The sequence below is a fragment of the Bradyrhizobium sp. KB893862 SZCCT0404 genome, assembly GCF_018130885.1.
GTDB lineage: Bacteria > Pseudomonadota > Alphaproteobacteria > Rhizobiales > Xanthobacteraceae > Bradyrhizobium > Bradyrhizobium stylosanthis.
The window spans coordinates 1-56,118 of the sequence record NZ_JAFCLT010000015.1; the positions used below are offsets into that span (position 1 = coordinate 1).

53 protein-coding genes (1 of these 53 only partly in view) are annotated in these 56,118 nt (G+C 65.3%); 32 read left to right on the forward strand and 21 right to left on the reverse strand.

All coding sequences use genetic code 11. The annotated features are described in order from the left end of the window. Positions 1-127: 127 nt before the first annotated feature. Positions 128-1,936: an allophanate hydrolase gene (atzF, locus tag JQ617_RS36500; RefSeq protein ID WP_212030579.1), complete on the reverse strand. Its 1,809-nt coding sequence runs from the start codon at positions 1,934-1,936 to the stop codon at positions 128-130. Positions 1,937-2,128: 192 nt separating this feature from the next. Next, entirely contained in the window at positions 2,129-2,623 is a 495-nt protein-coding gene (locus JQ617_RS36505) for a MarR family winged helix-turn-helix transcriptional regulator (RefSeq protein ID WP_212030580.1), read from the reverse strand. Between the two features lie 150 nt (positions 2,624-2,773). Between JQ617_RS36505 and JQ617_RS36510 the strand changes: the two genes are divergently transcribed. Next, positions 2,774-4,621, forward strand: coding sequence for a feruloyl-CoA synthase (locus JQ617_RS36510; protein ID WP_212030581.1), 1,848 nt, complete (start codon positions 2,774-2,776; stop codon positions 4,619-4,621). A gap of 511 nt (positions 4,622-5,132) precedes the next feature. On the opposite strand, the gene JQ617_RS36515 is transcribed toward JQ617_RS36510, so the two are convergent. Then, on the reverse strand, positions 5,133-5,639 hold the full coding sequence (locus JQ617_RS36515; protein ID WP_212030582.1) for a MarR family winged helix-turn-helix transcriptional regulator: 507 nt from the start codon (positions 5,637-5,639) through the stop codon (positions 5,133-5,135). Positions 5,640-5,722: 83 nt separating this feature from the next. Here JQ617_RS36515 and JQ617_RS36520 point away from each other — a divergent pair, with 83 nt between their 5' ends. The 3 genes from JQ617_RS36520 to JQ617_RS36530 are packed head-to-tail and all read left to right on the forward strand — an operon-like array spanning position 5,723 to position 8,529. Next, positions 5,723-6,931 carry a cytochrome P450 gene (locus JQ617_RS36520; RefSeq protein ID WP_212030583.1) on the forward strand — a complete coding sequence of 403 codons (1,209 nt, stop codon included), beginning with the start codon at positions 5,723-5,725 and terminating at the stop codon, positions 6,929-6,931. Positions 6,932-6,943: 12 nt separating this feature from the next. Continuing rightward, positions 6,944-7,267, forward strand: coding sequence for a 2Fe-2S iron-sulfur cluster-binding protein (locus JQ617_RS36525; RefSeq protein ID WP_212030584.1), 324 nt, complete (start codon positions 6,944-6,946; stop codon positions 7,265-7,267). A gap of 50 nt (positions 7,268-7,317) precedes the next feature. Further along, entirely contained in the window at positions 7,318-8,529 is a 1,212-nt protein-coding gene (locus tag JQ617_RS36530) for an ABC transporter substrate-binding protein (RefSeq protein WP_212030683.1), read from the forward strand. Positions 8,530-8,755: 226 nt separating this feature from the next. On the opposite strand, the gene JQ617_RS36535 is transcribed toward JQ617_RS36530, so the two are convergent. Next, entirely contained in the window at positions 8,756-10,018 is a 1,263-nt protein-coding gene (locus tag JQ617_RS36535) for an NAD(P)/FAD-dependent oxidoreductase (RefSeq protein ID WP_212030585.1), read from the reverse strand. Positions 10,019-10,316: 298 nt separating this feature from the next. On the opposite strand from JQ617_RS36535, the gene JQ617_RS36540 reads away from it, so the two are divergent. Beyond that, entirely contained in the window at positions 10,317-11,489 is a 1,173-nt protein-coding gene (locus JQ617_RS36540) for an ABC transporter substrate-binding protein (protein WP_212030586.1), read from the forward strand. Between the two features lie 323 nt (positions 11,490-11,812). Here the strand turns inward: JQ617_RS36540 and JQ617_RS36545 are convergent, their stop codons facing one another. From JQ617_RS36545 to JQ617_RS36585, 9 genes are all read right to left on the reverse strand, one after another. Beyond that, the gene (locus JQ617_RS36545) at positions 11,813-13,684 is read right to left on the reverse strand and encodes a bifunctional sugar phosphate isomerase/epimerase/4-hydroxyphenylpyruvate dioxygenase family protein (RefSeq protein WP_212030587.1); all 1,872 of its coding nucleotides are present in this window, start codon (positions 13,682-13,684) and stop codon (positions 11,813-11,815) included. Continuing rightward, positions 13,681-14,418: an ABC transporter ATP-binding protein gene (locus JQ617_RS36550; protein ID WP_212030588.1), complete on the reverse strand. Its 738-nt coding sequence runs from the start codon at positions 14,416-14,418 to the stop codon at positions 13,681-13,683. The genes JQ617_RS36545 and JQ617_RS36550 overlap by 4 nt, the downstream gene beginning before the upstream one ends. A gap of 10 nt (positions 14,419-14,428) precedes the next feature. Next, positions 14,429-15,172, reverse strand: coding sequence for an ABC transporter ATP-binding protein (locus JQ617_RS36555; RefSeq protein ID WP_063686335.1), 744 nt, complete (start codon positions 15,170-15,172; stop codon positions 14,429-14,431). After that, entirely contained in the window at positions 15,169-16,167 is a 999-nt protein-coding gene (locus tag JQ617_RS36560; protein WP_212030589.1) for a branched-chain amino acid ABC transporter permease, read from the reverse strand. Before JQ617_RS36560 ends, JQ617_RS36555 begins: the two co-directional genes overlap by 4 nt. Continuing rightward, positions 16,164-17,039 carry a branched-chain amino acid ABC transporter permease gene (locus JQ617_RS36565; protein WP_063686337.1) on the reverse strand — a complete coding sequence of 292 codons (876 nt, stop codon included), beginning with the start codon at positions 17,037-17,039 and terminating at the stop codon, positions 16,164-16,166. Before JQ617_RS36565 ends, JQ617_RS36560 begins: the two co-directional genes overlap by 4 nt. A 179-nt stretch (positions 17,040-17,218) precedes the next feature. Next, positions 17,219-18,349, reverse strand: coding sequence for an ABC transporter substrate-binding protein (locus JQ617_RS36570; RefSeq protein WP_212030590.1), 1,131 nt, complete (start codon positions 18,347-18,349; stop codon positions 17,219-17,221). A 57-nt stretch (positions 18,350-18,406) separates the two neighbouring features. Further along, positions 18,407-19,285: a shikimate dehydrogenase gene (locus tag JQ617_RS36575; protein WP_212030591.1), complete on the reverse strand. Its 879-nt coding sequence runs from the start codon at positions 19,283-19,285 to the stop codon at positions 18,407-18,409. Between the two features lie 145 nt (positions 19,286-19,430). Further along, complete coding sequence (locus JQ617_RS36580; RefSeq protein ID WP_212030592.1) at positions 19,431-20,369, reverse strand: LysR family transcriptional regulator; 939 nt, start codon at positions 20,367-20,369, stop codon at positions 19,431-19,433. A gap of 298 nt (positions 20,370-20,667) precedes the next feature. Beyond that, entirely contained in the window at positions 20,668-20,844 is a 177-nt protein-coding gene (locus JQ617_RS36585; RefSeq protein WP_063686341.1) for a hypothetical protein, read from the reverse strand. 166 nt (positions 20,845-21,010) lie between these two features. On the opposite strand from JQ617_RS36585, the gene JQ617_RS36590 reads away from it, so the two are divergent. The 7 genes from JQ617_RS36590 to JQ617_RS36620 all read left to right on the forward strand — a co-directional run bounded on the left by JQ617_RS36590 (position 21,011) and on the right by JQ617_RS36620 (position 26,500). Continuing rightward, positions 21,011-21,739, forward strand: coding sequence for a helix-turn-helix transcriptional regulator (locus JQ617_RS36590; protein WP_063686342.1), 729 nt, complete (start codon positions 21,011-21,013; stop codon positions 21,737-21,739). A gap of 83 nt (positions 21,740-21,822) precedes the next feature. Beyond that, positions 21,823-22,482 carry an acyl-homoserine-lactone synthase gene (locus tag JQ617_RS36595; protein ID WP_063686343.1) on the forward strand — a complete coding sequence of 220 codons (660 nt, stop codon included), beginning with the start codon at positions 21,823-21,825 and terminating at the stop codon, positions 22,480-22,482. Position 22,483: 1 nt separating this feature from the next. Then, positions 22,484-22,702, forward strand: coding sequence for a hypothetical protein (locus tag JQ617_RS36600; protein ID WP_063686344.1), 219 nt, complete (start codon positions 22,484-22,486; stop codon positions 22,700-22,702). A 473-nt stretch (positions 22,703-23,175) separates the two neighbouring features. Then, positions 23,176-24,093: a branched-chain amino acid ABC transporter permease gene (locus tag JQ617_RS36605; RefSeq protein ID WP_028139755.1), complete on the forward strand. Its 918-nt coding sequence runs from the start codon at positions 23,176-23,178 to the stop codon at positions 24,091-24,093. Next, entirely contained in the window at positions 24,090-25,034 is a 945-nt protein-coding gene (locus tag JQ617_RS36610; protein WP_145657044.1) for a branched-chain amino acid ABC transporter permease, read from the forward strand. Before JQ617_RS36605 ends, JQ617_RS36610 begins: the two co-directional genes overlap by 4 nt. Continuing rightward, positions 25,027-25,794 (forward strand): ABC transporter ATP-binding protein, encoded by a 768-nt coding sequence (locus JQ617_RS36615; protein WP_063686348.1) that lies wholly within the window; start codon positions 25,027-25,029, stop codon positions 25,792-25,794. The genes JQ617_RS36610 and JQ617_RS36615 overlap by 8 nt, the downstream gene beginning before the upstream one ends. After that, on the forward strand, positions 25,787-26,500 hold the full coding sequence (locus JQ617_RS36620; protein ID WP_212030593.1) for an ABC transporter ATP-binding protein: 714 nt from the start codon (positions 25,787-25,789) through the stop codon (positions 26,498-26,500). Before JQ617_RS36615 ends, JQ617_RS36620 begins: the two co-directional genes overlap by 8 nt. A 193-nt stretch (positions 26,501-26,693) precedes the next feature. Here the strand turns inward: JQ617_RS36620 and JQ617_RS36625 are convergent, their stop codons facing one another. Continuing rightward, positions 26,694-27,077 carry a hypothetical protein gene (locus tag JQ617_RS36625; RefSeq protein ID WP_212030594.1) on the reverse strand — a complete coding sequence of 128 codons (384 nt, stop codon included), beginning with the start codon at positions 27,075-27,077 and terminating at the stop codon, positions 26,694-26,696. Between the two features lie 472 nt (positions 27,078-27,549). On the opposite strand from JQ617_RS36625, the gene JQ617_RS36630 reads away from it, so the two are divergent. Further along, positions 27,550-28,092, forward strand: a complete 543-nt coding sequence (locus JQ617_RS36630) for a hypothetical protein (RefSeq protein ID WP_212030595.1) — start codon at positions 27,550-27,552, stop codon at positions 28,090-28,092. 111 nt (positions 28,093-28,203) lie between these two features. Beyond that, positions 28,204-29,535: a lipase family protein gene (locus JQ617_RS36635; RefSeq protein ID WP_212030596.1), complete on the forward strand. Its 1,332-nt coding sequence runs from the start codon at positions 28,204-28,206 to the stop codon at positions 29,533-29,535. A gap of 18 nt (positions 29,536-29,553) precedes the next feature. Here the strand turns inward: JQ617_RS36635 and JQ617_RS36640 are convergent, their stop codons facing one another. Beyond that, on the reverse strand, positions 29,554-30,990 hold the full coding sequence (locus JQ617_RS36640; protein WP_212030597.1) for a glutamine synthetase family protein: 1,437 nt from the start codon (positions 30,988-30,990) through the stop codon (positions 29,554-29,556). A 181-nt stretch (positions 30,991-31,171) separates the two neighbouring features. Next, positions 31,172-32,530 carry an aromatic ring-hydroxylating dioxygenase subunit alpha gene (locus JQ617_RS36645; protein ID WP_212030598.1) on the reverse strand — a complete coding sequence of 453 codons (1,359 nt, stop codon included), beginning with the start codon at positions 32,528-32,530 and terminating at the stop codon, positions 31,172-31,174. A 113-nt stretch (positions 32,531-32,643) separates the two neighbouring features. Here JQ617_RS36645 and JQ617_RS36650 point away from each other — a divergent pair, with 113 nt between their 5' ends. From JQ617_RS36650 to JQ617_RS36665, 4 genes are all read left to right on the forward strand, one after another. Continuing rightward, positions 32,644-33,429 (forward strand): IclR family transcriptional regulator domain-containing protein, encoded by a 786-nt coding sequence (locus JQ617_RS36650; RefSeq protein WP_212030599.1) that lies wholly within the window; start codon positions 32,644-32,646, stop codon positions 33,427-33,429. A 107-nt stretch (positions 33,430-33,536) separates the two neighbouring features. Next, positions 33,537-33,869: a PRC-barrel domain-containing protein gene (locus JQ617_RS36655; protein ID WP_212030600.1), complete on the forward strand. Its 333-nt coding sequence runs from the start codon at positions 33,537-33,539 to the stop codon at positions 33,867-33,869. A gap of 79 nt (positions 33,870-33,948) precedes the next feature. Further along, entirely contained in the window at positions 33,949-35,685 is a 1,737-nt protein-coding gene (gene ybaL / locus JQ617_RS36660; RefSeq protein WP_212030601.1) for a YbaL family putative K(+) efflux transporter, read from the forward strand. Then, positions 35,636-35,896, forward strand: coding sequence for a hypothetical protein (locus JQ617_RS36665; protein WP_212030602.1), 261 nt, complete (start codon positions 35,636-35,638; stop codon positions 35,894-35,896). Before ybaL ends, JQ617_RS36665 begins: the two co-directional genes overlap by 50 nt. 108 nt (positions 35,897-36,004) lie before the next feature. Here the strand turns inward: JQ617_RS36665 and JQ617_RS36670 are convergent, their stop codons facing one another. Beyond that, positions 36,005-36,685 carry a transglutaminase-like domain-containing protein gene (locus JQ617_RS36670; protein ID WP_212030603.1) on the reverse strand — a complete coding sequence of 227 codons (681 nt, stop codon included), beginning with the start codon at positions 36,683-36,685 and terminating at the stop codon, positions 36,005-36,007. Positions 36,686-36,844: 159 nt separating this feature from the next. Between JQ617_RS36670 and JQ617_RS36675 the strand changes: the two genes are divergently transcribed. Continuing rightward, positions 36,845-37,624 carry a B12-binding domain-containing protein gene (locus JQ617_RS36675; protein ID WP_212030604.1) on the forward strand — a complete coding sequence of 260 codons (780 nt, stop codon included), beginning with the start codon at positions 36,845-36,847 and terminating at the stop codon, positions 37,622-37,624. Between the two features lie 7 nt (positions 37,625-37,631). Here JQ617_RS36675 and JQ617_RS36680 read toward each other — a convergent pair whose 3' ends face one another. Continuing rightward, the gene (locus JQ617_RS36680) at positions 37,632-38,030 is read right to left on the reverse strand and encodes a group II truncated hemoglobin (RefSeq protein WP_212030605.1); all 399 of its coding nucleotides are present in this window, start codon (positions 38,028-38,030) and stop codon (positions 37,632-37,634) included. A 139-nt stretch (positions 38,031-38,169) separates the two neighbouring features. Next, on the reverse strand, positions 38,170-39,078 hold the full coding sequence (locus JQ617_RS36685; protein WP_212030606.1) for a helix-turn-helix transcriptional regulator: 909 nt from the start codon (positions 39,076-39,078) through the stop codon (positions 38,170-38,172). 123 nt (positions 39,079-39,201) lie between these two features. Here JQ617_RS36685 and JQ617_RS36690 point away from each other — a divergent pair, with 123 nt between their 5' ends. The 5 genes from JQ617_RS36690 to boxB all read left to right on the forward strand — a co-directional run bounded on the left by JQ617_RS36690 (position 39,202) and on the right by boxB (position 45,690). Further along, complete coding sequence (locus tag JQ617_RS36690; RefSeq protein ID WP_212030607.1) at positions 39,202-40,743, forward strand: benzoate-CoA ligase family protein; 1,542 nt, start codon at positions 39,202-39,204, stop codon at positions 40,741-40,743. Positions 40,744-40,886: 143 nt separating this feature from the next. Then, positions 40,887-41,705 (forward strand): alpha/beta fold hydrolase, encoded by an 819-nt coding sequence (locus JQ617_RS36695; protein ID WP_212030608.1) that lies wholly within the window; start codon positions 40,887-40,889, stop codon positions 41,703-41,705. A gap of 18 nt (positions 41,706-41,723) precedes the next feature. After that, the gene (locus JQ617_RS36700; protein WP_212030609.1) at positions 41,724-42,248 is read left to right on the forward strand and encodes a DUF309 domain-containing protein; all 525 of its coding nucleotides are present in this window, start codon (positions 41,724-41,726) and stop codon (positions 42,246-42,248) included. Between the two features lie 121 nt (positions 42,249-42,369). Then, positions 42,370-44,058, forward strand: a complete 1,689-nt coding sequence (gene boxC / locus JQ617_RS36705) for a 2,3-epoxybenzoyl-CoA dihydrolase (RefSeq protein WP_212030610.1) — start codon at positions 42,370-42,372, stop codon at positions 44,056-44,058. A 180-nt stretch (positions 44,059-44,238) separates the two neighbouring features. Then, a complete protein-coding gene (boxB, locus tag JQ617_RS36710; RefSeq protein ID WP_212030611.1) occupies positions 44,239-45,690 on the forward strand; it encodes a benzoyl-CoA 2,3-epoxidase subunit BoxB in 1,452 nt (483 codons plus the stop codon). Between the two features lie 128 nt (positions 45,691-45,818). On the opposite strand, the gene JQ617_RS36715 is transcribed toward boxB, so the two are convergent. Both JQ617_RS36715 and JQ617_RS36720 read right to left on the reverse strand, forming a co-directional pair. After that, the gene (locus JQ617_RS36715; protein ID WP_212030612.1) at positions 45,819-46,619 is read right to left on the reverse strand and encodes an SDR family oxidoreductase; all 801 of its coding nucleotides are present in this window, start codon (positions 46,617-46,619) and stop codon (positions 45,819-45,821) included. A 71-nt stretch (positions 46,620-46,690) separates the two neighbouring features. Continuing rightward, positions 46,691-47,749: a polysaccharide deacetylase family protein gene (locus JQ617_RS36720; RefSeq protein WP_212030613.1), complete on the reverse strand. Its 1,059-nt coding sequence runs from the start codon at positions 47,747-47,749 to the stop codon at positions 46,691-46,693. A 164-nt stretch (positions 47,750-47,913) separates the two neighbouring features. On the opposite strand from JQ617_RS36720, the gene JQ617_RS36725 reads away from it, so the two are divergent. The 8 genes from JQ617_RS36725 to pstB form a co-directional block, all read left to right on the forward strand. Continuing rightward, positions 47,914-49,308 carry an OmpA family protein gene (locus tag JQ617_RS36725; protein ID WP_212030614.1) on the forward strand — a complete coding sequence of 465 codons (1,395 nt, stop codon included), beginning with the start codon at positions 47,914-47,916 and terminating at the stop codon, positions 49,306-49,308. A 2-nt stretch (positions 49,309-49,310) separates the two neighbouring features. Continuing rightward, positions 49,311-49,613 (forward strand): hypothetical protein, encoded by a 303-nt coding sequence (locus JQ617_RS36730; protein ID WP_212030615.1) that lies wholly within the window; start codon positions 49,311-49,313, stop codon positions 49,611-49,613. A gap of 438 nt (positions 49,614-50,051) precedes the next feature. Beyond that, a complete protein-coding gene (locus JQ617_RS36735) occupies positions 50,052-51,107 on the forward strand; it encodes a putative bifunctional lysylphosphatidylglycerol flippase/synthetase (RefSeq protein WP_063686396.1) in 1,056 nt (351 codons plus the stop codon). A gap of 98 nt (positions 51,108-51,205) precedes the next feature. Beyond that, positions 51,206-52,504, forward strand: a complete 1,299-nt coding sequence (locus tag JQ617_RS36740) for an ATP-binding protein (protein ID WP_212030616.1) — start codon at positions 51,206-51,208, stop codon at positions 52,502-52,504. Positions 52,505-52,648: 144 nt separating this feature from the next. Further along, on the forward strand, positions 52,649-53,662 hold the full coding sequence (gene pstS, locus JQ617_RS36745; protein ID WP_212030617.1) for a phosphate ABC transporter substrate-binding protein PstS: 1,014 nt from the start codon (positions 52,649-52,651) through the stop codon (positions 53,660-53,662). A 133-nt stretch (positions 53,663-53,795) separates the two neighbouring features. Next, positions 53,796-54,785 (forward strand): phosphate ABC transporter permease subunit PstC, encoded by a 990-nt coding sequence (gene pstC, locus JQ617_RS36750; RefSeq protein WP_212030684.1) that lies wholly within the window; start codon positions 53,796-53,798, stop codon positions 54,783-54,785. Position 54,786: 1 nt separating this feature from the next. Further along, on the forward strand, positions 54,787-55,632 hold the full coding sequence (gene pstA / locus JQ617_RS36755) for a phosphate ABC transporter permease PstA (protein WP_212030618.1): 846 nt from the start codon (positions 54,787-54,789) through the stop codon (positions 55,630-55,632). Then, positions 55,629-56,118: the 5' portion of a phosphate ABC transporter ATP-binding protein PstB gene (gene pstB / locus JQ617_RS36760; protein ID WP_212030619.1), read on the forward strand. 329 nt of this gene lie beyond the right edge of the window; only the first 490 of its 819 coding nucleotides appear in the window; its start codon is at positions 55,629-55,631; its stop codon lies beyond the right edge, outside the window. The genes pstA and pstB overlap by 4 nt, the downstream gene beginning before the upstream one ends.

Genomic DNA, 56,118 nt, shown 5'->3' on the forward strand with positions numbered 1-56,118 from the left:
GCTACTAACCGTCCTCAACGCCATGATGCGCGAAAGGAAGCCCTACCTAAAGGCCAAGCCGACATAACAGTTGCCGGTTCGGCAGCGCATCACTGCGTGATGCGCTGCGCCCGGGACACGAGACCGGTTACGCCTTCGCGCCTTCCGCCATGAACTTCCGCCAGCCGCCATACGCCGTGATCTCCCGCGCCTCGCCCAGCACCTCCGGCTCGACGAGAAAACCCTTCGCGCTGCGGCCGTCGGCAAGCCGGATCGTGCCGATCGCCATCGGCGCGGGAATGGCATTGACGAACTTGCCGAAGGCGGCCGCCGACAGCGACCAGATCTCCAGCTCGATCGACGCGCCCGTGCCGGCCGCAACGCGCAGCAGGCCCGGCTTCGGCGGCGTGGTGTTGAGCGCATAGAGCTTGTAGTCGGGCGCGGTCTTGGTCGCCTCGATCAGCTTTCCGCTGAGTGCGGTCAACTCACCGTTCAACGCCATGCCGGAGAGATGCGCGCCGACAACGGCGATCGGGATTTCATCACCGCTGCTTGCAGGGAGCGGCGCGAGCGCAGGGTGCGCCACGCCCTTAGCGCCAACCGTCAGCTTCGTATCCGCATGGAAGACGCGGCCGATGCTCGCGAGCATTGCATCACGCCCCGCAGGCGCCAGCAGCGTGATGCCGAAGGGAATCCCGTCATTGCGCATCGACGCCGGTATCGCCAGGCCGCAGAGGTCGAGCAGGTTGACAAAATTGGTGTAGGTGCCGAGCCGGCTGTTGAGCTCGATCGGATTGGCCAGCACCTGCGCGGTCGTATAGGCCGTCGGCGCGGTCGGCAGTATCAGCGCGTCGATGTTCGCAAACGTGCGCTCGGCGATCTTGCGCAGGCCCTGCAGGCGGTAGAGCGCGGAGAAGGTTTCCGCCGCGGTCAACCGCGCGCCGGCCGCGGTGATCTCGCGCGTCACCGGATGAATCGAATCCGGCGCCGAGGCCAGCAGGTTCTTGATGACGAGATAGCGCTCGGCGACCCACGGTCCCTCATAGAGCAGCCGCGCGGTCTCGTAGAGCGGCTCGAGGTCGAACTCGACCAGCTCTGCGCCGAGCGCGGTCCAGCGCTTCAGCGCATCGGCGTAAGCGGTTTCCGCCTTCTTGTCGCCGAAGAAGATCAGCTGCCCGTTGCGCGGCACGCCCAGACGAAGGTTTGCGGGGAGAGGCGTGATCGCGCCGAGCGGCCGGTCGCGCGAGAACGGATCGGCCTGGTCGGGCCCGGCCATCACGGAGAGCGCGAGTGCGGCATCGTCCACCGACAGTGCGAACACCGAGATGCAGTCGAGCGTGCGGCAGGCCGGCACGAGGCCCGCGGTCGATATCATGCCGAGGCTCGGCTTCAGCCCGACGATGTTGTTGAGCATTGCCGGCACGCGGCCGCTGCCGGCGGTGTCGGTGCCCAGCGACAGCGGCACGAGCCCCGCGCCGACCGCGACCGCCGAGCCCGAGCTCGATCCGCCGGGGATGAGCTCCTCGCGGATAGAGTTCCTGGGGATGCCGTAGGGCGAGCGCACGCCGACGAGGCCGGTTGCGAACTGATCGAGATTGGTCTTGCCGATGATGATGGCGCCGGCCGCGCGCAGGCGCTGCACCGCGGTCGAGTCGTGTACGGGCGTATAGGAGAAATCAGGGCAGGCCGCGGTGGTCGGAAACCCCAGCGCGTCGATATTGTCCTTCACCGCGACGGGCACGCCGTAGAGCGGCAGGCTGGCTGCGTCCGCGCGCGCCGCGAGCGTCTCGGCCTCCGCGATGGCGTCCTTCTCGTCGCGCAGGCTGATGAACACGGCGGGGTCGTTGTGGTCGCGGATGCGCTGATAGGTCCGCGCGATCGTCTCGGCCGGCGTCATCGTTCCCGCGCGATGCGCGGCCACAATCGCGGCGATCGTTTCAGGCTGCTCAGCCCCCATGGTCACAAAACTCCGGCAACAGGTCTCACCCGATTGAAGCAAGCGATGTGCCATTGTGTACATTATCCGGGCAGCGCGGTCGCTCCGGATATTATCGTGAGATCATAGGCTTGGGCGAGACGCCGAGCGGCAAGCAGGCTATTGCGTCGGCGCCCGGTTCGGGGCATCTGCCCAAATCGTGGGCAGGCCGGATCAGGTGAAGCCGGCGAGGATGCGAAGCAGCTGCTCCCGGTTCTCCTTCCCGATCTTGTCCTCGACGTGCCGCTCGTGCTCGGCAGCCAGCCGCTTGAACTTCGCCAGCGCCGTCTCGCCCTGGCTGGTGAGGTGCAGCGCGTGCGAGCGCCGGTCCGCCTTCGACTTGACCCGCTTGACGTATTTGCGCTGCTCGAGGCTGTCGAGCAGATGCACCAGGCGGGCGCGCTCGATGCCGAGACGTTTTGCCACTGCCATCTGCGACAGGCCCGGATTGGCGCCGATCACCGTCAGCACCGAGTATTGCGTCGGCCGGATGTCGACGTCGCCCAGCGTCCTGATGAAGTCCTGGAAGATCCAGATCTGGAAGCGCCGCACCGCGTAGCCGGCATGACCGACCAGGGCGTCGAGGCCGATCTCGTCGGCATCGGCGGGCCGCGCGGCGCCGTTGCCGGATCGTTTGCGCGGTCGCGTCTGGGCTGCGGTGGCTGTCAATTTGTCTCTCCTGCCGCGCAACCCTAGCGCCTCGACGGCCGGAGTGGAAGATTGTTGTTGACGACAACAATTGCGGTGGACGACATTATGGCCAAGGCAGCCCGGAATGAGGCTGCGTCCGATCCGGAACGTCCGGGCGAGGAGGAAACCATGACGTCGGCCCCACGCGGCGATGCGTCGGATCTGTTCGCGGCGCCTAAAACCGTCGCCGAGCATCGCCCTGATGGCAGCATCGTGCTGCGCTCGTCCGAACCCTTGGGCGAGAGCGCGCGCTGCATCGGTGACTGGCTGGAGCATTTTGCGCGGCAGACGCCCGATACGATCTTCCTCGCCGAGCGTGACGGCGCCGATGCGCCCTGGGCCACCATGACCTATTCGGGTGCCTTGCGGCGGGTCCGTGCGGCCGCGTCGTGGATTCTGGCGCAGAAGCTCAGCGCGGAGCGTCCGGTCGTCATTCTCTCCGACAACAGCATCGATCACGCGCTGCTTGCGCTCGCCGCCCAGCATGTCGGCGTGCCTTCGGCCGCGATCTCGCCGGCCTATTCGTTGATGTCCAGGGATTTCGACAAGCTGAAAAGCATGATCGCGCTGCTTCAGCCCGGCGCGATCTATGTCTCCGCGACGAAGCCGTTCGCGGCGGCGCTCGCTGCGATCAGGCCGCTGCACAACGCGCAGATCATCAGCGGCAATGCCGGCGATGCCGATGCGCTCGCCTTCCGCGCCATCGCGGCGACGCCGGAGACTCCCGATGTCGCATCGGCCTTCGCCGCCGTGACGCCTGATACGATCGCAAAATTCCTGTTCACTTCGGGCTCGACCGGCACGCCGAAAGCGGTCATCAACACCCAGCGCATGCTGACCTCGAGCCAGCAGGCCAAGGCGCAGACCTGGACTTTCCTCGCGCAGGACCGCGACCTCGTCATCCTCGATTGGCTGCCCTGGAGCCACACCTTCGGCGCCAACCACAATTTCAACCTCGTGCTGCGCAACGGCGGCTCGCTCTACATCGATGGCGGCAAGCCTGCGCCCGGCCTGTTTGCGACGTCGCTCGCCAATCTGAAGAGCGTGATGCCGACGGTCTATTTCAACGTGCCGCGCGGCTTCGACATGCTGATCGCGGCATTGCGCGGCGACGAGGAGTTGCGTCGCCGTTTCTTCAGCGAGGTGAAGTTCGCCTTCTATGCCGGCGCGGCGCTGCCGCAGAATCTCTGGGACGCGCTCGAGCAGCTTTCCGTGGAGACCGTCGGCCGTCCGCTGCCGATGGTTTCGGCCTGGGGCTCGACTGAAACCTCGCCGCTCGCGACCGACTGCCATTTCCTCGCCGAACGCTCCGGCAATATCGGCGTGCCGATTCCCGGCACCGAGCTGAAGCTGGTCGCGTCTGGCGACAAGCTGGAGGTGCGTGTGCGCGGTCCAAACGTCACGCCGGGCTATTGGAAGGCGCCCGAGTTGACGAAGCAGGCGTTCGACGAGGAGGGGTTCTATCTCATCGGCGATGCCGTGAAGCTTGCCGACGGCGCGCGGCCGGAGCGCGGGCTGTTCTTCGACGGGCGCGTCGCCGAGGACTTCAAGCTCAATTCCGGCACCTGGGTCAGCGTCGGCACGCTGCGCGTTGCCGGCATCGCCGCGCTGGCGCCGCTCGCGCAGGACATCGTCGTGGCAGGTCATGGCGGCGACGAGGTACGCTTCCTGGTGTTCCCGAACATTGCCGCCTGCCGCGCCCATGCCGGTCTGCCTGAGACGGCGGCCGTGGTCGATGTGCTGGCCCATGCCAAGGTCCGCAGCGCCATCGCGCAGGGCCTGGTAAAGCTGAAGCAGCAGGGTGCGAACTCCTCCGGCCACGCCACGCGCGCGCTGCTGCTCGCGGAGCCGCCATCGGTGGACGGCGGCGAGATCACCGACAAGGGCTACATCAACCAGCGCGCCGTGCTGACGCGGCGGTCGGATGCGGTGGCGCGGTTGAATGATGAGGCGTCGGGGGAGTGGGTGGGGCTCTAACGAGTAAAGCGTCTCTCGCCGCATTGACTCGTCTCGTGCCCCGGACGCAGCGCAGCACGTAAGTGATGCGCTGCAGAGCCGGGGCCCATCTCTCCTGGTGTGCGCGGCCGCATGGGTCCCGGCTCTGCGCAGCAGCGTTTCACGCTGCAGCGCGTCCGGGACACGAGAGCTCATTGGTTGGGCGCATCTGTTTCCATACCGTCATTGCGAGCGCAGCGAAGCAATCCAGCTCTTTTTCTGCGGAGGGATTCTGGATTGCTTCGTCGCAAGAGCTCCTCGCAATGACGGGGAGAGGTAAGCGCCCGATACGCCAACCATCCTGTCGCAATATCCTGCCGATTCTTTTGTTGCCTAAGCAACTAATCTGTGCGAACCGTTCCAGACAAGGACGACGGCGGGTGAACCGGTGCGTCCGATCTCGGAGGAAACAATGCTCGGCAGGAATGGTGCCGTGGGCAAGCGCGGGCGCATGCCCGGCGATGCCGGCGCGACGCGAGCGCGGCGCGGTGTGTCAGGTGTAGCTGCTGTCCGTCACGGCGCCGAGATTCTCGTGCAGCCGGCGCAGCAGGTCGATCAGCACCTCGCGCTCGTCCTTGCTGAGGCAGGACAGCAGCCGCCGCTCGCGCTCGAACGCCGCCACGATCACCTTGTCATGCGTGGCGCGGCCCCTCGCGGTCAGCGAGATCGAATGGGTGCGGCCGTCGTTGGGGTCGGTGCGGATCGAGACCAGCCCGCGCTTCTCCAGGCCCGCGAGCGTCCGGCTCACCGGGCCCTTGTCGAAGCCGATGACGTGGCAGATGCGCGAGGCGGGAATGCCGGGCTCGATCGCCAGCAGCGACATGATCCGCCATTCCGTGACGTTGACGCCGAATTGCTTCTGATAGAACGCGGTCGCGCTGTTCGACAGCTTGTTGGCGATGAAGGTGACGAACGCCGGGACGTAACGGTCGAGATCGAGCGTCGGTCCCGCATCATTGGGCGCGGGCTTTTGGCGGGCTCTGGTCGAGGACGGCGGCATATCGGGTTTCTGACTCGCGGCGTGCCCGCAGACCTAAGGGCATGCGCCGCCCTTTCACAAGATCAAAATGAGGGAGGACTTCAATGAGCGCACCCGGCTCCGCCGTATCGGGCGTCCCGCATCTCGACGTCGATCCCTTCGACATGACATTTTTCGCCGACCCCTATCCCACGCATGAGCGGCTGCGTGAGGCGGGGCCGGTGGTCTATCTCGACAAATGGAAGGTCTACGGCGTGGCGCGCTATGCCGAGGTCCATGCCGTGCTGAACGATCCCGCCACCTTCTGCTCCAGCCGCGGCGTCGGGCTGTCCGATTTCAAGAAGGAGACGCCGTGGCGGCCGCCGAGCCTGATTCTGGAGGCCGATCCCCCCGCGCACACCCGCACCCGTGCCGTGCTGTCGAAGGTGCTGTCGCCGACCGTGATGAAGCAGGTGCGCGACCGTTTTGCGGCGGCGGCCGAGGAGCGGGTGGATGCCCTGATCGACAAGCGCAGTTTCGATGCGATCACCGACCTCGCGGAAGCCTATCCGCTGTCGATCTTTCCAGATGCGCTCGGTCTGAAAGCCGAGGGCCGCGAGCATCTCATTCCCTATGCGAGCGTCGTGTTCAACGCGTTCGGTCCGCCCAACCAGCTCCGCCAGGAGGCGATCGAGCGATCGATGCCGCACCAGGCCTACGTCGCCGAGCAATGCCAGCGCGACAATCTTGCGCCCGGAGGTTTTGGCGCCTGCATTCATGCGCAGGTCGACGAGGGCGCCATCACGGCCACCGAGGCGCCGCTCCTGGTTCGCTCGCTGCTGTCGGCGGGGCTCGACACCACCGTCAACGGCATTGGCGCGGCGGTCTATTGTCTCGCCCGCTTTCCCGATCAGTGGCAGCGCCTGCGCAACGATCTCTCGCTGGCGCGCGGCGCCTTCGAGGAGGCGGTGCGCTTCGAGAGCCCGGTGCAGACTTTCTTCCGCACCACCACGCGCGAGGTCGAGCTGTCGGGCGCGCGGATCGGCGAGGGCGAGAAGGTGCTGATGTTCCTCGCCGCCGCCAATCGCGATCCGAGGCGGTGGGACAGCCCCGACAGCTACGACATCACCCGCCGCACCTCCGGTCATGTCGGCTTCGGCTCCGGCATCCACATGTGCGTCGGCCAGCTCGTCGCGCGCCTCGAAGGCGAGGTGATGCTGACGGCGCTGGCACGCCGCATCGCAAAGATCGAGATCACGGGCGAGCCGAAGCGCCGCTTCAACAACACGCTGCGCGGGCTCGACAGCCTGCCTGTCACCATCACCCCGGCCTGACGAGGAGTCTTGATGCCCGCCATCACCTTCATTCATCCCGACGGCAAGTCCGATCGCGTCGAGACCTCGGGCGGCGAGAGCGCCATGCAGGCCGCGACCCGGCACGGCCTCGACGGCGTCCTGGCCGAATGCGGCGGCAATGCCATGTGCGCGACTTGCCACGTCTATGTCGACGAAAGCTGGCTCGCGCGCCTGCCCGCGGTCGCCGACGATGAAGACGCGCTGCTCGACGGCACGGCCGCCGAGCGGCTGCCGAACAGCCGGCTGTCCTGCCAGATCCACATCACGCCCGAACTCGACGGGCTGGTGTTGCGGCTGCCGGAGCGGCAGATCTGAATTTCGATGTGCCGGCAACGACCGGCAGCCAACAAACAGGGGAGGGAATGATGAAGCATTTGAAGTGGACGCTCGCGCTGGCCGCGAGCCTGGCAACCGGCGCGGCGAGCGCGGAGATCTCGGACAACGTCGTACGCATCGGCGTGCTCAACGACATCTCCGGCATTTTCCAGGACACCAACGGAATGGGCTCGGTCGAGGCCGCGCGCATGGCGGCAGAGGATTTCAACGGCGGGGCTAAGGGCATCAAGGTCGAGATCGTCTATGCCGACCACCAGAACAAGGCCGACGTCGGCAACGCCATCGCGCGCAAATGGCTCGACGTCGAGGGTGTCGACGCCATCGTCGACGTGCCGAACTCGGCGGTTGGCCTGTCCATCAACACGCTGCTGCGCGACAGCCGCATGACCTTCCTGGCGTCGTCCACCGCAAGCTCCGATCTCACCGGCAAGGCCTGCTCGCCCAACACCATCCAGTGGGTCAACGACGCCTGGGCGACCGGCAACACCACGGCTGCCGCGATGATGTCGCGCGGCGGCAAGGATTGGTATTTCCTCACGGTCGATTATGCGCTCGGCAAGGGCATCGAGGCGGAGGCGCAGAAATACATCGAGGGTCACGGCGGCAAGGTGCTGGGCTCCTCGAAGCATCCGCTCGGCACGTCGGACTTCGCCTCCTTCCTGCTGCAGGCCCAGAGTTCGAAGGCGCAGGTGATTGGCCTTGCCAATGCCGGCGGCGACACCATCAACGCGGTGAAGCAGGCCGCCGAGTTCGGCATTCAGCAGAGCGGGCAGAAGCTCGTCGCGTTCCTGCTCTTCATCAACGACGTCCACGGCATGGGCATCAAGGTCGCGCAGGGCCTCCAGCTCATGGAAGCCTTCTACTGGGACATGAACGACGACACCCGCGCCTTCGCCAAACGCTTCGCCGCGCGGCCGGGCATGAACGGCAAGATGCCGAGCGGCAACCAGGCCGGCGTCTACGCCTCCACGCTCGCCTATCTCAACGCGGTTGCCGCCACCGGCAGCGACAATGCCAAGGACGCCGTGCCCGAGATGAAGAAGTTCAAAGGCAAGGACAAGCTGTTCGGCGACACCACGATCCGCCAGGACGGCCGCGTCGTGCATCCGATGTACCTGTTCGAGGTGAAGAAGCCGGAGGAATCGAAATACCCCTACGATTATTACAAGCTGGTCTCGACGATTCCCGCCGACCAGGCGTTCCGGCCGCTGACGGAAGGCGGGTGCGAGCTGGTGAAGTAGAGGGAGCTGTTGCGACGAGCGCCTCTGCACCCTCTCCCCTTGCGGGAGAGGGTGGCTTCGCGAAGCGAAGCCGGGTGAGGGGTTCTCTCCTCGCAAACGGTCTTGCGAGTGGAGACATACCCCTCATCCGGCGCCGTAGCCGAAGCTTCGCTTCGGCGTTCACTTTAGAACGGCGGCCGAGGGCCGCCTACGCCACCTTCTCCCGCAAGGGGAGAAGGAAGAAAGCCTACACCACCTTGCTCGACCCCTGCGTGATCAACCGCGCCGCCCGCTGGTCCCGGGAGTAGATCCAGAGCCAGCTCAGCGCCACGCTGAGGCGGTGGCGCAGGCCGATCAGGAAGTAGATGTGGGCGATGCCCCAGATCCACCATGCGATGGTTCCGCGCAGCTTCACCTTGCCGAAATCGATCACGGCGAGCCGCTTGCCGATTTGCGCGAGGCTGCCGGAGTGCTTGTAGCGGAACGCTCCCTTGTTCTCGCCGCGCAGCCGCGCCTTGATGGTCTCGGCGACATGGCGTCCCTGTTGCTTGGCCGCCGGCGCGATGCCGGGCACCGGCTTGCCGTCCCAGGCATTGATGTTGACGGTGTCGCCGATCGCGAAAATCTCGGGATGGCCGGGAATGGTGAGATCGTCCTCCACCTGCACCCGCCCGGCGCGATCGCTCGGTGCGCCCAGCCATTCGGCCGCGGGCGAGGCGCGCACGCCGGCGGCCCAGATCCGTGTCTTGGCCTCCAGCAGCTCGCCGCCGTAAACGACACCCTCGCGGTTGATCTCGGTGACGGCCTGTCCCAGCACGACCTCGACGCCGATCTTCTCCAGCGAGGCCTGCGCATAGGCCGACAGATCGTCCGGAAAGCCCGCGAGCACGCGCGGATCGGCCTCGATCAGCACGACGCGCGCCTTGTGGGTGTCGATGTTGCGGAAGTCGGCGGGCAGGGTGTGATGCGCCATCTCGGCGATGGTGCCGGCGAGCTCGACGCCGGTCGGGCCGGCGCCGACGATGACGAAGGTCAGGCGCGCGGCGCGCCGCTTCGGATCGGTCTCGCGCTCGGCGCGCTCGAAGGCCACCAGGATGTGCCGGCGCAGCGTGGTCGCGTCTTCCAGCGTCTTCAGGCCGGGCGCCCATGCCTCCCACTCGTCGTGGCCGAAATATGCGTGGCGCGCGCCGGTGGCCAGCACCAGCGTGTCGTACGGCACCTCGCTGCCGTCGTCGATCAGCACGCAGCGCCGCTCGGCATCGACGCCGCTGACGGTCGCGAACAGCGTCGTCACCTCGCGGCGGTCACGCATGAGATGGCGGATCGGCCAGGCGATCTCGCTGGTCGCGAGCGATGCGGTCGCGACCTGGTAGAGCAGCGGCTGAAACAGATGATGGTTGCGCCGGTCGATCAGCGTGATCTCGACCGGGGCGCCCGCGAGACGGTAGGTGGTCTCCAGGCCGCCGAAGCCGGCTCCGACGATGACGACGCGGTGGGGATTGGCGGCCATGATGCACCCTCGAATCTCGCTGCTGCTCACCTTCATTTAAGTGCGGATTGGTCGCCGCGGTCCAATAGTCGTCATCAATCGCCGCATTGGCCTGATGTATCGATCCGGCGCGAAAAGCGCCGCAGGCTTGGCCGAAGTGAGTAGAATTATATTTCTTGCCATCCCCGATTGGGGCGAAATATGGTGCAGGGGCAGGCGCTGAGCCATTGGCGGCTCGACAGATTTTGCGTTCAATAGAGACAGGCCCGGGGCGGCGATCACCCCGTTTCCGGGACCAATAATAAGGAGGGGAGTGGTTATGAGGACGGCATTCTGGCTGGCGGGCGCAGCGGCGCTGGTGCTGGCGAGCCCGGCATTCGCCGGCGACACCATCAAGATCGGTTTCGTCTCGACCTTCAGCGGCCCGACCGCCGTGATCGGCAACGACATGCGCAATTCCTTCGAGCTCGCGCTCGACCATCTCGGGCGCAAGATGGGCGGCAAGACGGTCGAGGTGATCTACGAGGACGACGGCCAGAAGCCCGATGTCGGCAAGCAGAAGACCGAGAAGCTGGTGCAGTCCGACAAGGTCGACTTCATCGTCGGCTATATCTGGTCGAACGTGCTGCTGGCCTCGCTCAAGACCGCGGTCGATTCCAAGACCTTCCTGGTCTCGGCCAATGCCGGTCCGTCGCAGCTCGCCGGCGAGCTGTGCAGCCCTTACGTTTTCTCGACCTCCTGGCAGAACGACCAGACGCCCGCCGCCATGGGCCTCTACATGAACCAGAAGGGCGTCAAGAGCGTGTTCCTGATCGGGCCGAACTACGCGGCCGGCAAGGATATGCTCGCGGGTGTGAAGAGCACCTTCAAGGGCGAGATCAAGGGCGAGGAATACACGGTCTGGCCGAGCCAGCTCGACTTCTCCGCCGAGCTCTCCAAGGCCCGCGCCTCGGGCGCCGAGTCGATCTTCGTGTTCTATCCCGGTGCCGCCGGCGTGCAGTTCCTCAATCAATATGCGCAGGCCGGCCTGAAGAGCACGATGCCGCTCTACACCGCCTTCACCGTCGACGAGCTGTCGCTGCCGCTGCAGAAGGAGAACGCGTTAGGGGTTCCCGGCGCGCAGGAATGGGTCAACGACCTCCCCAACGAGCAGAACAAGCGCTTCGTCGCCGACTACCGCAAGAAGTACACCAACCTGCGCCCGACCTATTACGGCGCGCAATCCTATGACGCGGCCCAGCTCATCAACAGCGCCGTGGTCGCGGTGAAGGGCGACACCAGCAAGAAGGACGAGATGAAGGCCGAGATGGAGAAGGCCAACTTCAAGTCGCTGCGCGGTGCGTTCAAATACGGCAACAACCACATCCCGGTGCAGAGCTTCTACCTGCAGGACGTGGTCAAGGATGCCGAGGGCCAGCTCGCGCTGAAGACCGTCGCCACCATCGTGGAGAACGACCAGGATCGCTTCCACGACAAGTGCGCGATGAAGTGAGCTGACCTCTCTCCTCCGTCATTGCGAGCGCAGCGAAGCAATCCAGAATTCCCCTGTGGGACGACTCTGGATTGCTTCGTCGCTTCGCTCCTCGCAAGGACGATGTGGATGGAGCTCTTCCTTCTCCCCTTGCGGGAGAAGGTGGCAAAGGCGGCCTTCGGCCGCCGTTTCCAAGAACGCCGAAGCAATGCTTCGGCTAGGGCGCCGGATGAGGGGTATCTCTCCGCGAAGTCATTTCCATCGAGTTCGCGGATAGATACCCCTCACCCGTCTCGCCGCTACGCGGCGAGCCACCCTCTCCCGCAGGGGGAGAGGGAAAGAGGCTAAACCCGCGGCATGCTCGCCGGGCGCACTTCGCGGGCCTGTGCTGCCAGCCTGATGCCGGCGTTGGCCGCGCCAAATCCCTGATAGTTCCTGCGCTCGACGATCTCGAAGAAGAAGCGTTCGTCGAAGATGTGGGTGTAGACCTGGAAGAATTCGCCGTCGCCTTCGCGGTCGTAGAGGATGTGGTTGGCGCGCAGCTGCGCCATCAGATCGGGGGCGAGGTCGTATTTGGCTTCGATGTCGTCGTAATAGTTGTCGGGGATATCCAGGAAGTCCGCGCCGCGCTTGCGCATCTCCGCGACCGTCGCAAAGATGTCCCGGCACGAGAACGCAACGTGCTGCACGCCGGAGCCGAAGAACTCGGAGATGAAGCGCGCTGGCAGGGTGCGGTTGGCGGAAGAGCCGTTGAGCACGAAACGCAGGCTCTGGTCGGCGTTGATGATGGCCTGGCTCTGCACCAGGCCCCGGGGATCGGCGATCTCCATCTGCGGCAGCCGCTTGAGGTCGAGGATGCCGGTGTAGAACAACAGCCAGGACAGCATCTCGTCATAGGGCATCGACTGCGCGATGTGGTCGACGGCGAGCAGGGCATCCGTGCTGGCATCGCTTGCGACAGGCTCGAAATCGGTGTCCCAGTTCTTGCCGGCCTGATCGAGGAAATAAAGCAGGCTGCCGCCGACGCCGTGGATCGCGGGGATCTCCAGCTCGCCCGGCCCGACCGGCTGGTAGAAGGTGCGCGCCTTCAGCGTCTCGGCACGCTGCATGGCAAGGCCGGCATTGTCGACGTCGAGCGCGATGGCGCAGACGCCGGGACCGTGGGTGACGTAGTGCGAATGCGCGAAGCCGTCGGTCTCGCAATTGATGACGATCTCGATCTTGCCCTGCGACCAGCGCTCCACCGCCTTGCTGCGGTGCTTGCCGGTCTTGCGAAAGCCGAGCTGCGAGAACAGGCGGGCGAGATCGCCGGCCTTTGTCTCGTTGACGGCGAACTCGATGAATCCCGTGCCTCCGCTCCTGGCCTTCGGCGCCAGCGGCTCGGCGGCAAATTTCGGCCAGTCCGGCGCGAGCTGGTCCTCCAGCAGGATCAGCGAACGCAGGCCGTCGACCGCGGTCTGCGCGGCCGAGCCGGCGCGGAACTGGTCGTTGAAGATCTCCAGCGACAGCGGCCCGGCATAGCCGGTCGCCGCGATCGCCTGCATGAACTCGCCGACCGGCAGGTCGCCCTGGCCGGGAAAGGAGCGGAAGTGCCGGCTCCACGACAGGATGTCGAGCTCGAGCTTCGGCGCGTCCGCGAGCTGCACCAGGAAGATCTTGTCGCCGGGGATCGAGGCCATGGCGCGGACCGGAAAGCCCGGCGCCAGCGCATGAAAGCTGTCGAGGATGACGCCGATGGCGGGGTGGTCGGCGCGCCGCACGATCTCCCAGGCATCGCGATAGTCGTTGACGTGGCGGCCCCATGCCAGCGCCTCGTAGCCGACGCGAAGACCCCGCTTGGCCGCGCGATCGCCGAGCTCGCGGAAATCGTTCGCGGCGCGGTCGATGCCGCCGAGCGAGGCGGGCGACACGTTGGAGCAGATCAGCAGCAGGTCGGTGCCGAGCTCCTGCATCAAATCAAATTTACGCTCGGCGCGGGCGAAGTTGCGCGAGCGCTGCGGCTCCGGCATGCCCTCGAAATCGCGGAACGGCTGGAACGCGCAGATTTTCAGGTTGAGATCGCCGCAGAGCCTGGCGATGTCGCGCGGGCCCGCGCCGAACGACAGCAGATCGTTCTCGAAGATCTCGACTTCATCGAAGCCGGCGGCGGCGATGGCGCGGAGCTTCTCGTCCAGCGCCCCCGAGAGGGAGACGGTCGCGATCGAGCGCTTGGTCATGCTGCATTGTCCTCCATCGCGCCGCCCAGGAACAATTGTCCGATGCGGGGATCATTCAGAATGCGCTTGGCGTCGTCGACCATCCGGGTCTGGCCAAGCTCGAGCACGATGCCGATGTCGGAGATCTCCAGCGCCGAGCGCGCGTTCTGCTCGATCATCAGGATGGTGACGCCGCGGTCGCGCAAGCTCTTGAGGATGTCGAAGGTCTGCTGCACCATCAGCGGCGAGAGACCGATCGAGGGTTCGTCGATCAGCACGAGCTTGGGTTCGAGCAGCAGCGAGCGGGCGATCTCGAGCTGCTTCTGCTCGCCGCCTGATAGCGTCGAGGCTTGCTGGGTCGATTTGCGGCGCAGTGCCGGGAATAGGTCGAGGGCCGCCTCGATGCGGCTCGGCAGGTCGAGGCCCTTGCCGGCGGCGACGCCGCCGAGCTCGATGTTGTGCCGCACCGACAGCTCGGGGAAGATGTTGCGGCCCTGCGGCACATAGCAGATGCCGGCATTGAGCAGCGCGCGCTGGCTCAAATTGGTGACGTCGCTCCCCGCAAAGCTGACCTTGCCCTCGCGCAGCTTCAGCAGGCCGAAGATCGCCTTGAACACGGTGGACTTGCCGGCGCCGTTCGGGCCGATGATGGTGGTGATGGTCGCCTGCGGCACGGCGAAGCTGGTGCCGTTCAGGATCGTCATCTTGCCGTAGCCGCCGACGAGGTTGTGAACCGAGAGGATAGGATCGCCCATGGTTGCCTCCTCAATGCCCGAGATAGGCTTCGATCACGGCTGGGTTCTTGCGGACCTCGTCGGGCCGTCCCATCGCCAGCACCTTGCCTTCCGCCATCACCATCACCCGCGAGCACAGCGACATCACGAATTCCATGTTGTGCTCGATCACGACGAAGGTGGCGTTCTTCTCGCGGTTGATCGCGACCAGGCGCTCCTTCAGGTCCGCGAGCATCGACGGGTTGACGCCGCCGGCGGGCTCGTCGAGCAGCACCAGGCGCGGTCCGCCCATGAAGGCCATGGCGGCGTCGAGCAATTTTTGCTGGCCATAGGAGAGGCCGCCGGCGGGCTCTTCGGCGAGATGATCGAGCTTGAAGAAGCCAATCATCTGGTTGGCGGCATCCGTCAGTCCGGCATCGGAGCGGCCGACCAGGCGCGAGGCCATGTTGCCCTGGTGCTCCTGCCCGGCGAGGATCAGGTTCTCGCGCACCGACAGCTTGGGGAAGACCTGCAGGAGCTGGAAGGTGCGGCTGACGCCGAGCTTGTTGAGCTCGGAGGGGCGCAAGCCCGTGACGACCTGCCCGTCGAGCTTGACCTCGCCGCCCGATGGGGTGAGCTGGCCGAGGATGCAGTTGAACAGCGTGGACTTGCCGCAGCCGTTCGGACCGATCAGGCCGAGGATCTCGCCTTCGCGTACGTCGAAAGAGACACCGCTGACGGCGTGGATGCCGCCGAAGCTCTTCTTGATGTCGGTGACTTCGAGGACCGCGCTCATTGCACCGTCTCCAGGCGCGACTTGGCGACGGCGCGCAGCGCGGAGGCCGCTTTGGTGCGCCGCGCGGCCATGTAGCGATCGAGGATTCCCAAAATGCCGGTAGGCGACCAGATCAGCAGCAGCATCACCGCGACCGCGTAGAGCATCAGGTAATAGCCTTCGGTGAAGCGCAGCCATTCCGGCAGCAGCACCGCGATCATCGCCCCTAGGAACGGGCCGAAATAGAAGCCGGCACCGCCGACGATCACCATCATCAGGAGATCGAGCGAGAGCGACAGGTTGAACGGAACGGGATCGATATATTGCGTCAGCGGCGCATAGAGCGCGCCGGCGACGCCGCCGAGCGCCGAGCCGATCGCGAACGCCATCAGCGTATAGCGCCGCGTGTCGATGCCGAGCGATTGCGCACGCAGCGGGTTCTCGCGCAGCGCCATGAAGGCGCGGCCCCAGGGTGAGCGGATCAGCCACCACACCGCCAGCGACACGATCGCGAGCGAGCCGAGGCAGACATAGTAGAACGGCAGCGGCCTGTTGGTGGCGATGCCGAAGATGTGCGGGCGCGGAATGTTGGAGATGCCGTAGATGCCGCCGGTCAGCCAGCTCTCGTTGCGAAAGACGAGGAAGGCGAGGGTGGAGAACGCCAGCGTGACGAAGGCGAGATAGTGGTGCTGCACGCGCAGCGCGGGGTAGCCGAGCACCCAGCCGACCGCGAAGCTCAGGACGATCGCGACCAGGATCGCGGCGGGCAGCGGCCAGCCATGCGTGGTCATGATCGCGGCGGCATAGGCGCCGATGCCGACGAAGGCCCCCTGCGCCAGCGACACCTGGCCGGCATAGCCGAGGGTGAGGTTCAGCCCCATCGCGGCGATGCTCATCACCGCCCACTGGCTGAGGATGAATAGGCCGTAGCGGTTGAAGTTCATGGGGACGACGATCAGCGCGGCGATGACGGCAAGGCCGAGCGCGATCTTCAGCGGTTTGGCGTAGCTGCTCATACCGTGCGCTCCTCGGCGCGGCCGAGCAGTCCTTGCGGCCGGAACAGGATGACGGCGATGAGGAAGATCATCGGCACGGCGGCGCGGTACTGCGTCGAGATGTAGGCGGCCGCGAGATTGTCGAGCACGCCGATCAGGAGGCCGCCGGCGATCGCGCCGCGCACCTGGTTGAAGCCGCCGACGATCGCCGCGATGAAGGCGGCCTGGCCCAGCACTTCGCCGGACGAGAATTTTGCAAGGTAGATCGGCGTGATCAGCAGCGAGGCGAGCGCGACCAGGAAGGCGTTGATCAGGAACGTCAGCAGGATCATGCGCTCGACCGGGACGCCGATGATCCGCGCCACCGTCGGGTTCTGCGCCGCGGCCTGCATCTGGTGACCGAGCGAGGTGCGGTTCAGCAGCGTGGTCAGGCCGAGGACGGCGAGGATGGCGACGACGAGAACGCCGATGCTCTGCAGCGACACCGCGTGGCCGAGGATGGAGATGTCACCGGTCGGCACGATCGAGGGGAAGGGCGAGGCTTCCGCGCTGAAGAACTGCTTGACGGCTTCCTTGATGCCGATCGCGAGTGCCATGGTCGCGATCGCCAGCGGCAGCACACCATGGCGCATCATCGGATCGACCAGCAGCATCTTGAAGGCAAGGCCCAGCAGGATCATCGACAACAGGATGCCGAGGATGATCGCGAGCCAGAACGGTGCGCCGGCATGCATCGCCGCCAGCATCAGGAACGCCGGCAGCATCACGAACTCGCCTTGCGCGAAATTGATGGTCTGCGAGGTCTGCCACAGCAGCGTGAAGCCGACCGCGACCAGCGCATAGATCGCCCCGGTGGCAAGTCCTGCGACCAGTAGATCGAACAGGTTGGACATGTTCCCCTCTTTCCTCTCCCCGCTCTATCGTCTCCCTCGCCCCGTTCTTACGGGGAGAGGGCGGGGTGAGGGGCTTGTCTCCGCGAACTCAATTGTCACCGTGACTGCGGAAGCAGCCCCTCACCCCAACCCTCTCCCCGCGAAGAGCGGGGCGAGGGAGAAGAAGGGCGAAGCCCGCCTCACTTCACCTTCGGCAGCACCTGCTTCACGACCTGCTTGCCTTCGACCACCTCGACCAGAAAGCTCTGGCGGTCGATGTCGCCGGTGTCGCTGAAGGTGACGTCCATCAGGATGCCCGGCTCGACCGCGGCCTTGATGGTGAGGCCGTGCAGCGTCTCTGCGAACTTCTTCGAGTCGACCTTGCCCATCTTCTCGGTGGTGGCCTTCACCATGTAGACGGCGAGGTAGCCCTTCAGGCCGTTATGGTCGGGGACGTAATTGTACTTCTTCGAAAACTTCTCACGAAACGCCTTGATCAGGTCGACCGGCGCGTCGGTGGTGAGGCCGACATGGCCGCGCGCGCCGTTGGCGGCATCGCCGGCGAGCTCGATCACCTTCTGGCCGATCAGCGTGGTCTCGCCCATCAGCGGCGCGGTGACGCCCTGGCGCTTCAGCTCCTTCAGGATGCGCGCGCTCTCCTCCTCGTTGAGGTAGACGAACACGGCGTCGGGATTGGCGGCCTTGATCTTGCCGACGTCGGCGGCGAAGTCGGCCTGGCCGGCTTCGGTCGAGAGATCGGCGACCACCTTGGAGCCGAGGCGGTCCAGCTCCTTGACCACGACGTCGCGTCCGCCGCGGCCGAAGTCGTTGTTGACCCAGACCACGGCGACCGTCTTCGCCTTCATGTCGTCGTGGATGTATTTTGCGACCTTCGGCATCGAGGATTGCTGGCCGAACGAGGTGCGGAACAGGAACTTGTTGCCGGCCTGCGTCAGCTCGGCGGCTTCGCCGCCCATGATCTGCGCGATGCCGGCTTCGGCCGCCAGCGGTGCGGTGACCTTCACGGAGCCGGAATAGCCGGGCCCGAGCAGCACGTAAGGCTCGGCGTCGAGCGCCTTCTGCACCTGGGCGCGGGCAACGCCGGGGTTGGATTGCGAGTCGGCGTGGGTCACTTCGAGCTTGCGGCCGAGCACGCCTCCCTTGGCGTTGATCTCCTCGATCGCGAGGTCGATGCCGTTCTTCCAGTTGGTGCCGACGGTGGCGCCGCCGCCCGAGAGCTCGGCGACGTCGGCGAGCTTGATGGCCTGGGCGTGGACGCTGGTTGCAGTCGCGAAGGCAAGCAGGGCGCCCGCCAGAATGGTCGTTCTCATGGTCTCTCCTCCCATTTTCGTTGATGGTGTCCGCGGCCTTGTGTCCGGCCGCTTCCGTTACGCTGCGTGATAGGCCGAGCTTCGTGCCGCCATCACCTCGTCGAAAGCCTCTCCCATGACTTCGGTCGATGGGGCAAGGCCCGTAAACAGTTCGAACGCATCGGCGGCCTGGTAGATCGCAAGCTCGCGCCCGGTCATGATCCGTGCGCCCTTGGCCTTGGCCGCCGCCAGCAGCGGCGTGATCAGCGGCGAATAGACGGCGTCGGCGACCCACAGGTTTTCGCGCAGCAGCGAGGCCGGGACCGGGGTGTCCCGGTTCGGCAGCATGCCGACCGGTGTGCCGTTGACGAGGCCGGTCGCGCCGGCAAGCGCGTCCTCGACGCTTCTAGCCACCCGTGCGCCACCATGCTTTGCCAGCAGCCCGGCGAGCTTTTCGGCGCGAGCCGGCTCGCTGTCGAAAATCCGCAGATCCGCCACTTTGAGGCTCGCCAGCGCAAAGGCGATCGCCTTGCCGACGCCGCCGGTGCCGATCACGGCCACCGCATTTCCGGACGCCGCCAGCAGCGGCGCAACGGCGCGGGCAAAGCCCGTGGTGTCGGTGTTGTGGCCGATCAGCCTGTTATCCCTGACGACGACGGTGTTGACCGCCGCCATGGTCGCCGCAGCCGGCGCCAGCTCGTCGAGCAGCGGGACCACTGCCTCCTTGTAAGGGAAGGTGACGTTGACGCCGGCAAAGCCGAGCCGCCGCACGCCCTCGAGCATCAGGCTGAGCCCGGCCGCGTCGGCGCCGGCGACCTCGATGAGCTGGTAATGGCCGCGCAGGCCGAGCGCCTCTGCGGCGCGCTCGTGCATGGCAGGAGAGGCGGAATGCGCGATCGGCGCGCCGATCAGGCCGGTGAGGAGCTTCTTGCTGGCGGCGTATCCGCGCTTCGACATGGTGCGTTATCGTCTCGTTGGGGAGCGTTCGATCCCGGCCAATAGCGGGGAAATCGACGCAAGTCCAAGGGGGCCTCCACCTGCGACGATAGCCTTTCCCTTGCCTAACACAATTACCCTTTTATCGGGCAAACCTAACATAATGTTATTTCTTCCGTCCGCGCGCTGCGGGGGCCTTGCCGTTGCCGCGGGACGGCTCGACCGCGCGCATCTCTGCGCGGAGTTGCTCGATGAAATATTCGACGTGGAGCGACAGCGGCGCGCCGCGCTTCACCGCGATATAGGTGTCGAACCGCGTCGGCTCGGTGATCTTCAACAGCTCGATGCCGGGATAGCCGCCATGGGCCACCGTGAACTGGTCGATGATGGCGATGCCGAGGCCCGCCTTGACCAGCGCGCAGACCGTGGTGCCGAAGCGGGCACGGATGGTGATGTTGTAGTCGAGCCGGTGCCGCGCGAAGATCTCGGCCATGATCCGGCCGTAGGGGTCGTTGGGGTCGATGCCGATCAGCGGATAGCGGGTGATCTCGGCGGCCGAGACCTGCTTGCGGCCGGCGAGCTCGTGACCCGGCGGCACGATGCAGTAGAGCTCGCCCGAGGCGAGCGGCATGAAGTCGAGCCCGGAATGCTCCAGCCGGTAGCTCATCGCGACGCACTCGCCGCGGCCGAGCAGGAGGTAGTCGATGGCTTCCTCGAGCTTGAGGATGTTGATGTCGATGCCGAGATCGGGATAGCGGCGGCGGACGCGCTCGATCGCTCGCGGCACCATCACCTGCGAGATGCTCGGGACCGAGCCGATGCGCAGCTCCGACAACCCGCCGCGGCCGATCTTGGAGATGATCTCGGAGAGATCGTCCACCTTCTTGTAGACGCCGTTGATCTGCTCGAAGATGTTCTCGGCTTCGGGCGTCGGGAAATAGCGTCCGTTCTGGCGCTGGAAGAAGCGGATGCCGAGCGAGCGCTCGGTGTATTTGACGAGGCGGCTGATCCCCGGCGCCGAGACGTTGAGCAGCTTGGCCGCGCCGCCAATGGTGCCCGTCACCATCACGGCACGGATCACTTCAACCTGGCGCAGCGTCATCATGGTTCCGGTATCCGAAGTCGATTGCGACGGCGATCATCTCACGGGAGCCGTGATGTCATCCAGCGGCAAGTGTGTCAGACGATACAAATGGACGAGGTGAGCCACCCTCGTGTCCCGGACGCGCTGCAGCGGGCAGCGCATCGTCGAAGGGACGCTGCGCTGCGTCCGGGGCACGAGAGCGTGGCCGGAGAGAATGGAAACTAACTTCGCTGTCAGATTGTTTCGACTAAAATCGGCGCGTTCGAATTGCAGTGCTGCGACGCTGCGCGATGTGCTTCATCGGCGTTGTGGCTGCGCTCTAGCTGGCCGGGCCCTCGGGCAAGACGCTGTCCGCGACGTCCGCACGCTCGCTCTGCAGCACCTCGCGCGCAAACTCGATGATCTTCTGCTTGTTTGCCGTTTCGCGGACGGCGAAAAACACGCGGTTCAATTCCAGGCCGAGCACGCTGTTGAGGGCGATGTTCTCGTCGTCCATCGTGGTTTTCCCGCTTCGTACGTCACAGGTGTAACTTGACGTCACTTCTTCCACAAGTAGATTGAGGCTTCAGAGCAGGTGGTTACCGGTAAACTACGGGACCAGCGAATTGAGGCAGTCCCCAAATACGTGCTATACCCGACGGCGTGGGTCAGGAAACGCACCGATGTCCGCCGTAGACTATGGCCGGGAGGCGCTCGACTTCATCGAAAGCCTGGGGACTTATCGCAAGGTCCCGGACGCGATGAACGCGCTTGAATCGGCCTTCGGGCGCTTCGGCTTCGAAACCATCATCGTGACGGGCCTGCCCAATCCCGATCAGCGCTTCGCGCAGATGGTGCTCGCCAAACGCTGGCCTGCGGGCTGGTTCAACCTCTACACCCAGAACAATTACGACCGCGTCGATCCGGTGGTGCGGCTGTGCCGGCAATCGGTCAACCCGTTCGAGTGGTCGGAAGCCCCCTATGATGCCGAGCTCGAGCCCGATGCGGCCGAGGTGATGAACCGCGCCGGCGATTTTCGCATGTCGCGCGGCTTCATCGTGCCGATCCATGGGCTCACCGGCTATGAAGCCGCGGTGTCGCTCGGCGGCGTCCATCTCGATCTCAATCCCCGCAGCAAGCCGGCGCTGCACCTGATGGCGATGTACGGCTTCGACCACATCCGCCGCCTGCTCCAGCCGACGCCGTATCCATCGACGCGTCTGACCCCGCGCGAGCGCGAGGTGATCTCGTGGGCCTCGCAGGGCAAGTCGGCCTGGGAGATCGGCGAGATCCTGCACATCACGCAGCGCACTGCCGAAGAGCATCTTGCAACCGCCGCGCGCAAGCTCGGTGCCGTCAACCGAACGCATGCGGTTGCGCTGGCGATACGGAACAAGATCATCAATCCGTAAGCGCCGTACTGGGAAATTTCCCAATATCGAACCTGCCCCTTTTGGCAGATTCTTTCCCCCATTGAGGCTGAATGGGGGTTTTCATGATTCACGCAATTTCCGCGGTCAATCGCCACCTTTACGAGGACGTCCTCGAACAGCATTTCAGGCTGCGCCACGACATCTTCGTCGAGGAGCGGCGCTGGGAGACGCTGCGCCGGCCGGATGGCCGCGAGATCGATTCCTACGACGACGAGGACACCGTCTATCTGCTCGCGCTGGAGGGCCGGCGCGTCGTGGGCGGTCATCGTCTCTACCCGACCACCAAGCCTTCAATGATGAGCGAGGTGTTTCCGCACCTTGCAGCGGTTCGCGGCTGCCCCGCGGATCCCCTGGTCTGGGAGTGGTCGCGCTACTTCGTCGTTCGCGACCGCCGCGACGGCGCGCTCAACCTGCAACTGATGGCGGCGGTGCAGGAGTTCTGCCTCAATCAGGGAATCGCGCAGGTCAGCGCGATCATGGAAACCTGGTGGCTGCCGCGCTTCCACGAAGCGGGCTTCGTTGTGACGCCGCTCGGCCTGCCGGAGCTGGTGGAGAATGCGTGGACCATGGCGGCCACCATCGACATTCGCCGGGAGACGCTCGATGTCCTGCATGATCGCATCGGCATGGCTTCCGTCGTGCAACAGGACGGCCCGCGTCTGGACGCCGTCGCCCGTGCCAACCTCTGCGGTCTTGCTGCCGCGCAACGAAAGAGCGCCTGAAATGTCGAACATGATGCGGGACAGCCAGATCATGGCGCAAATCAAGGACGAGAATCTCGGCTACATGTCCGACATGGCGCTCGAGCTCGCACAGATGGCGGACGACTCGGGCCTGACGACGCTCGCCTATCTGTTCCGGATGGCGGCGTTGGAGGCCTCGACGGCCAACACCGTGCTCGCCGAGCCGGACGACCTTCCCCACCAGATGACGTCGCACTAGACGCATCCCTCCTGACATTGCAGCGAACTTCACGCCCTCTCCCCGGCAACGGGGGGAGGGTAAACGTCTATGCGCGTTCACAAGAGATCGTCATGCCCGGGCTTGTCCCGGGCATGCACGGTCTGCGTTGCGGCTTGGCGAGACGTGGATGGCCGGGACACGCCCGGGCATGACGTCGTGGAGTGTCAGCGCTCAAGCTCTCAGGTCCGCAGCGATCGCCTTGTCGCGGCAGCAGGCGATCGTTTGGGTGCGGCAGGTTGACCCATGCTGCGCGGCAACCTTCTTGCAAGGGCGATATCGATCGCATGCACTGGCATGCAACAAAGTGCATGTTTGGTGTCGAATCGCTCTTGCCTCGGAACGATACTGCCATTACCCATTTTTCCGCCTTGATGAGGCAGGGGGAGCTCTTTCACTGATGGCGACTGTGTTCGAACATCGGCGCGCGTCCGTATGCGCCTGAAAGAGTCTTGATGCTGCTCGTCGTCGAACAGTTCCTGAACGGATTGCAGTTCGGCCTGCTGCTGTTCCTGCTCGCCGCCGGCCTCACGCTGGTGTTCGGGATCATGGATCTCGTCAACCTCGCGCACGGCTCGCTCTACATGATGGGCGCCTATTTCGCCGCGACCTTCGCGGCCTGGACCGGCAGCTTCCTGCTCGGCGCGCTGATGGCACTCGGTGCCACGCTGGTGCTCGGCATCGTGCTCGAAATGTCTGCGCTCAGGCATCTCTACGGCCGCGACCATCTCGACCACGTGCTTGCGACGTTCGGCCTGATCCTGTTCTTCAATGAAGCCGTGCGGCTGATCTGGGGCCCTGCCGGCCTTGCGCTGCCGCTGCCGGCCTGGCTCACCGTGCCGGTGCCGATCCTGCCCGGCATTCACTATCCCGCCTATCGCCTCGCCATCATCGTCGTGGCGCTGCTTGTCGCGCTCCTGCTCTATCTCGGCGTGATGCGCACGCGCATCGGCATGCTGATCCGCGCCGGCGCTTCCAACCGCGAGATGATCGGCGCGCTCGGCATCAACATCAAGCTGCTCTACACGCTGGTGTTCGGCCTCGGCGCCGCGCTCGCCGGCCTTGCCGGCCTGATGCAGGCGCCGATCCTCACCGTGCAGATCGGCATGGGCGAGAACATCCTCATCCTCGCCTTCGTCATCATCGTGATCGGCGGCATCGGCTCGATCCGCGGCGCGTTCCTCGCCGCGATCTTCGTCGGCATGATCGACACGCTCGGCCGCGCCTTCCTGCCGAACCTGCTGCGGCAGGTGCTGAGCGGCGCCGCGGCCTCCACCGCCGCGCCCGCGCTGTCCTCCATGCTGATCTACCTCTTGATGGCGATCGTGCTGGTGGTGCGGCCGGAGGGGCTGTTTCCGGCCAACCGTCGATGAAGGCTTTCACGGTGAGCAAGGCCGTTTCGGCCCTGATGCTGGCGGGCCTCGTGCTGCTGCCGCTCTATTCGCAGCTGTCCGGCAACGTCTTCATCCTGACGCTGTTCACCCGCATCGTCATCCTGGCGCTGGCGGCGGCGAGCCTCAACCTCATCATGGGCTTCGGCGGCATGATGAGCTTCGGCCACGCCGCCTATCTCGGCATCGGCGGCTACGCGGTCGGCATGCTGGCACAGGAAGGCGTCGGTTCCGGCTGGATCCAGTTTCCGGTCGCGCTCGCGGCCTCCGCGATCTATGCGCTCGTGATCGGCGCGCTCTCGTTGCGCACGCGCGGCGTCTATTTCATCATGATCACGCTGGCCTTCGCGCAGATGGCCTATTACGTCGCCTCGGGCCTTGCGCGCTACGGCGGCGATGACGGCCTCACCGTCTACAAGCGCAGCGACTTCTCCGGGCTGATCAACCTGTCGGACCGCACGCAGTTCTATTATCTCTGCCTCGCCTGCCTGTTCGGCGTCATGCTGCTGATCTGGCGCATCGTCAATTCGCGCTTCGGCCTCGTGGTGCAGGGCCTGCGCTCCAACGAGCAGCGCATGCAGGCGATCGGCTTCCCCGCCAAGCGCTACCAGCTGGTCTGCTTCGTCATATCGGGGACGATGTGCGGCCTTGCCGGCGCGCTGCTCGCCAACAACACCGATTTCGTCAGCCCGGCCGTGATGTACTGGACCCGCTCCGGCGACCTCATGGTGATGGTGATCCTGGGAGGCATGGGCACGCTGTTCGGCCCCGTCATGGGCGCGGTGGTGTTTTTGCTGCTGGAGGAATTCCTGTCGCAGATCACCGAGTACTGGGCGCTGATCATGGGGCCGCTGCTGCTGCTGATCGTGCTGTTCGGGCGCGGCGGCATCATGGGCGTGCTTGGGAGGGCTGGCCGTGGCTGAACCCTTGCTCCGCGTCGAAAAGCTGGTGCGCCGGTTCGGCGGCATCGTCGCGACCGACAACGTCTCGCTCGACGTCGCCAGCGGCGAGTTGCACGCCATCATCGGCCCGAACGGCGCCGGCAAGACCACGCTGATCAGCCAGCTCACCGGGCATCTCGAGCCGCATTCCGGCAGCGTCTCGCTGGCGGGACGCGACATCACATACCTGCCGGCCTATCGCCGCTGCGCGCTGGGCCTCGCCCGCTCGTTCCAGATCACCTCGCTGCTGCTCGATTTCACCGCCGCCGACAATGTCGCGCTGGCGGCGCAGGCGCATGCCGGCACTTCGTTCCGCTTCTTCGCCAATGCGCGCAAGGAGAAGGGGCTGCGCGATGCCGCCCACGCCGCGCTCGACCGCGTCGGTCTCGCTCATCGCGCCGATGTGCCGGTGTCGAAGCTCAGCCATGGCGAGCGGCGCCAGATCGAGCTTGCGGTCGCACTCGCAAGCAAGCCGAAATTGCTGCTGCTCGACGAGCCGATGGCCGGTCTCGGCGTCACCGAATCCCAGGGCATGGTGAAGCTGCTGCAGGAGCTGCGCAAAGAGGTCTCGATCGTGCTGGTCGAGCACGACATGCCCGCGGTGTTCGCGCTCGCCGACCGCATCTCGGTGCTGGTCTATGGCCGCGTCATTGCGTCGGGCGATCCGGCCGCGATCCGCGCCAACGACGAGGTCAAGCGCGCCTATCTCGGCGATCAGCATGTGGTGACGCATCATGGCTGACACCCTGCTCGCGGTCGACGGCATCGAGACCTGCTACGGCCTATCGCAGGTGCTGTTCGGCCTGTCGCTGTCGATCCGGCCGGGCGAGATGGTCTCGCTGATGGGCCGCAACGGCATGGGCAAGACCACCACCATCCGCTCCATCATGGGCCTGACGCCGGCGCGCGCGGGCACGATCAGCTTTGCGGGCACCGAGGTGCGCCAGCTTCCGTCGTACCGGATCGCCAAGCTCGGCGTCGGCTTGGTCCCTGAGGGACGGCAGATCTTCCCGAACCTCACGGTGCGCGAGAACCTGGTCGCGGCGGCGGCCGACCGCTTCGGCAGCAGCAATCCCTGGACGCTGGCTGCGATCTATTCCCTGTTTCCGCGGCTTGCCGAGCGCGCGGCCAACATGGGCAACCAGCTCTCCGGCGGCGAGCAGCAGATGCTTGCGATCGGCCGCGCGCTGATGACCAATCCGAAGCTGCTGATCCTGGATGAAGCGACCGAAGGCCTCGCGCCGCTGATCCGCGAAGAGATCTGGAACTGTCTGTCGCTGCTCAAGAGCCGCGGCCAGTCAATTCTCGTCGTCGACAAGAACGTCGACCACCTCGCCCGCATCTGCGACCGCCATTACATCATCGAGCGCGGCAAGACGGTATGGAGCGGCACCTCCAGCGAGCTGATGGCCGAGCCGGATCTGCAGCACAAATATCTCGGGATTTAGCGGTCTCGAAGAGTGAGACGGGCAGCGGTATGCTGGCGCCTCTCGTTCGGTGTCGTCTCGGCGGAGGCCGGGACCGCGTGATCTATCGGTGGCGGCCGGTAGCAGTACCTGGACGAGTCTTCGCCAAAAGTCCGCGAGGGGTTATGGGTCCCGGCCTCCGCAGGGACGACGTCGCGGAGGGGCAGGTGCACTCTCACCAATAAATCCCATGCCGATGCAGCTCGCGGATCACGCGGGCCTCGGTGGAGGGCTGGCGGCGCTTGGCCTTGGTCGTTTCAGTCGCGCTCGTCGTCACCGGCGCGGCGGTTAGCGAAGCCGGCGCTGCTGCGGTTGCCGGAGCGGGAGCCGCCGTCGCAGCCGGGGCCGTTGACGTCGGCACGGTCGTTGCCGTCTGGACATTCGTCGCCTGCGGTGCCGCCGGGGCCTGGGCCGCCTGCGGCGGGACAGGTGCCGCCGTGGCCGGCTGCTCCGCCTGCTGGTTCGCACTGCTGGCCGCCAGGCTCAGGCTGCGCGAACCGCCGGCATAGGCCTCTGTTGCGAGCAGCGAGATCGCTGCGATCAGGATCAGCTTGCGCATCGCAAACTCCATCGTCTGGTCAATCCGTCTTACTCAATTCGCGGTCGACCTGCGGCTAGCGTGCGAGGCGATGCAGGCCGATCTCGATCAGGGTGGCCCGGCAGGACAGGCGATAGATCAGGCTGACCAATTGACCCCACATGACCGAACTCCATTGTTGATCACGCGGCGACTCTAGCCCTGTCGTCTTTCCAGCGGTTTTCGCCGGGCAACGAAAATGGCTTCGTCGAAGGGGGGCGGCGTGTCGTCGGAACGGGCGGGACGAAGTCGTCTCACAGGTGTGTGAGGGGGCGGGGCGGCGGGGCGACAACCGTGTTGCGTGAACCAGACGATGTCCGTTGCGATCAACCCATATCAGAGGTAGTAAGGGTCGGGGGTCTTCGCGGAAGATCATTTGGGAAAATGTCACCGCGCCAGCATGACATCGCAACCTGACGGGAATTCTCATCGTCTGCGCTGGAGAGCCGGCCTGTTGCTGCTCGTCGTCCTGCCTTTCCTCCCGGAATTGGTGATATTGCTCACCTCTCTCTTCGCCGAATTGTGGGGATGTCGGCCCGGCAGCGATACGGGCTGCTCGATCGGCTCTTCCGCCGCTGAGATCATCCGTCATGCGCTGGATGCCGGTTTCGTGGTCGGCTCCCGCTTTGGCGACGGCCTCGCCGTGTTGTGGCTCGCGGCCTGCTGCTGGCTGATCACGCAGGGCTGGCCCCGGTTATGGTCCCGATTGCTGCTGGCGTTTGCGGTCAGTCTCGTCTGCGCATTCGTCCCCTATTTCGGCCCGATGCTTTCGATCAGCCATCTCGTCAATCCCAAATGCTCACCCAACGAGGGAGGCGTGGGTGACTGCATCGTCTATGGCGGCGATGTCGGCGGCGTGGCGCACCAAGTGGTCGGCCTGGGCTGGAGAATTCTCGAGGGGGCTCCGATCGCGATCGGGATATTCGTTCTCTATGCCATCGTCGCGGTGGTCGCCGATCTGCGTGCGAGGAGGCAGGCTCTCCGGTCCCCGGGCTGATTCTTTTGACCGGCCTCCCGCTCAGCCGGTCTCTACGCGATATTGCCAAAAAAGCGCGGCTATGGTCTCATGCAGCCATAGATTGTCGTTTATATATTTGGAGACGTTGCCATGCGGTTTCGTTTCGCAGCATTTCAGGTCATTCTCGCCAGCGCGGGCGCCGCCATCTGGCTTTCGTCGGTTCAGATCGCCGCGGCCCAGTCCAGCGATCCCGACATCCTGGCAGCCTATGCCTACAGATATGCGGACTATTACCTGCCTTATGCCATCCAGTCGTCCACGGCCTACAAGCCGGTCGGCACACTGAATACGATGCGTGATGCCGGCCTCGGCGAGGAAGTCGATTACGCGGTACAGAATGCGATTCCCGCCTCGCAGGAAGATCTCAGAGGGTACGCGCGGAAGATATTCAAGCCGTGGCGCTATCAGTTCGGCAGCGATTCATACCTCACTTGCCTCGATCCGGCTGACGACGCCTGCAAGGCAGCTTACGCCAGGCGCGGTTGGGATTTTGGCAGCGGCCCGACATACCAGGTATGGGCTCGGACGCGTGCGGCTGCGCGCAGCTCCTGCAGCGAGGTGAGCATTGCGTTCCGCGGTACCGTCGGGCTTTCCGGAGGCGACTGGTACTCCAATCTCAGTCGGTTCGGTTCGCCCTACGACGACTATTATAAGCAGCTGCAGCGCAACGTGGACTCGATCATGAAGCAGATCCAGAATCTGGACTGCTACAAGCGGGCGGCCAGGAAGCCGCAGATCGTTTCGACGGGGCACTCGCTCGGTGCCGGCCTCGCGCAGTTCGTCGCGCTTGCGACCAGGTCCGGCGGTCCGCGGATCGCCAAGGTGCTCGCGTTCGACCCGTCCCCGGTGACCGGCGCGCACCTCGTCAACAAGGCGCTCCTGACCGAAAACGTCCAAGGCCTCGTCATCGACCGCGTCTATGAGACCGGAGAGGTCCTGTCATATGCCCGCACGGCCGTTCAGGAATATCCGCAGGCAAGGTCACGCTGCAATCCGCAGGTGCGAACGGTCGAGGTCAAGGCTGCACGAGGCTCGGCCGTCGGACTGCATGGAATCGAGCTGCTCGCAACCAACCTTGCGGACCTCACCTACAACGAAGGCAATTCGTTGGGCTACCGCGCGCCGGCTACCCTGGTTGGCGGCTGCGGCGTCATCTATCGTCCCGATGCCGACGAGCAGCTGATCGCGCGCGGCGGCAACCAGCGTGATGTCGGGTTGCGCCGCGTTTACGCGCGAAATGCCGGTCGGCTCGTCGCTACGCATCAGGCCAATCCAGCGCTGCGCGCAGGCGTGACACAAGCCGGCTTCCGCCAGCCGAACGCTGAGCCGGGCACCCGCATGGCGGCCGGCCCGGCGGCCAATGCGTTCGCCCTTGCGGCCGGAGGCGTGCCCAGCTTCACGCCGTTGCCTCGTGCAGAATGACGGAAGCTGATTGCCGACTCAGAACATCTCGAAATATTCGCGATGTTCCCAGTCTGTCACCTCCGCCAGGAAGCGGTCGATCTCGGCGTTCTTGATGTGGGTGTAATAGTCGACGAACTCGGGCCCGAACTTCTCGCGGAAGAACGGATCGTCCTTCAGCGCGCTGACGGCATGGCGCAGCGATTTCGGCAGCAGCGGGGCCTTGGTCTCGTAGGGCGTGTCGGCCGACGGGCCGGGATCGAGCTTGCGGTCGACGCCGTCGAGGCCTGAGAGAATCTGCGAGGCCATGTAGAGATAGGGATTGGCGGAGGGCTCGCCGATGCGGTTCTCCAGGCGGGTGGCGGCATCGTTGGCGCTGCCAAGCACGCGGATCATCACGCCGCGATTGTCGCGGCCCCAGATCGCGCGGTCCGGCGCCAGCGAATAGGAGCGGTAGCGCTTGTAGCCGTTGATGGTCGGCGTGGTGAACACGGCCGATGCGCGGGCGTGGTCGAGCAGGCCGGCAAGGTAGGACTTGCCGAACGGGCTGAGCGGCTCGGTGCCGTCCTTCGCCATGAACTGGTTCTCAGCCGTCGCGCGCGAGACGATCGACTGGTGCAAATGCCAGCCGCTCGCGAACACGTTCGGCAGTTTCGGCCGGCACATGAAAGTGGCGTGGTAGCCGTGGCGGCGCGCGATCTGCTTCACGGCGCTGCGGAACAGCACCATGTTGTCGGCGGGCTCGAGGCCCTTCTTCGGCGCGAAGGTGAATTCGCACTGGCTCGGCCCGAACTCGACCTCGACCGAGCGCAAGGGCAGTCCCAGCGCGACGATGTCGCGGCGCAAGATCTCCAGCACCGGCTCCATCTGATCGAAGCGCTGCTCGGTGAGGTATTGATAGCCGTGGCTGAGCAGGCTCACCGACGGCGGCGTGCCCGGCTGCCCGGCGTCCTCGGGGCGCATATGCGGATCGTCGAGCTTGAAAATATGGAATTCGACCTCGAGGCCCGCGACGAAGTCGTGGCCGCGCGCGCCGAGCTCGTCGAGCACCCGCTTGTAGAGCCCGCGCGTGGCGAACGGCACAGGACGGCCGTCATTGAAGTAGAGATCGCACAGCACCCAGCCCGTCGACGGCGCCCACGGGAGCACGCGAAACGTGGCGGGATCGGCGACCATCAGCACGTCGGCCGCGCCCTCCATCTCCTTCATGCCGAAGCCGCCGCCTGCGGTGAACACCGGAAACACCGTGCGGTGGGAGGTGTCCTTGGCGAGCATGGTGGTGGTGATGGAGCAGCCGCTCTCCAGCGAAGCGATCGCTTCGGTGGCGATGATGGTCTTGCCGCGCAGAATGCCGTGCTGGTCGGGGAAGGCGAGGCGGATGACTTCGAGGTTCTTCTCCTCGACGATGCGGCGCATGCGCGCGGCCGCGTCCTTCTGCTCATCCGACCACAACGCATGACGCGCGACGAAAGTCACTTTGCTATTCCTCCAGTCTTGAGGCGCGAAGCATGCGCCACATTCTCCGTCATTGCGAGGAGCCCGCGACAAAATTGCAAAGCAATTTTGCGCTGGTGCGACGAAGCAATCCAGAGTCCCTCCGGAGAGGCAGACTGGATTGCTTCGCTGCGCTCGCAATGACGAGGATAGGCCGTCACTCTCACTCCGCCGCCGTCAGTCGATGTACATTGTCCGCGATCTCCTTCGGCACCGGCGCGGTCCACGGTGCGCCGCGGCGGCGCTTGACGTCGACTTCCATCCAATAGGTCTCCCAGCCCCGCGTCGGGCCGATCCCGTCCATGGTCGCCGGTCCCTGGATGCTGCGTGCATTGGCCTCGTCCAGGAACAGCATCGGCTTCTCGCCGCCGCCGACCTTCTCGATCTCCTGCCGCAGCAGGCGGCGATATTGCACGATCGCCTTGTCGCTCGAGCCGAGATGCTCCTTGGTGCGGTCCTGGATCGCACCCATCGACTCCACCGCCCACTGGTCGTGGACGTTGATGTCGGTGCCCATGCCGGTATAGGTCGCGGTCTGCTGCTCGTGCGGATCGAAGCCGTAATCGTTGCTGCGGTTCTTGCGCGACTTGTAGTCGGGCAGTTCATAGAGCTCGAGCCGCTGCTCGCGCATCTTCTGCTTGTCGACCGGGTTCGAATAGCTGGTGAAGATCGCGTACCAATAGCAGTTCTCGTCATCGACGGGCACGTGCCACTGCGTGATCGTCATCTCCGTGCTCATGGGAATGACGAAACCGTGCGGGAAGAGCTGGTTGGTGACGCGCACATGGGTGCGCTCCTCGTCGATCTCGCGCAGTGCGATCAGCCGCAGGCCGTATTCTGTGTGCTCGACATTGATGATCGGGCGGTCGTATTCGCGCAGGATCTTCGTCATCGGCAGATCGCTGCCGGCCGAGGCGCCGCGGAACTGCTTGCCGTAGGCAGTCGAGGTGTCCTCGTCCTCGAAGAAGCGGTGCAGATAGGAGGCGTGCGCGGGGTCGATGCCGACCTCCAGCGCCTGCAGCCAGTTGCAGGCCATGTGGCCCTTGAACGCGAAGGTGTGAGTGTTGGGCGCGACGAAGCAGTCGAGTTCCGGAAAGGCGGGCGGGGCGCCTTCGCCGAGATAGGCCCAGAGGATGCCGCTCTTCTCCACCACGGGATAGGAGCGCTGGCGGATGTTCTGGCAGAGCTTGGAATCCTTCGGCTCGGCCGGGGTCTCGATGCACTGGCCGGTGGCGTCGAACAGCCAGCCATGGAAGGCGCAGCGCAGGCCGCCGTGCTCCAGCCGCCCGAAGGCGAGGTCGGCGCCGCGATGCGCGCAGTGGCGGTCGATCAGGCCGTAGCGTCCCGTCTCGTCACGAAACAGCACCAGGTTTTCGCCGAGCAGCCGCACGGGACGGATCGGCCGCGCGCCCTCGAGTTCATCCACCAGCGCCGCCGGCTGCCAGTAACTCCGCATCAGCTTGCCGCAGGGATCCCTAGGCCCGGTGCGGGTGATCAGGTCGTTCTGCTCCTGGCTCATCATGGCGAGTGCATCCTTTGTGGAGGGGCGATTGTTCGCCTATTGAACGAATGGGCGAATTATGACATGCCTTGAACCGGCAGCAAGCACTATTTTGCAGGATTGTCCCAGGCACCATGCCCAAGCTGAAACGGAGTGAGACCGACGAGCGCCCGACCGATTTCGTCGAGGCTCTCGATCGCGGCCTGCGGCTGCTGCAGTGCTTCGGGGCGAATACGGGCCCGATGACGCTGAGCGATCTCGCCCGCGCCGCCGATCTGCCGCGCGCCACCACACGGCGCATGCTGTTCACGCTCCAGCGCGCCGGCTACGTCAGTGGTGACGGAAAGCTGTTCTCGCTGACGCCGCATGTGTTGACGCTGGCGGCGTCGTATCTGCGGTCCAACCAGCTGGTCGCGGTGCTGCAGCCGGTGCTCGATCGCGTCGCGACCGCGGCGAACGAAATCTCCTCGCTCGCGGTGCTCGACGGCGATGACGTCGTGTTCGTCGCACGCAGCAGCCCGGCGCGCATGTTCTCGGGTGGACTCGAGATCGGCTACCGCCTGCCGGCTTTCTGCACCTCCGTCGGCCGCGCCATGCTTGGCCAGCTCGACGACGCCGATCTGGCCGCGCGCCTGCAGATCATGAAGCGGGATGCGCTGACGCCGCAGACGGTGACCGACCCGAAGGCGCTGCTCGCGCGCATCGCCGCCGACCGCGCCCAGGGCTATGCACTGGTCGACCGCGAGGCCGAGCCGCACTTCCGTTCGATCTCGGTTCCCGTCCGGCGCTACGACGACACGATCGTCGCGGCCATCAACATGGGCGCCCATGTCGACCGGGTTCCGGCCGAAGAGCTGGTCGACCGGTTGCTGCCGCTGCTCCGCGAGGGGGCGGAATCGGTGCGGTCGCAGTTGCTGTAGCCCGGGTGAGCGCAGCGATACCCGGGAATCCGGGACCCGGATGTCGCTTCGCTCATCCGGGCTACAGAGCTATACTCCGCGTCACGCAAGAAACCAGGGAGGACGCCATGCAGCACAACATGGTTCCCAGTGATCGCGTGGAGCATGTCGGCGTCTATGGACGCAACGACGTGAAGCTCGGAACGATCGAGCGGCTGATGCTCGACAAGGTGAGCGGCACGGTCGCCTATGCCGTGATCAAGACCGGCGGGCTGATCGGCGCGCGCCATCATTATCCGGTGCAGTGGAGCGCGCTGAAATATGATCCGGCGCGACAGGCTTTTCGGGTCGACGTGACGCTGGAGGAGCTTGCCAGCGGGCCCTGCGAATTCGACGGCGACGAATTCGACTGGGGCGATCGTTCGCGGCCCTACGCACACGCGAACTACTGGTCGGTCTGACGGCGCGCTGACAGTTGCGAGCTGACCCGCGCGCACAGGTCGCGGTGCATGCGCGCGCATGCTGTGTCAAAAGGAAAAAATGCCGCATGACACACCTCTCATCGCCACCATCGTCGTTGGACTTGGACTAGCTTTCGTACTCGGAACAATCGCGCAGCGGTTCCGCATTCCGCCGCTGGTCGGATATCTGCTCGCCGGCGTCGCGGTCGGTCCGTTCACCCCCGGCTTCGTCGCCGACCAGGCGCTCGCCACGGAGCTGTCGGAGCTCGGCATTATCCTGCTGATGTTCGGCGTCGGCCTGCACTTCTCGCTGCAGGATCTGCTCAGCGTCCGCAACATCGCCGTTCCCGGCGCCGTCGTGCAGATCGCGGTCGCGACCCTCATGGGCCTCGGTCTTGCGCATGTGATGGGCTGGGGTGCCGGCGCCGGGCTCGTGTTCGGCCTCGCTCTGTCGGTTGCGAGCACTGTCGTTCTGCTCCGCGCGCTGCAGGAGCGGCGGCTGATGGAGACCGATCGCGGCCGCATCGCCGTCGGCTGGCTGATCGTCGAGGACCTCGCGATGGTGCTCGTGCTGGTGCTGTTCCCCGCGATCGCGAGCCTTCAGGGCGGCGCCGATGGCAAGCCAACCTTCGAGCCGCTGGCCGCACAGCTCGGTCTTGGTCTCGCCGGCGTGGTGATGGTGACCATCGTCAAGATCATCGTGTTCATCGGCCTGATGCTGGTGGTCGGCCGCCGCGTCATTCCGTGGATCCTTCATTATATCGCGCACACCGGCTCGCGCGAATTGTTCCGCCTTGCCGTGCTCGCGATTGCGCTGTGCATCGCGTTCGGGGCAACGAAGCTGTTCGACGTCTCGCTGGCGCTCGGCGCCTTCTTCGCCGGCATGATGCTGCGGGAATCGCCGCTCAGCGCGCGGGCCGCGCAGGAATCGCTGCCGCTGCGCGATGCCTTCGCCGTGCTGTTCTTCGTCTCGGTCGGCATGATGTTCGATCCGATGAGCGTGGTCCGGGAGCCCTGGCCGCTGCTGGCGACGCTCGCGATCATCATGCTCGGCAAGTCGATCGCCGCGTTCCTGATCGTGGTGCTGTTCCGGCATCCCGTCGCGACCGCGCTCACGATCTCGGCGAGCCTGTCGCAGATCGGCGAATTCTCCTTCATCCTGGCCGAGCTCGGCGTTGCCTCGCAGATGCTGCCCAGCGCGGGCCGCGACCTGATCATGGCCGGCGCGATCCTCTCCATCATGCTCAACCCGCTGATGTTCGCGGCGGCGACCTGGCTCGCGCCGCGGCTCGATCCCGGGCGAGACACACCGAAGGCGGCTGCCGCCGTGCCCGAGCCGATACGCACCACCGATCTCACCGGCCATACCATCGTGATCGGCTATGGCCGCGTGGGTGCGCTGGTCGGTGATGCCCTGATGGAGCGGCAATTGCCGTTCCTGGTCGCCGAGGTCGGTGCGAGCGCGCTCGAGAAGCTGAAACAGGGCGGCATCGAGACCGTCATGGGCAATGCCGCGCAGCCCGAGATTCTCGGCGCCACCAATCCGTCGCGGGCACGCCACCTCGTGATCGCGATTCCCGAGGCGTTCGAGGCCGGACAGATCGTGCAGCAGGCGCGCGCGGCCAATCCGGATATCCGCATCATCGCGCGGGCGCATGCGGATGCCGAGGTCGATCATTTGAAGGGGCTGGGGGCGGATGTCGTCATCATGGGCGAGCGGGAAATCGCGCGCGGCATGATCGAGGAGCTGGAAAGGAGAGTCCCGGATGCTGCCCAGCAAGATCCCCGCGCACTCGCGGTTGGTTCGGTCGTATGACCTGATCACGCCGGCGGGGCGGACCTACAGGTTTCCGCCGCCGACATTGCTGCAGCGGCTGGTGCGGTGGGCAGTCGGGCACGCGGAGACGGTAGCGATTTCGGCGGCGATCCTGGCACTGATCTATGCCGCCGGCTTTGTCGCGGAGGCGCTGGACGGGTCGGTGTTTGATGCGTGCAGTGATCAAGTCGGAGTGCGTAGGGTGGGTTAGCACAGCGTAACCCACCATTGTCTATCTCCGCGCAGACTGAAGAGGTGGGTTACGCCGAGCAGATGCGCTTCGCGCATCTGCAGGCTAACCCATCCTACGCACCGTGGCTTACCGTTCCTCCGCCTCGCGCTCCATGTCGCGGCCCGAGAGATCCTCGCCCTGCATGTTGGCGTAATCGCGGGCCATTTCGCGCATCAGGAACTTTGCCGGCACGTCGTGATAGGTGCCGCGGTCGTTGACATATTGCATGTAGGCGCGCCCCTCGCCGTCGAACGGGTGCAGCAGCGCGTCGCTATGGCCGTCGAAATCGAGCGGCGCGACACCGACCTTGGCGCAGAGCGTGTCGTTGAAGGTCGGCGTCGCCTTGCGCCAGGCGCCGTCGACATGCACCTCGGTAAAGCCGTGCCAGGTGAAGATGTCCGTGCCCATGCTGGCGCGGAGCTTTTCGGTGGTGAGGTGGTTCTTCACATCGGCGAAGCCGACGCGCGCGGGAATGCCGTGGACGCGGCAGGCGGCGGCATAGAGCGAAGCCTTGCCGACGCAATAGCCTTGCCCCGCCGCGAGCACGCTCGAAGCGCGGAACGTCTCGGCGACGCGCATGCTGACGTAGGGATTATAGCGGATGCCGTCGCGCACCGCCTTGTAGAGCACGCTCGCTTTTTCGCGCGCGCTCGCATCGGCGCGCACGGCGTCGTTCGCGAATTGCTGCACGGCCGGATGGTCGCTGTCGATGTACTCGCCGGGATCGGTGTAGAGGCGGCGGATGGTGTCGGGGAGGATGTCGGTCATGGCCAAAGCCTAACAGCGGGAATTCCGCATTCAATTTCGTTCGTCGCACGCCCCCCATGCTCGCTGCACTACCCCGTAACCGCTTGCGTCGAGCCGCTATCGCTTTTGCAGGCGGCGATGCTGCGCTAGGCTGGGTGGAACCGGAGAGGGAGCGGTCGCGTGCTGAAATGGTGTGCCCATTGCCAGCAGTTCATCGGCGAGATGCCGCCGCACGCGGACTACGGCATTACGCACGGCCTGTGCCGCAAATGCGCGGGCGAGCGGCCGGATCTGCTCAGCGGCGATGAGTATGCCCACGCGGTCGCGCTACGCGACATCTTTCAGTCGTTGTTTGCGGCGGGGCGCAGGAGCGATTTCGATGCCGCAGGGCCGCTGGTCGACCAGGCCATTGCCGCCGATTGCCGGCCGGTCGACATCCTCGTCGGCATGATCGCACCGTTGCTCTACCAGATCGGCGACGCCTGGGAGCGCGGCACGCTCACCGTCGAAGGCGAGCACGAATTCACCGCTTTCGCCGAGCGTGTGATCGATCTCGTCGAGGCCAGGATGAGGCTGGCGTGGTCGCAGCCGGAGCGGCCTGCCGGCGATCGCCGCTATCTCCTGATGAATGCGCCCGGCAACACCCATGTGGTCGGGATTCGTATTCTCGGCCTCTGGCTGCACAACAAGGGATGGCCGATCCGCCATGTCGACGATGGCACGCTTTTCGATGCGCTGACCGAGCATTCTCTTGCGGACGAGCCAAAGACCTTGCTCGTCTCGATCGCCCTGCCCGAGCAGCGCGAAGCGGTCGCCGCGCTGGTCGAACGCGTGCTGGCTCTGCCGGCGCCGAGCCGTCCGGATATCGTGCTCGGCGGCTACGCGGTCAAGACCGGCCAGGTGCCGCGCATTCGCGGCGCGAAGCTCGCCGCCGACATCAGCGCGCTCGGCCTCGACTGACCGCCGTTCACTGCCGGTTGCGCATCCAGTCGGCGAGGCCGGAGATTGCCTTGTCGAGGTCCTGTCGCGCGCCGGCGTCAGGGATCGTCTCCTCCATCGCGCCGCGCATGCAGAGCAGCCACGCATCGCGCTCGGCGTCCCCGATGGAAAAGCCGATATGGCGCTGACGCAGCCGCGGATGCCCCTTCTCGGGCGTATAGAGCTTCGGGCCGCCGGTCCATTCGGAGAGATAGCGCTTCAGCACGTCCCGGATCAGCCCGAGATCGTCCGCATGCATGTCGCGAATGACCTTCGCCTCCGGCAGCGTGTCCATGCGGTCGTAGAAGCGATCGACGAGGGCGTCGATCGTGGCACTGCCGCCGATCCGCTCGAACATGGAGATGGTGGTGACGTCGCTGGAGGTCATTGTGGATCCGGAGGTGGTGATGCTGGGCTCGCATATAGTGTTGTTGGAGGTCGCGCACAAACTCCACCGTCGTCCCGGCCTAGTGCGCAATTGCGCACGGGGGCCGGGACGACAGCGGAGAATTTGGATGCAGCGAGAATTACAGCGCCACGCTCCGCAGCCCGAAGCTGCGGGCTTCGTTCTGCAGCACCGGGCGCACCGCATCGATGAGACGCGCGGCCGCGGCATCGACGCTGAGCCCCGCGGTATCCACCACCGCCGTCGCGCGCGAATACAGCGGCTCGCGGCTCAGGAGGATGTTGCGCAGCTCCGCCATGGCTGAGCGGTCGTCCGCCATCGGGCGCAGATCGCCCTGGCGGCGGACGCGGGCCATGTGCTCTTCCGGCTCGGCCTTGAGCCAGATCGTGTAGAACGAGGTCAGGATCTGGTCGAAAGTCAGCGGCTCCGAGACGATGCCGCCGCCGGTCGCCAGCACCATCAGCTCGTTGCGCGCGAGCAGCTGCTGCAGCGCCGCCTGCTCCATGCGGCGAAAGCCTTCCTGGCCGTACAGCGCGATGATCTCGGCGACCGAGAGGCCGTTCTGCTGCTCGACTTCCTTGTTGAGCTCCACAAAACTCCAGCCGATCTTCTTCGCCAGCATCCGTCCGAGCGTGGACTTGCCGGCACCGCGCAGGCCGATCAGCGCGATGCCGCAGAACGGCGCGCGCCCCGGCGCCGAGGCGCTGCCGCCGGCGAGTAGATCTTTCGCCTGCGCGATCTGCGCGGGCGTCGCCTTGCGCAGGAGATCGCGAAACATCTGCCAGTCCGGCGTCGGGTCGGCGCTGGGCAGCAAATCTTCGAGATGCGCGCCCATGGCGTCGGAGACGCGGCGCAAGAGCACGATGGAGACATTGCCCTTGCCGCTCTCGAGCTGCGCGATGTAGCGCTCCGAGATTCCTGATACCTTGGCGAGCACCTTGCGCGACATGCCGCGCAGTGCGCGCATGGTGCGCACACGTTGGCCGAGCTGTTCGAGAAATCGGGATTCGGCGTCGGGACTTTCGGTCATGAGCCTTCTTTAAACGGATGTCCTGCGGCGCATTTTAATGAAACATAGTGCCTGCTGGCATTGACAGCAAGCTGTCACAGTGTCTTTCTATGAATTATAATTCTAAAATCTGGGGAGACGACCGTGAGCGAGGGATCCTACAACGCGGTGACCTGGCTGCTCGACCGTAACGTCGAGGAGGGCAGGGGAGCCAAGCTCGTCTTCGACGACACCGTCTTGCGGCTCACCTATGGCGAGCTCCAGCAACAGACCCGGCGCGCCGCCAACATGCTGCGCCGGCTCGGCGTCCGCCGCGAGGAGCGCGTGGCGATGATCATGCTGGATACGGTCGATTTCCCGGTCGTGTTCCTGGGCGCGATCCGCGCCGGCATCGTTCCGGTGCCGCTGAACACGCTGCTCACCGCGGACCAATACGCCTACATCCTCGCCGACTGCCGTGCGCGCGTGCTGTTCGTCTCCGAGGCGCTCTATCCCGTCATCAAGGACGTGGTCGGCCGCATGCCCGATCTCGAGCATGTCGTGGTGTCGGGCGCCAAGCAGAACGGCCACAAGCAGCTCACTGAGGAAATCTCGGGCGAGAGCGATCAGTTCACCACGGCCGTGACGCATCCGGACGAGCCGGCCTTCTGGCTCTATTCGTCAGGTTCGACCGGCATGCCCAAGGGCGTGCGCCACATCCATTCGAACATGCAGGCGACCGCGGACACCTATGCCAAGCAGGTGCTCGGCATTCGCGAGAGTGACGTCTGTCTGTCTGCGGCAAAACTGTTCTTCGCCTATGGCCTGGGCAATGCGCTGACCTTCCCGATGTCGGTTGGTGCCACCGTGATCCTCAACAGCGAGCGGCCCACGCCGGCGCGCATGTTCGACCTGATGAACCGCTACAATCCGTCGATCTTCTACGGCGTGCCGACGCTGTTCGCGGCGATGCTCAACGACGAGACCATGAAGGCCGAGCGCGGCGGCAAGGCGTTGCGCATCTGCACCTCCGCCGGCGAGGCGCTGCCGGAATCCGTCGGCAACAGCTGGAAATCGCGCTTCGGCGTCGACATTCTCGACGGCGTCGGCTCGACCGAGCTGCTGCACATCTTTCTCTCGAATGCACCCGGCGACATCAAATACGGCTCGTCAGGCAAGCCGGTGCCGGGCTATGCGGTGCGGCTCGTCAACGAGGCCGGCCAGGATGTCGCCGACGGCGAAGTCGGCGAACTCCTGGTCGATGCGCCTTCGGCCGGTGAAGGCTACTGGAATCAGCGCCACAAGAGCCGCCGCACGTTTGAAGGACCCTGGACGCGCACCGGCGATAAATATGTTCGCGACGCGGATGGCCGCTACACCTTCTGCGGCCGCGCCGACGACATGTTCAAGGTCTCCGGCATCTGGGTCTCGCCGTTCGAGGTCGAGAGCGCGCTGATCACGCATCCGGCTGTGCTCGAAGCCGCCGTCGTGCCCGAGGCCGATCCCGAAGGGCTTTTGAAGCCGAAAGCGTTTGTCGTGCTGCGGCCTGGTGCGAAAACCACGGAGCTGCACGAGATGCTGAAGGAGCACGTCAAGCAGAAGATCGGCCCGTGGAAATATCCGCGCTGGATCGACGTGGTGGAGTCCCTGCCGAAGACCGCGACGGGCAAGATCCAGCGGTTCAAGCTGCGCGAGGGCGCAAACTAGCAATAGGTCGTCATGGCCGGGCAAAAGCGCGGAGCGCGTCTTAAGCACGATGACCCGGCCATCCACGTGTATCCGCCATTGAGGGAAGCCGTGGATGCCCGGGTCAAGCCCGGGCATGACGACGGAGAGAGAAGAGCGCAAGCATGACCAACCTCACCCCAACTGGCGTCCTCAGCATCGGCGGCGCCAGCCTCGAATACAAATGGCTCGCGCCGCAAACAGCCGATGCGCCGACCATCGTCATGCTGCATGAGGGCCTCGGCTCCGTCGGCCTCTGGGGCGACTTCCCGGATAAGCTCCAGCAGGCGACCGGCGCCGGCATCTTCGTCTATTCGCGCGCGGGCTACGGCCAGTCGAGCCCGGCGGCGCTGCCGCGGCCGCTCGACTACATGCAGCGCGAGGCGCTGGACGTGCTGCCGAAGGTCCTCGATGCGATCGGCTTCAAGCGCGGCCTCCTGCTCGGCCATTCCGACGGCGCCTCGATCGCCACGATCTATGCCGGGGCGCACCAGGATCACCGGTTGCAGGGCCTCGTGCTGATCGCGCCGCATTTCATCGTCGAGGACATCTCGGTGGCATCGATCGCCGCGATCAAGACCAGCTTCGAGACCACGGACCTCAAGCCCAAGCTCGCGCGCTGGCACAAGGACGTCGACAACGCCTTCTACGGCTGGAACGGTGCCTGGCTCGACCCCAAGTTCCGCGACTGGGACATCTCGGAATATCTCGCCTACATCCGCGTTCCCGTCATGATCCTGCAGGGTGCCGGCGACCAATATGGGACACTGCGCCAGGTCGAAATTGCGCAGGAAGAGTGCTATTGTCCGGTCGATATTAAAGTCATTTCAGAGGCGGGCCATTCCCCGCATCGTGAAGCGCCGGGGGCGACGCTTGACGCGATTGAGCAATTTGCAAGTGCGGCCCTGCGCGACGATCAGGGACTTCAGGTACACGCCGCATGAACATGCGGAGGCACATCCATGAAGGTGCCTTCACATGCGAGCGGCCCGCTGCCGTGGCCGCGATGGGCCTATGTGCCGGGTGAGACCGGCGGGGTCGAGGCGGATTACGAGACGCTCGACAAAGCCAAGGCGCTGGTGCCCTCGGCCTTCCGCGGCTACGTGCCGGCGCGCCATCCGGCGCTGCGCTACGGGCTGGCGCTGAACGACCGCGGCTATTTCTGGGAGTCGCAGGAGGTGCTTGAGGCCGTGTGGGCCGCCGCTCCGCAAGGTGGCCGCGAGCGCATTCTGCTGCGCGCCTGCATCCACGTCTCCAATGCGAATCTGCGGCTCCGGATGCAGCGGGCGCATTCGGCGGCGCGGCTGTTCGGCGATGCCCAGGTGGAGCTGCGGGCGCTGCGTTCGCGGAAGGCGGCGGCCGGCGGCGACGGCTTCGTCGAGAGCTTTCCGGTGCCGGCGCTGACCGCGCTGCTCCAGGCCAAGCTCGGCCGTCCGGAGCTCTCCAAGGCCGACTGGATTGCCCTTGCCGCCATAGTGCGGTCCTAGCCGCCCGCATGAAACAAAGTGCATGCATCCTCGGTTAAGGGCTAGACGCCTTCCAAAAGATGCACTATTGTGCATCTAACGGTTAACGCCATAACGCATAATCAAGCTCAAGGATGGGCCCATGGCCGGGGAAGATCGGCGCCTCGCAGGCGGCGCGACATTCATCGATTTCCAGACCGAACCGTCCCGCTACAAGCACTGGAAGCTCGCGGTCGACGGCGATGTCGCGACGCTGACCATGGACGTCGACGAGAATGGCGGGCTGTTCGAAGGCTACCAGCTCAAGCTCAATTCCTACGATCTCGGCGTCGACATCGAGCTCGCCGATGCGATCCAGCGCCTGCGTTTCGAGCATCCCGAGGTGAAGGTCGTGCTGATGCGCTCGGCCAAGAACCGCGTGTTCTGTGCGGGTGCCAACATCCGCATGCTCGCGGGCTCGACCCATGCTCATAAGGTGAACTTCTGCAAATTCACCAACGAGACCCGCAACGGCATGGAAGATTCCTCGGAGAATTCGGGGCAGCGTTTCATCACGGTCGTGAACGGCTCGGCCGCCGGCGGCGGCTATGAGCTGGCGCTCGCCACCGACCACATCATCCTCGCCGACGACGGCGCGTCCGCCGTCGCCTTGCCCGAAGTGCCGCTGCTCGCGGTGTTGCCCGGCACCGGCGGGCTCACCCGCGTCGTGGACAAGCGCAAGGTGCGCCGCGACCACGCCGACTTCTTCTGCACCATCGAGGAAGGCGTGAAGGGCAAGCGTGCCGTGCAATGGCGCCTCGTCGACGAGATCGCGCCGAACTCTAAGCTGGAAGCCAAGATCGCGGAGCGTGCCAAGGAGTTCGCGGCGGCGTCGAAGCGCAAGGGCAGTGGCAAGGGCATTGCGCTGACACAGCTCAAGCGCGTCATCGACGAGACCAGCATTCGCTACGGTTTTGTCAATGTCGACATCGACCGCACGGCCCGCATCGCAACCATCTCGATCAAGGCTCCCGAGGCCGCGCCGCCCGCCGACATCGACGGCATGCTGGCGCAGGGCGCTGCGTTCTGGCCGCTCCAGGTCGCGCGCGAGATCGACGACGCCATCCTGCATCTGCGCATCAATGAGCTCGAGATCGCGATGCTGGTGTTCAAGAGCCATGGCGACCGCGCCCATGTGCTCGCCAGCGACGCGTTCCTCGAAGCCAACAAGGCGCACTGGCTGGTCAACGAGATCAGGCACTATTGGAAGCGCGTGCTCAAGCGCATCGACGTCACCTCGCGCACGCTGGTGACGCTGGTCGAACCCGGCTCCTGCTTCGCCGGCACGCTCGCCGAGCTCGTCTTCGCCGCCGACCGCTCCTATATGCTGATCGGCACGCGCCAGGGCGACAACCGCCCGCCGCCGTCGATCGAGCTGTCGGCGATGAATTTCGGGCCCTATCCGATGAGCCACGGCCTGACGCGGCTGGAGTCGCGCTTCCAGGCCGATCCTGCCGACGTGGAGCGCGCGGAAGCCACGCTCGGCACCGCGCTCGACGCCGAGCAGGCCGAAGAGCTCGGCCTCGTCACCTTTGCCCTCGACGACATCGACTGGGACGACGAGGTCCGCGTGTTCCTGGAGGAACGCGCCAGCTTCTCGCCCGACAGCCTCACCGGCATGGAAGCGAGCCTGCGCTTCGTCGGCCCCGAGACGATGGAGTCGAAGATCTTCGCGCGCCTCACCGCCTGGCAGAACTGGATATTCCAGCGCCCGAACGCCGTCGGCGAGGAAGGCGCGCTGCGCCGCTACGGCAGCGGCCAGAAGCCGAAATTCGATATGACGCGGGTTTGATGACTTTCGTGTCCCGGGCGCGCTGCGGCACCAAAAGCGCAACGCGCGTCTTCAACGCGCTATGGTGACGCTGCGCAGAACCGGGACCCATAGCGGACCGAACAATGGGTCCCGGCTCTGCAGCGCACCGCTTCGCGTTGCGCAGCGTCCGGGACAAGGGACAGACCAAGGAGCACGGCCATGAACATGAACATCATGAACGTCGACTACTCGACCAAGATTCCCAACAACGTGAATCTCGCCGAAGACCGTCAGGTGCTGAAGGCACTGGAGGGTTGGCATCCCGGCTATATGGACTGGTGGAGCGACATGGGCCCTGAGGGCTTCCAGGAGTCGCTGGTTTACTTGCGCACCGCTTACTCGGTCGATCCGCGCGGCTGGGCCAAGTTCGATTATGTCCGCATGCCCGAATATCGCTGGGGCATCCTGCTTGCGCCGCAGGAAGAGAACCGCGTCGTCCCGTTCGGTGAGCATTTTGGTGAGCCGGCCTGGCAGGAAGTGCCCGGCGAATATCGCGCTATGCTGCGCCGCCTGATCGTGATCCAGGGCGACACCGAGCCGGCCTCGGTCGAGCAGCAGCGCCATCTCGGCAAGACCGCGCCCTCGCTCTACGACATGCGCAATCTGTTCCAGGTGAACGTCGAAGAAGGCCGCCATCTCTGGGCGATGGTCTACCTGCTCCAGAAATATTTCGGCCGCGACGGCCGCGAAGAGGCCGATGATTTGCTGCGTCGTCGCTCCGGCGATGCCGATGCGCCGCGCATGCTGGGCGCCTTCAACGAGGCGACGCCGGACTGGCTGTCCTTCTTCATGTTCACCTATTTCACCGACCGCGACGGAAAGATGCAGCTGCACTCGCTGGCGCAGTCGGGCTTCGATCCCTTGTCGCGCACCTGCCGCTTCATGCTGACGGAAGAAGCGCACCACATGTTCGTCGGCGAGACCGGCATCACCCGCGTCGTGCAGCGCACCTGCGATGCGATGCGCGAGGCCGGCATCACCGATCCTACCGACATCGCCAAGGTCCGTGCGCTCGGCGTGATCGACCTGCCGACCATCCAGAAGAAGCTGAACCTGCACTACACGCTGTCGCTCGACCTGTTCGGCTCGGAGGTCTCGACCAACGCGGCGAATGCCTTCAACACCGGCATCAAGGGCCGCTATCATGAGACCCAGATCGACGACGATCACCAGCTCAAGAACTCGACCTATCCAGTGCTCAAGCTGATCAACGGCGAGATCAAGCTGGTCGACGAGCCGGCGCTGACCGCGCTCAACATGCGCCTGCGCGACGACTACAGCCAGGATTGCGTCAAGGGCATGCTGCGCTGGAACAAGGTGATCTCGACCGCCGGCTATCAGTTCCAGCTCAAGCTGCCCAACGTCGCCTTCCACCGCCACATCGGCGAGTTCAAGGACGTGCATGCGACGCCCGACGGCATTCTGATCGACGATGCGACCTGGGCGAAGCGCAAGGACGAGTGGCTGCCCTCGACCGCCGACGGCGACTTCATCACCTCGCTGATGCAGCCCGTCACCGAGCAAGGCAAGTTCGCGTCGTGGATCTCGCCGCCGAAGGTCGGCATCGACAACAAGCCGGGCGATTTCGAGTACGTGAAGATCGAGTCGTAGGGGCCACTCGCGAGGCGCGACGGCCGCGCTACAAACTCACCTGTCGTCCCGGCCTAGCGCGCAATTGCGCGCTAGGCCGGGACGACACCGAAGTGTGACGCGCTGTCCGTGCCGCGCAGCCCCGCCGCCTACCCCGCGATCTCCAGCCCCGCATTCGCGTACACCACGCCGCCGTCCACCGCGATGGTGTTGCCGACCACGTAATCGCCCGCGCGCGAAGCGAGATAGATCGCCACGCCCGCCATGTCCTCGTCGGTGCCGATGCGCCGCGACGGAATGCGCTTTGCCACTTCGTCCGAATGGTCGCGCGCGGCGCGGTTCATGTCGGATTTGAACGCGCCCGGAGCGATCGCGGTGACGTTGATGTTGTCCTTGACCAGCTTCGTCGCCATGCGCCGCGTCAGATGGATCACCGCGGCCTTGCTGGCGGCGTAGGAATAGGTCTCGCTCGGATTGACGAAGATGCCGTCGACCGAGGCGATGTTGATGACCTTCGCGGGGCGCTCCGCGCTCGCCGCCGCGCGCAGCGGCTTCGCCAGCGCCTTGGTCAGGAAGAACAGCGACTTGACGTTGAGGTCCATGACCTTGTCCCAGCCGCTCTCGGGGAATTCGTCGAACTCCGCGCCCCAGGCGGCGCCTGCATTGTTGACGAGGATGTCGAGCTTCGGCTCCAGCTTGATGATTTCGCCGGCGAGCTTGTTGCAGCCTTCGACGTTGGAGATGTCGATCGGCAGCGCGATGCACTCGCCGTCATATTGCGCGGAAAGCTCCTGCGCCGTCGCTTCGCAGGGCCCGGCCTTGCGCGCGGTGATGTAGACCTTCGCCGCGCCGGCGCTCAGGAATCCCGCCGCGATCATCTTGCCGATGCCGCGCGAGCCTCCGGTCACGAGCGCGACGCGGCCCTTGAGCGAGAACAGATCGTTGAACATGGTGCCTCCCTTGGTTGGCGCCCGTTGTGGGCGGCGCGGGCAGGGGAGTCAAGGAAGCGTGGGTGTGTGGCCTACGCCGCCGCGATCCGGCGAAAACCGTTCCACATCGCGGTCGCGGCGCCCGAGGTCAGCACCGGCAGGATGCGCGTGTCCTGGTAGTTGCCGTTGAGCGAGACGCGCGGCAACGCGGTCATGTGGCCGGCGTTCTCGGCGAACAGCATGCCGGGGCGCGTCGTTACGGCCGTCTTGAAGCCCGCGGCGGCGGCGAGCGCGAATTCCCGATCGCCGGCGGCATTGCGGTCGCCATAGGGGTAGGCGAAGTGCAGCACCGGACGCTCCAGCGCCTGCTCGATGCGCGCACGGCTCACCGCCATCTCCTGCGCGGCGATCTCCTCGCTCTGCCGTGCCAGATTGCAATGGCTGATGGTATGGGCGCCGATGGTGACGAGCGGATCTGCGGCAAAAATCTTCGTCTCGTCCCAGGACAGGCAGAGGCCGCGGCACAGCGCTGCCATGTCGACGCCGTGCCGGGTGCAGAGCGCCTCGATCTCGCGCTTGAGGTCGTGCTCGCCGGGCAGCGCGCGCAGCCAGTCGTGCAGGCGGTCGAACGTCGCCTGCTTCGCGGCCGGCGTCGTCGCATCGAGCCGCAGTGCGGAATTGCCGATGCTGACCTCGATCTGATCGGCCTTGGCGATCACGGCCTCCAGCGCGGTCCACCACAGCCGTCCGGTGCCTTCCGCGAAATCGCTGGCGACATAGACGGCCAGAGGCGCGTCAAATTCGCGCAGCACGGGCAGCGCATAGTCGAGATTGTCGCGATAGCCGTCGTCGAGGGTGAAGGCGGCGAAGCGGCGGTCGAAGCGGCCTTGCACCATCCGCGCGTGCAGCTCGTCCATGCTGACGATGTCGATGTCGCGCGAGCGCAGATGGCTCAGCGTGGCGCGCAGGAATTCGGGGGTAACTTCCAGATGTCGGTTCGGCTGAAACGCGCCATCACGGGCCGGCCGCACGTGGTGCAGCATGAAAATGGCGCCGACGCCCGACAGAAGCGGGCGTAGCAGGTGGTGCGCCCCGCTGAAGTAAAGTGCTCCCAGCCCGGCACGGATGACGTTGTTGCGCAGTTGTTTCATGACCGGCTGGCGGACCTTGGCATTCCGCCTTCAACTTACGGAAGAACCCTTGAAGAAAAAGTTATTCCAATTGTCCATGCATGGCCTTCGGAAGGACGCCATTTCCGGTTTGACAGCCCGCCAAGGGTTTGTTTTGTCTCCGGTTCCAGAGTTCGGGTCGTCGAATGCAGAAGCTTTTCAGGTGGGCCAGCAAATGGTGGCCGGGGCTCATCCCCCTGGCCGTCATGTGGGGATTTGCGGCCTGGAATAATACCTTGCCGGTCGAGGCGGACCTGTCCGCCCGCAGCTCGGCGGCGCTAAAGGATACCGTTCTGGACAAGACCCGGATCGCGGTGGACGGCCGCGACGTCAGTCTGGCAGCGGACGCCTTTTCCGAGGAGGGTCGGCGCGACGCCGTGATGGCGGTCGAGCTGGTCCCGGGCGTGCGCCTGGTCGACGACCGGACCCGCCTCGTTCCCGAAGCCAAACCCTTCGTCTGGAACGCCGAGCGCGACGTGGTGCGGGTGACGCTGTCCGGCTCCGCGCCCTTGCCTTCGATGAAGGCACGCCTGACCGAGGCGGCGCGCAAGGAGGTCAATGGGGTCGAGGTCGCCGACCAGATGGGTCTCGCCCGGGGTGCGCCGCCGCGTTTCGAGGCCGCCGCGATGCTGCTGCTCGACCAGATCGGCAAGCTCAAGGACGGCAAGATCACGATCACGGACACCAAGGTCAATCTGTCGGGCATGGCGCGCGAGCTCGGCGGTCGCGAGGCGATCGCGGCCGCGCTGAAGAATCTGCCCGAGGGATTCACGATCGCCGCCAACGAGATCAAGGCGCCGCCCTACATCTTCCAGGCCTACAAGGATCCGGTGGCCGCGACGGTGACGCTGACCGGCTACGTTCCGGATAACAATGTCCACGCGGCGATCGCCACCAGCGCCTCGCGAAAATTCTTCGGCGAAAAGGTCGTCGACAATCTCAAGGCCAGCATTGGCGCGCCTGCCTCCTTCAACCCCGCCGTGGTCGCAGCGCTCGGGGCGCTGTCGCGGCTGTCGACCGGGACGCTCGTCGTCTCCGATCGCGAGGTGAAGCTGTCGGGCGATGCGCTCTATGAAGGGGCCGCCAATGACATCCGCGCCGGCCTCGGCAAGGACTTCCCGAAGAACTGGCAGTACAAGCCGGAGATCACGGTGAAGCCGGCGGCGGGCCCGGTCGACGGCACAGTCTGCCAGCAATTGTTTTCCGAGCTCCTCGGCAAGGGCAAGATCCGCTTCGCGCCCAAGCGCGCCGACATCGATCCGGACTCCGCCGGCGTGCTCGACCATCTGATCGAGACGGCGCTGCGCTGCCCCAATGCCAATATCGAGGTCGCGGGCCACACCGACGCCGACGGGGAGGACGCTTTCAACCAGGCGCTCTCCGAGAAGCGCGCGCAGGCGGTGATCGACTACCTGGTCAAGGCCGGTCTGCCCGCCGCCCGCTTCACCGCGGTCGGCTATGGCGCCACGCAGCCTCTTGCCGGCAACGATACCGACGAAGGCAAGGCGCAGAACCGCCGCATCGAATTTCTGGTGAGGTGACCATGCCCTATCTCGTCTCGTTCCATATGGGCTGGCTGATCGGTTCGGTGCTGCTGGGCTTCTGCATGGGCTGGATCTCGGTGGTCCAGCGCGGCAACGGCACCTCGAAGGTCACCGCCCGCTGGCTCGCGCTGCTTGCCGCGGGGCTGGTCGCGGCCTCGTTCGCGCATGTGGTCCCCGGCCGCTTCGGCTACTGGCTCGACCTCGGCCTGATCATGTTCGCCTGCTATCTCGTCGGCTGCACCATCGGCGCCTGGTTGCGCGACCGGGTGGTCTCGCGCACCGCGCCGCCCGCCGCTCCGTGATGTTGCTGTGCACCCAGACCGTGGGGGCCGGGGTTGTCCCCGGCGCATCCCAAATCCGTTGACCCAAGGTCTGGGGGCCGCCCCTCTTTCAAGAGGCGGACGCGGCCCATAGATTGATTTGGGCTTAAGGCGTGACGGAACATTGTGCGGCTGAAATCATCAAAACTTCATGGCGCCTGCGCAGGATTGCCGCGGAGATTCGCGTCAAGCTTGCCGCCGAAAGCGCCAAACCGTGCACCGGGAGCCCGCAGCCTGCCTAAAACATTGAAGGCACGTGTTTTTGTTCGAATTGGCGAATTCCACTCCGCGTCGAAACGCGCTAGAGGAGCGTGGGGCGTGCGCGATACCGGAGCCGGCGGCGAGGGTTCGTCAAGTGCCTGTGCGTCGTCCGCCTGTTCGCTGGCCGTCCTGGCCGCTGAAGCGTTGTTCGAGGTCTAGATGCTGGAAGCCATACGCAGGGCGATGACGTTTCTGCGCCAGAAGCAAATCCTGCATAAGCTTGGAGTTGTGATCAGCGTCGCGGTCATCGGCATCGCTTGCTATGTGCTCTACCACATGCTGCGCGGCATCGATTTCAACGAAGTCCTCGAAGCGATCAAGAGCACCGAGCCGAGCCAGATCGCGATGGCCGGGCTGTTCGTCGCCGCAGGCTATTTCACCCTCACGTTCTACGATCTGTTCGCCGTGCGCGCGATCGGCCACGCCCATGTGCCCTACCGCATCAACGCGCTCGCCGCCTTCACCAGCTATTCGATCGGCCACAATGTCGGCGCATCCGTCTTCACCGGCGGCGCGGTGCGCTACCGCATCTATTCGGCCTATGGGCTGAACGCGATCGACGTCGCCAAGATCTGCTTCCTTGCCGGCCTAACCTTCTGGCTCGGCAACGCCGCCGTGCTCGGCCTCGGCATCTCCTACCATCCGGAGGCGGCGGCCTCGATCGACCAGCTTCCGGCCTGGCTGAACCGGACGCTGGCGCTGATGATCATCGTGGCGCTGATCGGCTATGTGGTCTGGGTCTGGACCCAGCCGCGTGTGGTCGGCCGCGGGCCCTGGACCGTGGTGCTGCCGGGCGGCCCGCTGACGCTGCTCCAGATCGCCATCGGCATCATCGACCTCGGCTTCTGCGCGCTGGCGATGTATGTGCTGGTCCCGGACGAGCCCAATCTCGGCTTCGTCGTGGTCGCGGTGATCTTCGTCTCGGCCACTCTGCTCGGCTTCGCCAGCCATTCGCCCGGAGGCCTCGGCGTGTTCGACGCGGCCATGCTGGTCGGCCTCTGGCAGATGGACCGCGAGGAGCTGCTCGGCGGCATGCTCTTGTTCCGCGTGCTCTATTATCTGTCCCCGTTCGTCATATCTGTAATCTTGCTGACGTTTCGCGAAGTTATAATCGGGGCCCGATCGAAGCGTTTGCAGCAGGCGGCGCTCAAGCTCGACCCCGGTCCGGCCCGTGAAGCCGCCTATGTGAGAGAGCGCAGCGATAGCGGCGCCTGACCGGCGCCAAGGTCCAAAGACAAGTTCCGAAGACAAGTCCCAGGACACGACCCCAGACACAGCCCACGGGGCAAGTCCTCCAGGAGAAGCCCGCCCAGATGGCGATCGACGCCCCTTCTTCTCCCGCCGCCCAGCCCTGGTCCGACCGGCTGCGGCACTCGACCGTCATCCTGATCGCCGCGGCGCTGGCGCTGTCGGTGGTGGTTTCGCTCGGCGAATTGTCGGCCCTGCATGCCGTTGCCGTGTTCCTCTGCATCGCCGCCGCGGCGCTGATCCCGTGGCGCCTGCACGACACCGCCGCCTCGCGCGATGATGTCCGCCGCATCAATCCGGTCGAGAGCGCTGCGGTCGCCGCGGTCGTCGCCGGCATGCCCGATCCTGCGGTGCTGCTCGACCGCGCCGGGCGCGTCATCCACCTCAACGCTGCCGCGGCCCAGCTCGCGCCGGCGCTCCGCCGCAACGAGCTCGCCCAGTTCGCGCTGCGCTCGCCGGAGATCATCACCGCGCTGCGCGAGTCGATCGCGACCACCGAGCCACGCCGCGCGACCTATCTCGATCATGTTCCGGTCGATCGCTGGATGGAGCTGATCATCACGCCGGTGCCGGTGCCGACCAGCTTCGGCGGCGCCGACAAATGCATGCTGATGACCTTCCACGACCAGACGCCGCTGCGCCGGGTAGAGGAGATGCGGGCCGACTTCGTCGCCAATGCCAGCCACGAGCTGCGCACCCCGCTGGCCGCCCTGTCGGGCTTCATCGACACGCTGCAGGGCCAGGCCAAGGACGATCCCAAGGCGCGGGAGCGCTTCCTGGGCATCATGCACAACCAGGCCACCCGCATGGCGCGCCTGATCGACGATCTGCTGTCGCTGTCGCGGGTCGAACTGTCGGCCCATGTGCGGCCCGACACCCTGGTCGACCTGCTACCGATCATCCGCCAGGTCGCCGACGGGCTGGAGCCGCTGGCGCGCGAGCGCCAGGTCGAGGTCGAGATTCATCTGCCGGACCCGCCGGTGATGATCGCGGGCGACCGTGAGGAGCTGCTCCGCCTGTTCGAGAACCTGATCGAGAATGCGCTCAAATACGGCGCCTCGGGCGGACGTGTCATCGTGTCGCTGACTTCGGGCGGCGCCACCGAGGGAACCCAGGAAATCCGCGTCATGGTCCGGGATTTCGGCCCCGGCATCGCCCCCGAGCACCTGCCGCGGCTGACCGAGCGGTTCTACCGGGTCGATGTCGGCGACAGCCGCTCGCAGGGTGGAACCGGACTCGGATTATCGCTGGTGAAACATATTCTTAACCGGCATCGCGGCCGGCTTTTGATCGAAAGTGTGCCGCGCCAGGGTGCCACCTTCACCGCCTGTTTTCCCCAGGTCAAGGCTCCTGCCGCAGCTTGAAAATCAAGCGATTTCAATCGCTTGTTGCTGTCATCCGACTGTCACGAAACCTTCGTAAAAGCACAGCCGTCCGCTCCTAAAGGGGCGGCGCGGGGAGCGCGATCGGGCGCGGATGGCGCTTCGCTCCCCTGTATGGAGACCAGCATGAATTTCATCAAAACGATCGTCGCTGCCGGCTTGGTCGCCGCAACGACGACGGCGGCCTTTGCCGCCGATATCACGGGTGCCGGTGCGACATTCCCGTTCCCGATCTATTCCAAGTGGGCTGACGCCTACAAGAAGGAGACCGGCAACGGTCTGAACTACCAGTCGATCGGCTCGGGCGGCGGCATCAAGCAGATCCAGGCCAAGACCGTGACCTTCGGCGCCAGCGACGCGCCGCTCAAGGCCGAGCAGCTCGAGAAGGACGGCCTCGTCCAGTGGCCGATGGTGATGGGCGCCATCGTTCCCGTCGTCAACATCGAGGGCGTGAAGCCCGGTGAGATGGTGTTCGACGGCGAGACCCTCGCCTCCATCTATCTCGGCAAGATCACCAAGTGGGACGACGCCGCGATCAAGAAGCTCAATCCGAACGTGAAGCTGCCGTCGGACGCGATCACCGTGGTCCGCCGCTCGGACGGTTCGGGTACCACCTTCAACTTCACCAACTACCTCTCCAAGGCCTCGGCCGACTGGAAGAGCAAGGTCGGTGAGGGCACCGCGGTCGAGTGGCCGGTCGGCGTCGGCGCCAAGGGCAACGAAGGCGTGTCGGGCAACATCAGCCAGACCAAGAACTCGATCGGTTACGTCGAGTACGCCTATGCCAAGCAGAACAAGCTGACCTACACCGGTCTCGTCAACAAGGCCGGCAAGCCGGTGCAGCCGACCGTCGAGGCCTTCCAGGCGGCCGCTTCCAACGCCGACTGGGCCAAGGCTCCCGGCTACTACGTCATCCTGACCGACCAGCCCGGCGAGAAGTCCTGGCCGATCACGGCTGCGACCTTCATCCTTATGCACAAGGACGCCACCGACAAGGCGGCCTCGCAGGAAGCCATCAAGTTCTTCCGCTGGGCCTTCAAGAACGGCGGCAAGGCGGCTGAGGAACTCGACTACATCCCGATGCCCGAGGGCGTCGTGACCCTGATCGAGAAGACCTGGGCTGCCGAGATCAAGAGCTAAGGCGCTCCTCCTCCCGGACAGGGTGCCGGGATGATCCAAGACCTCCGCTCCGGATCGGCATCGCGCCAGATCCGGAGCGCGCCACCAACAACAAGCATGTATAAAACGGCTACAGGGGATCGGCGTGGCTGAGATGGCTGTCGAGAGCAACGTAATTGATGCTGCCGGACCGTATGACCGCGCCAAGGCATTAAGCGCGTTCAAGCTCGGGGACCTCACCTTTTACTGGATCACGCGCCTGAGCGCGATTTCCGTGCTGCTGATTCTCGGCGGCATCATCATTTCGCTGATCGTCGGCGCCTTCCCGGCGATGAAGGAATACGGCCTCTCCTTCCTGTGGACGCAGCGCTGGGCGCCGTCCGCCGATCCGCCGGTGCTCGGCGCGCTCGGGCCGATCTACGGCACGCTCGTCACCTCCTTCATTGCGATGGCGATCGCCATTCCGGTCGGTCTCGGCATCGCGATCTTCCTCACCGAGCTCTGTCCGCAATGGGCACGCCGTCCGATCGGCATGGCGATCGAGCTGCTCGCCGGCATTCCCTCGATCATCTACGGCATGTGGGGCTTCTTCGTGCTGGGTCCGTTCCTGGCCAACACCTTCCAGCCCTTCATGATCAAGATCTTCGACGGCGTCCCCGTGCTGGGCGCGATCTTCGCAGGTCCCCCGTCCTATCTCAGCCTGTTCAACGCCGCGCTGATCCTCGCCATCATGGTGCTGCCTTTCATCACCTCGATCTCGGTCGACGTGTTCAAGACCGTGCCGCCGGTGCTGAAGGAGGCCGCTTACGGCGTCGGCTGCACCACCTGGGAAGTCGTCCGCAGCGTGGTGATCCCCTACACCCGCGTCGGCGTCATCGGCGGAGTCATGCTGGCGCTGGGCCGCGCGCTCGGCGAGACCATGGCGGTGACCTTCATCATCGGCAACTCGTTCCGCATCTCCTCGTCGATCTTCGCGCCCGGCACCACGATCTCGGCGGCGATCGCATCGGAGTTCGCCGAGAGCGACGGCCTGCACCAGTCCGGCCTGATCCTGCTCGGCCTGCTGCTGTTCGTGCTGACGTTCTTCGTGCTCGCGGCTGCACGGTTGATGCTGATGCGTCTCGAAAAGAAGGCGGGCAAGTAACATGAACCCGATTTACGCACGCCGTCGCCGCATGGACATCGTCATCCGTGTGCTCTGCCTCGGTGCCGCCGCCTTCGGCGTCACGTGGCTCGCATTGATCCTGATGACGCTGCTCTACAACGGCATTGCCGGTCTGAACCTGCAGATCTTCGTCGCCGACACGCCGCCTCCGGGCTCGACCGAAGGCGGCCTGCGCAACGCCATCGTCGGTTCGATCATCATGACCGTGCTCGGCGTCGGCATCGGCGCGCCGCTCGGCCTGTTCGCCGGCACCTATCTCGCCGAGTACGGCCGCAACGACAAGCTGACCTCGGTGATCCGCTTCATCAACGACATCCTGCTCTCGGCGCCCTCGATCATCATCGGCCTGTTCATCTACGGTGCGGTGGTGGTGCCGATGCGCGGCTTCTCGGCGATCGCCGGCAGCCTCGCGCTTGCCGTCATCGTCATCCCGGTGGTGCTGCGCACGACTGAGGACATGCTGCTGCTGGTGCCGAACGCGCTGCGCGAGGCGGCTTCCGCACTCGGCCTGCCGCGCTCGCTGGTGATCAAGCGCATCGCCTATCGTGCGGCGCGCTCCGGCCTCATCACCGGCGTGATGCTGGCCACCGCCCGCGTCGCCGGCGAGACCGCGCCGCTGCTGTTCACTGCGCTGTCGAACCAGTTCTTCAGCCTGGGCCTGAACAAGACGATGGCCAACCTGCCGGTCACCATCAACAATTTCGTCCAGAGTCCCTACGCCTATTGGAAGCAGCTGGCCTGGAGCGGCGCGCTGCTGATCACGTTGACCGTGCTTGCCCTGAACATTGGCGCGCGCCTCCTGAGCGCCGAGAGGACTGCAAAATGAGTGAAATGTCTGTTTCCGTCAGTACGCCCGTTCATCCCGGCTCGCAGCCGCTGCCGGAAGCGCCCGCCAAGGTGACGGTGCGCAACCTCAACTTCTATTACGGCGAGCACCACGCGCTGAAGAACATCAACCTGACGCTCGGCACCAACCGCGTCACGGCGTTCATCGGCCCGTCGGGCTGCGGCAAGTCCACCCTGCTGCGCATCTTCAACCGGATGTACGACCTCTATCCGGGCCAGCGCGTCACCGGTCAGCTGATGCTCGACCAGACCAACATCCTCGACCCCAAGCTTGATCTGAACCTGCTGCGCGCCCGCGTCGGCATGGTGTTCCAGAAGCCGACGCCGTTCCCGATGACGATCTACGAGAACATCGCCTTCGGCATCCGCCTCTATGAGAAGATCTCGAAGTCGGAGATGGACGACCGCGTCGAGAAGGCGCTGCGCGGCGGCGCGCTGTGGAACGAGGTCAAGGACAAGCTCAACG

What these genes read in the sequence shown, in the direction of transcription:
- atzF (WP_212030579.1), bottom strand. Translation starts at nt 1,936, where the DNA reads ATGGGGGCTGAGCAGCCTGAAACGATCGCCGCGATTGTGGCCGCGCAT.
- JQ617_RS36510 (WP_212030581.1), top strand. Translation starts at nt 2,774, where the DNA reads ATGACGTCGGCCCCACGCGGCGATGCGTCGGATCTGTTCGCGGCGCCT.
- JQ617_RS36515 (WP_212030582.1), bottom strand. Translation starts at nt 5,639, where the DNA reads ATGCCGCCGTCCTCGACCAGAGCCCGCCAAAAGCCCGCGCCCAATGAT.
- JQ617_RS36520 (WP_212030583.1), top strand. Translation starts at nt 5,723, where the DNA reads ATGAGCGCACCCGGCTCCGCCGTATCGGGCGTCCCGCATCTCGACGTC.
- JQ617_RS36525 (WP_212030584.1), top strand. Translation starts at nt 6,944, where the DNA reads ATGCCCGCCATCACCTTCATTCATCCCGACGGCAAGTCCGATCGCGTC.
- JQ617_RS36530 (WP_212030683.1), top strand. Translation starts at nt 7,318, where the DNA reads ATGAAGCATTTGAAGTGGACGCTCGCGCTGGCCGCGAGCCTGGCAACC.
- JQ617_RS36535 (WP_212030585.1), bottom strand. Translation starts at nt 10,018, where the DNA reads ATGGCCGCCAATCCCCACCGCGTCGTCATCGTCGGAGCCGGCTTCGGC.
- JQ617_RS36540 (WP_212030586.1), top strand. Translation starts at nt 10,317, where the DNA reads ATGAGGACGGCATTCTGGCTGGCGGGCGCAGCGGCGCTGGTGCTGGCG.
- JQ617_RS36545 (WP_212030587.1), bottom strand. Translation starts at nt 13,684, where the DNA reads ATGACCAAGCGCTCGATCGCGACCGTCTCCCTCTCGGGGGCGCTGGAC.
- JQ617_RS36550 (WP_212030588.1), bottom strand. Translation starts at nt 14,418, where the DNA reads ATGGGCGATCCTATCCTCTCGGTTCACAACCTCGTCGGCGGCTACGGC.
- JQ617_RS36555 (WP_063686335.1), bottom strand. Translation starts at nt 15,172, where the DNA reads ATGAGCGCGGTCCTCGAAGTCACCGACATCAAGAAGAGCTTCGGCGGC.
- JQ617_RS36560 (WP_212030589.1), bottom strand. Translation starts at nt 16,167, where the DNA reads ATGAGCAGCTACGCCAAACCGCTGAAGATCGCGCTCGGCCTTGCCGTC.
- JQ617_RS36565 (WP_063686337.1), bottom strand. Translation starts at nt 17,039, where the DNA reads ATGTCCAACCTGTTCGATCTACTGGTCGCAGGACTTGCCACCGGGGCG.
- JQ617_RS36570 (WP_212030590.1), bottom strand. Translation starts at nt 18,349, where the DNA reads ATGAGAACGACCATTCTGGCGGGCGCCCTGCTTGCCTTCGCGACTGCA.
- JQ617_RS36575 (WP_212030591.1), bottom strand. Translation starts at nt 19,285, where the DNA reads ATGTCGAAGCGCGGATACGCCGCCAGCAAGAAGCTCCTCACCGGCCTG.
- JQ617_RS36580 (WP_212030592.1), bottom strand. Translation starts at nt 20,369, where the DNA reads ATGATGACGCTGCGCCAGGTTGAAGTGATCCGTGCCGTGATGGTGACG.
- JQ617_RS36585 (WP_063686341.1), bottom strand. Translation starts at nt 20,844, where the DNA reads ATGGACGACGAGAACATCGCCCTCAACAGCGTGCTCGGCCTGGAATTG.
- JQ617_RS36590 (WP_063686342.1), top strand. Translation starts at nt 21,011, where the DNA reads ATGTCCGCCGTAGACTATGGCCGGGAGGCGCTCGACTTCATCGAAAGC.
- JQ617_RS36595 (WP_063686343.1), top strand. Translation starts at nt 21,823, where the DNA reads ATGATTCACGCAATTTCCGCGGTCAATCGCCACCTTTACGAGGACGTC.
- JQ617_RS36600 (WP_063686344.1), top strand. Translation starts at nt 22,484, where the DNA reads ATGTCGAACATGATGCGGGACAGCCAGATCATGGCGCAAATCAAGGAC.
- JQ617_RS36605 (WP_028139755.1), top strand. Translation starts at nt 23,176, where the DNA reads ATGCTGCTCGTCGTCGAACAGTTCCTGAACGGATTGCAGTTCGGCCTG.
- JQ617_RS36610 (WP_145657044.1), top strand. Translation starts at nt 24,090, where the DNA reads ATGAAGGCTTTCACGGTGAGCAAGGCCGTTTCGGCCCTGATGCTGGCG.
- JQ617_RS36620 (WP_212030593.1), top strand. Translation starts at nt 25,787, where the DNA reads ATGGCTGACACCCTGCTCGCGGTCGACGGCATCGAGACCTGCTACGGC.
- JQ617_RS36625 (WP_212030594.1), bottom strand. Translation starts at nt 27,077, where the DNA reads ATGCGCAAGCTGATCCTGATCGCAGCGATCTCGCTGCTCGCAACAGAG.
- JQ617_RS36635 (WP_212030596.1), top strand. Translation starts at nt 28,204, where the DNA reads ATGCGGTTTCGTTTCGCAGCATTTCAGGTCATTCTCGCCAGCGCGGGC.
- JQ617_RS36645 (WP_212030598.1), bottom strand. Translation starts at nt 32,530, where the DNA reads ATGATGAGCCAGGAGCAGAACGACCTGATCACCCGCACCGGGCCTAGG.
- JQ617_RS36650 (WP_212030599.1), top strand. Translation starts at nt 32,644, where the DNA reads ATGCCCAAGCTGAAACGGAGTGAGACCGACGAGCGCCCGACCGATTTC.
- JQ617_RS36655 (WP_212030600.1), top strand. Translation starts at nt 33,537, where the DNA reads ATGCAGCACAACATGGTTCCCAGTGATCGCGTGGAGCATGTCGGCGTC.
- ybaL (WP_212030601.1), top strand. Translation starts at nt 33,949, where the DNA reads ATGCCGCATGACACACCTCTCATCGCCACCATCGTCGTTGGACTTGGA.
- JQ617_RS36665 (WP_212030602.1), top strand. Translation starts at nt 35,636, where the DNA reads ATGCTGCCCAGCAAGATCCCCGCGCACTCGCGGTTGGTTCGGTCGTAT.
- JQ617_RS36670 (WP_212030603.1), bottom strand. Translation starts at nt 36,685, where the DNA reads ATGACCGACATCCTCCCCGACACCATCCGCCGCCTCTACACCGATCCC.
- JQ617_RS36680 (WP_212030605.1), bottom strand. Translation starts at nt 38,030, where the DNA reads ATGACCTCCAGCGACGTCACCACCATCTCCATGTTCGAGCGGATCGGC.
- JQ617_RS36685 (WP_212030606.1), bottom strand. Translation starts at nt 39,078, where the DNA reads ATGACCGAAAGTCCCGACGCCGAATCCCGATTTCTCGAACAGCTCGGC.
- JQ617_RS36695 (WP_212030608.1), top strand. Translation starts at nt 40,887, where the DNA reads ATGACCAACCTCACCCCAACTGGCGTCCTCAGCATCGGCGGCGCCAGC.
- JQ617_RS36700 (WP_212030609.1), top strand. Translation starts at nt 41,724, where the DNA reads ATGAAGGTGCCTTCACATGCGAGCGGCCCGCTGCCGTGGCCGCGATGG.
- boxC (WP_212030610.1), top strand. Translation starts at nt 42,370, where the DNA reads ATGGCCGGGGAAGATCGGCGCCTCGCAGGCGGCGCGACATTCATCGAT.
- boxB (WP_212030611.1), top strand. Translation starts at nt 44,239, where the DNA reads ATGAACATGAACATCATGAACGTCGACTACTCGACCAAGATTCCCAAC.
- JQ617_RS36715 (WP_212030612.1), bottom strand. Translation starts at nt 46,619, where the DNA reads ATGTTCAACGATCTGTTCTCGCTCAAGGGCCGCGTCGCGCTCGTGACC.
- JQ617_RS36720 (WP_212030613.1), bottom strand. Translation starts at nt 47,749, where the DNA reads ATGAAACAACTGCGCAACAACGTCATCCGTGCCGGGCTGGGAGCACTT.
- JQ617_RS36725 (WP_212030614.1), top strand. Translation starts at nt 47,914, where the DNA reads ATGCAGAAGCTTTTCAGGTGGGCCAGCAAATGGTGGCCGGGGCTCATC.
- JQ617_RS36730 (WP_212030615.1), top strand. Translation starts at nt 49,311, where the DNA reads ATGCCCTATCTCGTCTCGTTCCATATGGGCTGGCTGATCGGTTCGGTG.
- JQ617_RS36735 (WP_063686396.1), top strand. Translation starts at nt 50,052, where the DNA reads ATGCTGGAAGCCATACGCAGGGCGATGACGTTTCTGCGCCAGAAGCAA.
- JQ617_RS36740 (WP_212030616.1), top strand. Translation starts at nt 51,206, where the DNA reads ATGGCGATCGACGCCCCTTCTTCTCCCGCCGCCCAGCCCTGGTCCGAC.
- pstS (WP_212030617.1), top strand. Translation starts at nt 52,649, where the DNA reads ATGAATTTCATCAAAACGATCGTCGCTGCCGGCTTGGTCGCCGCAACG.
- pstC (WP_212030684.1), top strand. Translation starts at nt 53,796, where the DNA reads ATGGCTGTCGAGAGCAACGTAATTGATGCTGCCGGACCGTATGACCGC.
- pstA (WP_212030618.1), top strand. Translation starts at nt 54,787, where the DNA reads ATGAACCCGATTTACGCACGCCGTCGCCGCATGGACATCGTCATCCGT.